The 57,671-nt window shown below is 68.9% G+C and carries 36 protein-coding genes; 7 read left to right on the forward strand and 29 right to left on the reverse strand.

Going from position 1 to position 57,671, the window contains the following annotated elements; genetic code table 11:
• Positions 1 to 517 (forward strand): transposase (locus Q0938_RS12655; RefSeq protein WP_299362872.1); only part of this gene is annotated, 517 nt, incomplete at its 5' end.
• Between the two features lie 505 nt (positions 518 to 1,022).
• On the opposite strand, the gene Q0938_RS12660 is transcribed toward Q0938_RS12655, so the two are convergent.
• From Q0938_RS12660 to Q0938_RS12700, 9 genes are all read right to left on the reverse strand, one after another.
• Positions 1,023 to 1,235: a hypothetical protein gene (locus Q0938_RS12660; protein WP_299362873.1), complete on the reverse strand. Its 213-nt coding sequence runs from the start codon at positions 1,233 to 1,235 to the stop codon at positions 1,023 to 1,025.
• A gap of 127 nt (positions 1,236 to 1,362) precedes the next feature.
• Complete coding sequence (gene treY, locus Q0938_RS12665) at positions 1,363 to 3,693, reverse strand: malto-oligosyltrehalose synthase (protein ID WP_299362874.1); 2,331 nt, start codon at positions 3,691 to 3,693, stop codon at positions 1,363 to 1,365.
• The gene (malQ, locus tag Q0938_RS12670) at positions 3,690 to 5,504 is read right to left on the reverse strand and encodes a 4-alpha-glucanotransferase (RefSeq protein ID WP_299362875.1); all 1,815 of its coding nucleotides are present in this window, start codon (positions 5,502 to 5,504) and stop codon (positions 3,690 to 3,692) included. Before malQ ends, treY begins: the two co-directional genes overlap by 4 nt.
• On the reverse strand, positions 5,504 to 7,258 hold the full coding sequence (gene treZ / locus Q0938_RS12675; protein WP_299362877.1) for a malto-oligosyltrehalose trehalohydrolase: 1,755 nt from the start codon (positions 7,256 to 7,258) through the stop codon (positions 5,504 to 5,506). The genes malQ and treZ overlap by 1 nt, the downstream gene beginning before the upstream one ends.
• Positions 7,255 to 9,360, reverse strand: a complete 2,106-nt coding sequence (gene glgX / locus Q0938_RS12680) for a glycogen debranching protein GlgX (RefSeq protein WP_299362878.1) — start codon at positions 9,358 to 9,360, stop codon at positions 7,255 to 7,257. Before glgX ends, treZ begins: the two co-directional genes overlap by 4 nt.
• Positions 9,357 to 11,465 carry a 1,4-alpha-glucan branching protein GlgB gene (gene glgB, locus Q0938_RS12685; RefSeq protein WP_299363117.1) on the reverse strand — a complete coding sequence of 703 codons (2,109 nt, stop codon included), beginning with the start codon at positions 11,463 to 11,465 and terminating at the stop codon, positions 9,357 to 9,359. Before glgB ends, glgX begins: the two co-directional genes overlap by 4 nt.
• 110 nt (positions 11,466 to 11,575) lie before the next feature.
• Positions 11,576 to 14,872 (reverse strand): maltose alpha-D-glucosyltransferase, encoded by a 3,297-nt coding sequence (gene treS, locus Q0938_RS12690; protein ID WP_299362880.1) that lies wholly within the window; start codon positions 14,870 to 14,872, stop codon positions 11,576 to 11,578.
• Positions 14,869 to 16,833 carry an alpha-1,4-glucan--maltose-1-phosphate maltosyltransferase gene (locus Q0938_RS12695; protein WP_299362883.1) on the reverse strand — a complete coding sequence of 655 codons (1,965 nt, stop codon included), beginning with the start codon at positions 16,831 to 16,833 and terminating at the stop codon, positions 14,869 to 14,871. The genes treS and Q0938_RS12695 overlap by 4 nt, the downstream gene beginning before the upstream one ends.
• 503 nt (positions 16,834 to 17,336) lie before the next feature.
• On the reverse strand, positions 17,337 to 17,846 hold the full coding sequence (locus tag Q0938_RS12700) for a hypothetical protein (RefSeq protein WP_299362886.1): 510 nt from the start codon (positions 17,844 to 17,846) through the stop codon (positions 17,337 to 17,339).
• 192 nt (positions 17,847 to 18,038) lie between these two features.
• Between Q0938_RS12700 and otsA the strand changes: the two genes are divergently transcribed.
• Positions 18,039 to 19,454 (forward strand): alpha,alpha-trehalose-phosphate synthase (UDP-forming), encoded by a 1,416-nt coding sequence (gene otsA, locus Q0938_RS12705; protein ID WP_299362889.1) that lies wholly within the window; start codon positions 18,039 to 18,041, stop codon positions 19,452 to 19,454.
• Positions 19,455 to 19,801: 347 nt separating this feature from the next.
• Complete coding sequence (locus tag Q0938_RS12710; RefSeq protein WP_299362891.1) at positions 19,802 to 20,743, forward strand: ring-cleaving dioxygenase; 942 nt, start codon at positions 19,802 to 19,804, stop codon at positions 20,741 to 20,743.
• A 55-nt stretch (positions 20,744 to 20,798) separates the two neighbouring features.
• Here Q0938_RS12710 and Q0938_RS12715 read toward each other — a convergent pair whose 3' ends face one another.
• The 6 genes from Q0938_RS12715 to Q0938_RS12740 all read right to left on the reverse strand — a co-directional run bounded on the left by Q0938_RS12715 (position 20,799) and on the right by Q0938_RS12740 (position 32,677).
• Complete coding sequence (locus Q0938_RS12715; RefSeq protein WP_299362893.1) at positions 20,799 to 22,088, reverse strand: sorbosone dehydrogenase family protein; 1,290 nt, start codon at positions 22,086 to 22,088, stop codon at positions 20,799 to 20,801.
• On the reverse strand, positions 22,085 to 22,471 hold the full coding sequence (locus Q0938_RS12720) for a DUF2231 domain-containing protein (RefSeq protein ID WP_299362895.1): 387 nt from the start codon (positions 22,469 to 22,471) through the stop codon (positions 22,085 to 22,087). The genes Q0938_RS12715 and Q0938_RS12720 overlap by 4 nt, the downstream gene beginning before the upstream one ends.
• Positions 22,472 to 22,896: 425 nt before the next feature.
• Complete coding sequence (locus Q0938_RS12725) at positions 22,897 to 24,858, reverse strand: caspase family protein (protein ID WP_299362898.1); 1,962 nt, start codon at positions 24,856 to 24,858, stop codon at positions 22,897 to 22,899.
• The gene (locus Q0938_RS12730) at positions 24,827 to 30,313 is read right to left on the reverse strand and encodes a filamentous hemagglutinin N-terminal domain-containing protein (protein ID WP_299362900.1); all 5,487 of its coding nucleotides are present in this window, start codon (positions 30,311 to 30,313) and stop codon (positions 24,827 to 24,829) included. Before Q0938_RS12730 ends, Q0938_RS12725 begins: the two co-directional genes overlap by 32 nt.
• Positions 30,270 to 32,012 carry a ShlB/FhaC/HecB family hemolysin secretion/activation protein gene (locus tag Q0938_RS12735; RefSeq protein WP_299362903.1) on the reverse strand — a complete coding sequence of 581 codons (1,743 nt, stop codon included), beginning with the start codon at positions 32,010 to 32,012 and terminating at the stop codon, positions 30,270 to 30,272. Before Q0938_RS12735 ends, Q0938_RS12730 begins: the two co-directional genes overlap by 44 nt.
• Positions 32,013 to 32,122: 110 nt before the next feature.
• Entirely contained in the window at positions 32,123 to 32,677 is a 555-nt protein-coding gene (locus tag Q0938_RS12740) for an OmpA family protein (RefSeq protein ID WP_299362905.1), read from the reverse strand.
• A gap of 164 nt (positions 32,678 to 32,841) precedes the next feature.
• Here Q0938_RS12740 and Q0938_RS12745 point away from each other — a divergent pair, with 164 nt between their 5' ends.
• The 4 genes from Q0938_RS12745 to tssI all read left to right on the forward strand — a co-directional run bounded on the left by Q0938_RS12745 (position 32,842) and on the right by tssI (position 39,335).
• Positions 32,842 to 33,618, forward strand: coding sequence for a protein phosphatase 2C domain-containing protein (locus tag Q0938_RS12745; protein WP_299362907.1), 777 nt, complete (start codon positions 32,842 to 32,844; stop codon positions 33,616 to 33,618).
• Between the two features lies 1 nt (position 33,619).
• On the forward strand, positions 33,620 to 34,531 hold the full coding sequence (locus tag Q0938_RS12750) for a M15 family metallopeptidase (protein WP_299362909.1): 912 nt from the start codon (positions 33,620 to 33,622) through the stop codon (positions 34,529 to 34,531).
• Positions 34,528 to 36,912 (forward strand): ImcF-related family protein, encoded by a 2,385-nt coding sequence (locus Q0938_RS12755; protein WP_299362911.1) that lies wholly within the window; start codon positions 34,528 to 34,530, stop codon positions 36,910 to 36,912. The genes Q0938_RS12750 and Q0938_RS12755 overlap by 4 nt, the downstream gene beginning before the upstream one ends.
• A gap of 95 nt (positions 36,913 to 37,007) precedes the next feature.
• The gene (gene tssI, locus Q0938_RS12760; protein ID WP_299362914.1) at positions 37,008 to 39,335 is read left to right on the forward strand and encodes a type VI secretion system tip protein VgrG; all 2,328 of its coding nucleotides are present in this window, start codon (positions 37,008 to 37,010) and stop codon (positions 39,333 to 39,335) included.
• Here the strand turns inward: tssI and Q0938_RS12765 are convergent.
• The 14 genes from Q0938_RS12765 to Q0938_RS12830 all read right to left on the reverse strand — a co-directional run bounded on the left by Q0938_RS12765 (position 39,322) and on the right by Q0938_RS12830 (position 57,543).
• The gene (locus Q0938_RS12765) at positions 39,322 to 39,816 is read right to left on the reverse strand and encodes a TagF domain-containing protein (protein ID WP_299362916.1); all 495 of its coding nucleotides are present in this window, start codon (positions 39,814 to 39,816) and stop codon (positions 39,322 to 39,324) included. The two genes, tssI and Q0938_RS12765, sit on opposite strands and share 14 nt — an antisense overlap.
• Positions 39,798 to 43,334 (reverse strand): type VI secretion system membrane subunit TssM, encoded by a 3,537-nt coding sequence (gene tssM / locus Q0938_RS12770; protein WP_299362918.1) that lies wholly within the window; start codon positions 43,332 to 43,334, stop codon positions 39,798 to 39,800. The genes Q0938_RS12765 and tssM overlap by 19 nt, the downstream gene beginning before the upstream one ends.
• Before the next feature lies 1 nt (position 43,335).
• On the reverse strand, positions 43,336 to 44,721 hold the full coding sequence (gene icmH / locus Q0938_RS12775; protein ID WP_299362920.1) for a type IVB secretion system protein IcmH/DotU: 1,386 nt from the start codon (positions 44,719 to 44,721) through the stop codon (positions 43,336 to 43,338).
• 9 nt (positions 44,722 to 44,730) lie between these two features.
• A complete protein-coding gene (gene tssK / locus Q0938_RS12780; protein ID WP_299362922.1) occupies positions 44,731 to 46,065 on the reverse strand; it encodes a type VI secretion system baseplate subunit TssK in 1,335 nt (444 codons plus the stop codon).
• A 12-nt stretch (positions 46,066 to 46,077) separates the two neighbouring features.
• Entirely contained in the window at positions 46,078 to 46,542 is a 465-nt protein-coding gene (tssJ, locus tag Q0938_RS12785; RefSeq protein ID WP_299362924.1) for a type VI secretion system lipoprotein TssJ, read from the reverse strand.
• A 5-nt stretch (positions 46,543 to 46,547) separates the two neighbouring features.
• Entirely contained in the window at positions 46,548 to 47,840 is a 1,293-nt protein-coding gene (gene tagH, locus Q0938_RS12790) for a type VI secretion system-associated FHA domain protein TagH (RefSeq protein WP_299362927.1), read from the reverse strand.
• Complete coding sequence (gene tssG / locus Q0938_RS12795) at positions 47,837 to 48,886, reverse strand: type VI secretion system baseplate subunit TssG (protein WP_299362929.1); 1,050 nt, start codon at positions 48,884 to 48,886, stop codon at positions 47,837 to 47,839. The genes tagH and tssG overlap by 4 nt, the downstream gene beginning before the upstream one ends.
• The gene (gene tssF / locus Q0938_RS12800; RefSeq protein ID WP_299362931.1) at positions 48,850 to 50,709 is read right to left on the reverse strand and encodes a type VI secretion system baseplate subunit TssF; all 1,860 of its coding nucleotides are present in this window, start codon (positions 50,707 to 50,709) and stop codon (positions 48,850 to 48,852) included. The genes tssG and tssF overlap by 37 nt, the downstream gene beginning before the upstream one ends.
• Positions 50,709 to 51,449, reverse strand: coding sequence for a GPW/gp25 family protein (locus Q0938_RS12805; protein ID WP_299362934.1), 741 nt, complete (start codon positions 51,447 to 51,449; stop codon positions 50,709 to 50,711). Before Q0938_RS12805 ends, tssF begins: the two co-directional genes overlap by 1 nt.
• Positions 51,450 to 51,474: 25 nt before the next feature.
• Positions 51,475 to 51,966: a type VI secretion system tube protein Hcp gene (locus Q0938_RS12810; RefSeq protein ID WP_299362936.1), complete on the reverse strand. Its 492-nt coding sequence runs from the start codon at positions 51,964 to 51,966 to the stop codon at positions 51,475 to 51,477.
• Positions 51,967 to 52,087: 121 nt separating this feature from the next.
• Positions 52,088 to 53,599: a type VI secretion system contractile sheath large subunit gene (tssC, locus tag Q0938_RS12815; protein WP_299362938.1), complete on the reverse strand. Its 1,512-nt coding sequence runs from the start codon at positions 53,597 to 53,599 to the stop codon at positions 52,088 to 52,090.
• Positions 53,600 to 53,602: 3 nt separating this feature from the next.
• The gene (tssB, locus tag Q0938_RS12820) at positions 53,603 to 54,142 is read right to left on the reverse strand and encodes a type VI secretion system contractile sheath small subunit (RefSeq protein WP_299362941.1); all 540 of its coding nucleotides are present in this window, start codon (positions 54,140 to 54,142) and stop codon (positions 53,603 to 53,605) included.
• Positions 54,143 to 54,196: 54 nt separating this feature from the next.
• Complete coding sequence (locus Q0938_RS12825) at positions 54,197 to 55,300, reverse strand: type VI secretion system ImpA family N-terminal domain-containing protein (RefSeq protein WP_299362943.1); 1,104 nt, start codon at positions 55,298 to 55,300, stop codon at positions 54,197 to 54,199.
• 113 nt (positions 55,301 to 55,413) lie between these two features.
• Positions 55,414 to 57,543, reverse strand: coding sequence for a serine/threonine-protein kinase (locus Q0938_RS12830; protein ID WP_299362945.1), 2,130 nt, complete (start codon positions 57,541 to 57,543; stop codon positions 55,414 to 55,416).
• Positions 57,544 to 57,671: the final 128 nt, after the last annotated feature.

The raw sequence follows: 57,671 nt of genomic DNA on the forward strand, positions 1-57,671 counted from the left end.
CCACGAGGGCATCAAGGCCGCTATCTCGAAGGTTCTCAGCACCACTTGGCAGAGATGCCGCGTCCACTTCCAGCGCAACGCCCTCGCCCATGCCGGGAAGAGCGGGCGGCGCGTGGTGTCCGCCTTCATCGCCACCGCCTTCGCACAGGACACGGCCGAAGCCGCCAGCACGCAGTGGCGCGCCGTGGCCGACCAGATCCGGCCGAAGGTGCCCAAGCTCGCCACCATCATGGATGACGCCGAGCACGACGTGCTGGCTTACATGTCCTTCCCCAAGGAACACCGGGCCAAGCTGCACTCGACCAACCCTATCGAAAGGCTGAACGGCGAGATCAAGCGCCGCACCGACGTCGTCGGAATATTCCCGAATGACGACGCCATCGTCCGCCTCGTCGGGGCTTTGCTCCTCGAACAAAACGATGAATGGGCCGTTCAGCGCGCCCGCTACATGACGCTGGAAACCATCGCGCCGATGGGCGATGATCCCGTCATCAGCCTGCCCGCAGTGGCATCCTGATCAAGCAGGCCCGCGCCGAACATCAAGGTGACGATCAGCGCCAGCTACACCACTCCATCGGACAGCATCGAGCGAAATCGGGAATGTGACGGCAAACCTGTCTTGGGCTGACCATTGAAGAGCTAAGCGACCCGCGTGCGGAAGTGCTCGGCGATGGGCATGATTTCTGGCTATTGTTTTACGGGCGCAGACGCGGGTGGTTGAACGGACAACAGTAGGCGCTCCTCGGCCGCACGGACCCCACGAGCAATCAACTGGCGTAAAACAAAGAACTGCCCCGAGCGGGGTGCGCCGGGTGCCAAGGGCGGTCCTGATGTTTGAACCTGCGTCCATCAGCTAGCAGCCCCGCGACATCAGCGGTCCGAATCCCGTGTGCTCCGCCACTTGCCCTCGCGAGAGTGTTCTCCCGATCCGGCTACGGCCGAATTTGTTCTTTGTCTGCGACGGTTATTCGGGGCGGGCAATCGGCCATGCCGCAGCGAACTGGCGCCGAACTCACTGATGTTTAGGGCAAGTAATCGAATGCATCCGCGCTTTCATACAGCGCCTTAATCGCGGTAGAGAATGAAGTGCGCGTCGCGGCCTCCTTCAGGTCCAAAACACGGAACTTGTCGCCGATATTCGTAACGGCCTCGATCCGACGATACTGATCGCCGAAGCGTTCTGCGTACAGCGCCAGCCCCTTGAGCGGGTAGAGAGGCGGTCGAAGCGCGTTCACCGCAAGTGCGTTGCTTCACAAGCTGCTCGCGCGCGCGGACCACGGCGGCGCGCCTGCCGCGCAGCCGCGAAACCGCGACTGGTGCAGGCGTACGCGGTCGAGCGCCAGGGACGGCCCAAAGCCCGGCTCAGCCGACGGCCATTCCGATCCATACAGGCTCCCTCGAGGGCCAGCGCTCCGGCGCCCCTAGGTCCGGCCAGACCGGCTCCCATGTTCCGCCGCCGGATGGCGGCGGTGCCGACATGTCGCCGCTGATCGCCAGCGCCACCCGCAGCCGGTCCGCGCCGTGCCTTCGGTCGAATGCGCAGATTCTAGGCGGCGCCTCTACCGGAATATAATCGCCATTCCTGAACAGCGCGGCATGCTCTTTCCGCAGCTGGAGAAGCCGCCGTGTGAGCCGCAGCTTGGTCAGGTCGAGCGGGCGCGCCAAAGCGGCCGGATCGTTCAGCGCCCGGTCCAGCATGTCGAAATCCACCGGCCTGCGGTTGTCCGGATCAGTCAGCGCATAACTGGCGATTTCGCAGCCTTGGTAGATGTCGGGAATGCCCGGCGCGGTCAGCTTCAGCGCGGTCTGGATCACCGAAAGCCGATCCGCGGCGGCGAAAATCCCATCCAGTTCCGGCGGAGGCGTGGGGAATTGCACCGCCAGCCTGCGCACATAGGCTGTGGCTGTGCCCTCCAGTTCCGTATCCGGCGCGGTCCAGTAGGTTTCCGTCTTGGCCTCGCGCAGCGCCTTGATGACGTGTTCCACCAGCCGGTCGGCGAAATTCCCGTCGGAGGCGTCGATTGCGAGAAAACTCTGCGCGACATACCACACGAGGTTCCTGTCGAGCCGATCCGGGGCGAACCCTTGGCAGATCCGGAACCACGCTTCGAAAGAGGATGGCCGGCAGGTGATGGCAGCGATGCGCATCCGCGCGTCCTCGGACCGCTTGGTGTCATGCGAGGAGGTCAGGGTCAGCCCGTGCGGCATTCGCGCGGCGCGGTGTTCCATAGCCCGGTGGAACCCCTCGATCCCGAGTGCATCTTCACCCGGTTCGCTGCCCACCTCGTTGGCGGAGAGCAGCCGCACCTCGCGGAAGAACGCGGTATCCTCCTGGCTTTTCGCCACTGCTGCGCCGGTCACCTGCTGCATCCGTTCGCGCAGGCGTGCGGTCTCCGGGTCGGGCCTAGTCAGCACCTCGGCAAGGAATGGCAGGGCACCGGGATCGGGCAGCACCCTCGCCGCACGATCGGCCGTGCGCCGGATCAGGTCGGCATCCGGTCCGGACACATGGTCCGCTTCGGTGTAGCTGCGGTAGCGTGGGAAGGCGGCAATGAACTCAAGCAGCGCGACGCGCAGCGTCTCCGGTCCGAATTCCACGCCAAACCGATCGCGCGCCGCGATGTCCGACAGCAGCGCGTGCAGTGTCCAGAGCTCGGCTGCGAGGTCATGAGTCATGATCTGGATCCGCGCCCGCCGGATCACCTCCTCCGGCGGGTCCGTGCGTCCGGTCGCCGTGCGGTAGGCGCCGTCGACGCGGGCTAGCCCGTCCGCGTCCGTCAGCAGCCGCGCGAAGGACCGTGCCGCGACGTAGCCGGTGGTCCCCTGCACGGGCCAGTCGGGCGGCAGTGTTTCGGACCCTGACAGGATCTTCTCGACCCAGATCGGCGTATCACCGACCCGGTCCCGCAGCCTGCGCAGATAGGCTTCCGGATTGGCCAGCCCGTCGACATGGTCGATCCTGATGCCGTTGACGATGCCCGCCCCGACAAGATCGAACAGCAACCGGTGGCTGTCCTCGAACACCGCGTCGTCCTCCACCCGGACGCCGATCAGGCTGGCGATATTGAAGAACCGCCGATGGCTGAGAATGTCGCTTTCGGTGCGCCAGTGAACCAGCCGCCAGGGCTGTTCGCCATGCAGCGCACGCAGCGCGTCCCGGCCACCGCCGCGCGCCGCCTTGAGCGCGGGCGTGCGGGCAAGCGGCACACGCAGCCCGCCCGCTGCTAGTACCGGGCCGTCCGCATCATCCTCCACGGCGAAACCGCCTTGCGACAGCACCGTCTCGAATGGGGCGGGCAGCCAAGGCAGGCGGATTCGCCCCGCCGAAGGGTCGAGGTCCAAATGCCGGGCATAGCGGCTGGCCGCGCCGTTGCGCAACACGTCGCGCAGCCAAGGCGTCGCGACCGAGAACGCCACGTGGTTCGGAACGATGTCGAGGATCAGGCCGAGCCCTTCTGCCCGCAACGTGCGCGACAGCCGTTCCAGCCCCTCGCGCCCGCCAAGTTCCGGCTCGACCACGTTGGGGTCGATGACGTCGTAGCCATGCGAGGAGCCGGGCTGGGCGGCGAACAAAGGCGAGGCATAGACATGGCTCACCCCGAGCCGCGCGAGGTAGGGCGCCAGCCGCGCCGCGCGGTCGAAATCCATGCCCGCGCGAAATTGCAGGCGGTAGCAGGCGGTCGGCAAATTCATGAGCCGTTCTTTGCGCGGGGGCGTTCGCGCCGCATCAGTGCCGCCGTGGCGGCGAAAACCGGATGGACCGCGATGTCTTCGACGGGAACCGGGCTTTTCGGCCGCCAGTTCGGGTATTCGTCCGATGTGCCGGGCACGTTCGTCGGCACCTCCGGTCCGGTCAGATCGGCGAGCCGTACACCGACCAGGCAGGCGGGACTGCGCGCGAGAAAGAGATGCGCGGCGTCCAGCACCTGCGGCGGCAGCTCCGGCGCATCCGCCGGAACCGGCGCCTCAAGCGTTCCCGCCCGCCGGAACGCGCGCAGCATCGCGGCGCGCTCCTCGCCACGCCGAAGCGCGTCGCAGTCGGAATTCCCGGCGTCCAGTTGCCCGAATGCCCGCCGCCGCGCCACGTCCTCTCCCTTCCACCAAGAGGCAAAAACCGGCAGATCGTGGGTGGACAGGCACGCCAGCGCCTTTCGCGGGTAACGCGCCGGGGATCGGAAGCCGCGCGCGGTCTGTTCGAAGATAAGGATGCGATAGGACAGGATGTTGGCCTCGGCCATGGCCCGCTGGAAACCCCGCGGCACGAATCCCAAGTCCTCTCCGATGATGATGGCGCGGTATTCGCGTGACAAGCCGGCGAGACGGCTCAGGAAGTCGGCAAAGGGATAGCGCAGGTGCGCGCCCTCGGCGGGCGTTGCGCCCTCCGGCACAAGGTAGAGTTGCCACAGCGCCATCGCGTGGTCGATGCGCAGGGCCCCGGCGCCGCGCAACTGTGCCGCGGTCATTTCGCGGAACGAAGCGAAATCGGTGTCCTTTAGCGCCGTGGGCGACGGCGCCGCAAGCCCCCAGTCCTGGCCTTGCTCCGCGTACATGTCGGGCGGTGCGCCCACGGTGAGGCCCGACAGGGTGGCCGCCGCGCCCGACCAGATGGCCGACCCGTCCGGAGCCTCGCCCACGGCGAGGTCGAGGTACAGTCCGATCCTCATGCCGGCGTCGCGGGCCGCCTGCGCCGCGGCGTCGAGTTGCCGGCGCGCGATCATCTGCAACCACATGTGAAACCGGATGTCCGGCGCGATCTCGCGCGCGAGGTCGCTGGCAGCGGCCGCTTCTGGGTCGCGCAATTCCTTGGGCCAGTCGCGCCAGCCTGCGCCGAGCCCGCGCGCAACCATGCGGGCGGAAAGCGCCTCGAACAACGCGTGGAGGCGCAGAGCCGTGCCGCACCGCCGGTCGAACGCGTCCACTGCTTCGTCTTGTGGATCGCGGTCGAAGACCGCGCGCAAGGCGGGGAGCTTTGCCGCCGCCACTGCGGGATAATCCACCAACTCGCCCGCATGCAGACTGTCCATGCTCGCAGGCAGTTCTGCCCCGACGAGATCCGGCGCGATGTAGAGCGGGTTGAGGAATCGGCGGTTCGAGGGCGAGAACGGGCTGCGCCTGTCGGGGTCGGCCAGGAACAGCGCGTGAACCGGGTTGATCCCGAGGAAATCCGCGCCCTGCGCGCCGGCGATTCGGGCGAGCTCGGCGAGGTCCGCGAAATCACCGATTCCCCAGTTCCGCGCCGAACGCAGTTCATAAAGCTGGCAGAACAGACCCCATCCCGGCGTCTCCAGAAGGGTCTCGGGCAGCCAGCATCTTGCATGCGCCGGCACCTCCATCCGTCGCGGCGGCGGATCGCCGCCAAGCTTGCCTTCGAGATCGACCCCGAGGCTTTGGAGGATCAGCCGCTTGGTCGTATCCGGCACCGGCCGCGTATCGCCGGTGAAGTAATCGGTGTAGGACAGCGTCAGCCCGTGGTGCCGCGCCAGCCGATCCAGTGCCGTGGACATCACGCCTCCTTCAGAAAATGCACGGCGGTCGCGGCGGCGCCGGGGGCGGTCCGGTGCAATTCGACACCCGCCGCGGGCAGCATGTCGCGCGGCGCACCCGGGAACGCCGCGCGCAGCTGCAACAGCGCATCGCCAAGCCGCCAATCCACCGCCAGAACGCCGTCCGCGGCTTTCAGAACCGTCCCTGTATATCCGCCCGCGCGCCGCAGATGCGGAACGATCCGGGTGCGGCGAAGATCGAGCAGGCGCCGCACCCGGTCCTGCACGCCCTGTCCTGCCGGGCTGTCGCGGCGCGACGGATCGAGCCGGGAGGCCTCCATGACCTGCCTGTCGATCGGGTCCGGCACGTCCACCCCTGTCCCCTCGAACCCGGTGAACCCCGCGAATTCGCGCCGCCGACCCTCGCGCACGGCCGCCGCGAGGTCGCCCTCGAACCCCGCGAAGAACAGGAAGGGGCGGGTCTCGCCGTATTCCTCGCCCATGAACATCAAGGGGATATGCGGCGACAGCAGGTGAATGGCGCCAAGCGCCTCCAGCGTGTCCGCGTCGGTGAGCGAAATCAGCCGTTCGCCGCGCGCGCGGTTGCCGGTCTGGTCGTGGTTTTGCAGGAAATCGACGAAGGCGACCGGCGGCAGATGGGCGGAGGGCTCTCCGCGCCCGTCCTCGCCCTGGAAGGCGAAGCCCTCGGCCAGTGCCCGGCCGAACTGGCCGAGCGGGTCGGAAGCGAATGCCGCATAATACCCTTCGGTCTCGCCCGTGGCGAGTACGTGCGCCGCGTTGTGAAAATCGTCGTTCCATTCTGCGGTGTACCCCACCACGACGCCGTCCCGACGCTCGTGCAGGTGGGTAACGTTCCGGTTGTCTTCGGTTGTCAGATGGACCGGGCAGCCTGGGAGGCGGGCGCGCAGTTCCCCTGCCATCTCGACAAGCAATTCCGGCTCGGACGGATCAACGATCTGGTCAATGGCGTCGAGCCGCAGCCCGTCGAACCCGAACTCGCCGAGCCAGTATAGTGCATTTTCTATGAAGAACCGCCGCACCGGGCGACGGGTATAGTCGATCCCGGCCCCCCAAGGTGTCTGCCGAGCCGCGTCAAAGAACCGTTCGGCATATGCGTGCAGGTAGTTCCCGTCCGGCCCGAAGTGGTTGTAGACCACATCGAGCAGCACGATAAGCCCGTGGTCATGCGCCGTTTCGACCATTGCCGCGAGATCGTCCGGCGTGCCGTAGGCGGGGTGCGGTGCGTAGGGCAGAACCCCGTCATAGCCCCAGCCTCGGTCCCCGGCGAATTGCGCCACGGGCATGATCTCGATCGCCGTGAAGCCGAGCGCTGCCAGCCGGCTGAATTCGGCAGCCGCCGCACGGAAGGTCCCGGCTTCGGTGAAGGTTCCGACGTGAAGCTCGTAGATCACCGCCTCCTCCCAAGGGCGGTCGCACCAACCGCGGCACATGCGCGGCGGGGTCAGCAGCGACGGGCCATGCACCCCATTTTCCTGCCGGCGCGCAGCGGGATCGGGCACAGCCAGCCCGTCCGGCATGACGAACGCGTAAGCGGTGCCGGACGGCGCGGCCACGTCAAGCGTGAACCAGCCCGGATCGCCGGTGTGGGCGCTGCCCTCTGCCGCGCGCATCGGATGATCCGCACCGCCGATGCTCACCGCCACCGCATCGGCATCCGGCGCCCAGAGCCGCAGCGACCATTGGTCGGTTCCCGCGCGCGGCACCGCGCCCCACGTGTATCTGTCTGCGGTCATCGCGGTCCTCCGGTTCGCAGCAGGTGCAGGGTGCGGGCGCGCAGGGCGAAGGTTTCCGCGGAGAGCCGCCTGCGTCCCGCCGGATCGGCCAGCCCCTCGGCGGTATCCACGAGCCGCGCCCAGACGCGCCCCGCATCTCCCGGCAGCACGAAATCCAAATCGATGTCGCTGGCGTTCAGCAGCATCAAAAGGAAGGTTCCGTTCTCGTGCATCAAGAGCCCGGTCGCGCGGTTCTCCCCGTTCTCCCAATCCTGCGGTTCCATCCGCCCGCCCTCGGGGCGCAGCCAGCGCGCAAAGCGGTTGTAGCGGGCGTCCGGCCCGGCATGCAGGTAACGGTTGGCCAGGAACAGCCCGTGCGCCTTGCGCACGCCAATAAGCCCGCGCACGAAGCGCTCGAAGGCAAGCTGCCGGTCGTCTGTCTGCCAGTCGAACCAGTTCATCGGGCCCGGCTGACAATAGGAATTGTTGTTGCCGCCTTGGCTGCGTCCGCGTTCGTCGCCCATCAGCAGCATCGGCGTGCCTTGGCTAAGCATCAGCGTGGCGATCAGGTTCCGCCTTTGCCGGTCGCGCAGTTCGATGATGCCGCCATCGTCGGTCTCGCCCTCGACGCCGTGGTTCCAACTGAGATTGTGGGAATGGCCGTCGCGGTTGTCCTCGCCGTTCTCCTCGTTGTGCTTGTCGTTGTAGGACACGAGATCCATCAGCGTGAACCCGTCATGGGCCGTGATGAAATTGACGCTGGACCACGGGCGCCGCCCGGAATGGGCAAAGATATTTGCCGATCCCAGGATGCGGCCCGCGACGTGGCCGAGCTGGCCCGGATCGCCCTTCCAGTAGGACCGCGCCGTGTCGCGGTACTTGTCGTTCCATTCGGCCCAGCCCGGCGGAAAGTTTCCGAGCTGGTAGCCGTTCGGCCCGGTGTCCCAAGGCTCGGCGATCAGTTTGACATTGGCAAGTAACGGGTCTTGGCGCACCGCCTCGAGGAAGATCGCGTCCTCGGAATACTGGTCGCCGACGCGCCCCAGCGTCGTCGCCAGATCAAACCGGAATCCATCCACATGGCATTCCTTGACCCAGTAGCGCAGAGAATCCATCACCATCTGCAACACCCGGCTTTGCCGCAACTTCAGCGAATTTCCGGTCCCGGTGGTGTCGAAATAGAACCGCGGATCGTCCGCCAGCGTGTAGTAGCTGGCATTGTCGATGCCGCGGAAGGACAATGTCGGGCCAAGGTGGTTGCCTTCGGCGGTGTGGTTGTAGACCACGTCGAGGATCACCTCGATCCCGGCCTCGTGCAGGCGGCGGACCAGCAGCTTGAACTCGTGCAGGTTGCCGCCGCGCGTGAGGTATCGCGGCGCGGGCGCAAAGAAGCCCAGCGTGGAATAGCCCCACCAGTTCACCAGCCCCTGGTTCGCGAGATGGCCCTCGTCGTAGAACGCCTGAATAGGCAGCAATTCGAGCGAGGTGACGCCGAGCTTCACGAGATGGTCGATGACGCGCGGATCGGCCAGGCCCTCGAAGGTGCCGCGCAACGGCGCGTCGATGCCCTCGTGGCCCATTGTCATTCCGCCGACGTGCGCCTCGTAGGCGATGACGCGGCCGAAGGGAATGTCTGGTGACACGTCGCCCCCCCAGGTATGCGCGGGGTCCACCACCACGCATTTAGGCATCACGAAGGCGCTGTCGCGCCGGTCGAAGGACAGGTCTTCCTTCTGGTGGCCCATCCGATAGCCGAACAGCGAGTCGTGCCAGCGCAGGTTGCCGTGGTGTTGCAGCGCGTAGGGATCGAGGAGCAGCTTGTTGGGGTTGAACCTGTGGCCCGCCTCGGGCGCATAGGGGCCATGCACCCGGTAGCCGTAAAGCTGGCCGGGCCGCACGTCGGGCAGGTAACCGTGGAACACCTGATGGGTGTATTCGGGCAGTTCGATGCGTTCGATCTCGCGCCGGCCACGCCGGTCGAACAGGCACAGTTCGACCTTGCTCGCGTGCGCGGAGAACAGCGCGAAATTGCTTCCCGTGCCGTTCCAGCACGCGCCGAGCGGCACGTCCGACCCGGACTGGACGCGGCGATTCAGAAGCGGCGGCGTCTCTATGGCGCTCATTCGGGCACGAGAAACAGTGTTGCGAGCGGCGGCAGGTCCACGGAGGCGGAGGCCGGCAGGCCGTGCATCCCGGCGTCTGCAACCTCGATCCGGCCCGGCGCGTCTGTGCCGCCGTATTCGGCCGCGTCGGAATTCAGCGCGATCCGCCAGTTGCCGCCCCGCGGAAGCCCGATGCGGTAGCCTTCGCGCGCCACCGGAGCCATGTTGCTCACCACCACGACCGGACGGTCGTCTTCACGCCCGGAGCGCAGGAACGAAAACACGTTGTTTTCGGTGTCGCCGCCCTCGATCCAGCGAAAGCCCTCCCGCTCGCAATCGCGCCGGTGCAGGCCCGGTTCCCGCCGATAGAGCGCGTTGAGATCACGCACGAGCGCCTGCACACCGCGGTGGGCGGGATCATCCAGCAGGTGCCAGTCGAGCGACTGGTCGTGGTTCCATTCGCGTTCCTGAGCGAATTCGCAGCCCATAAACAACAGCTTCTTGCCGGGATGGCCCCACATGAACCCGTAATACGCCCTGAGGTTTGCAAATTGGTGCCACCGGTCGCCGGGCATCTTGGTCAGCATCGAACCCTTGCCGTGCACCACCTCGTCATGGCTGATTGGCAGCACGAAATTCTCGGAAAATGCGTATTCGATGCCGAACGTCATTTCGCCGTGATTGTATTTGCGGTGGATCGGATCGTGGCTCATGTAGCGGAGCGTGTCGTGCATCCAGCCCATGTTCCACTTGAAGTCGAATCCGAGCCCGCCTTCCGAAACAGGACGGCTGACGCCCGGCCAGGCGGTGCTTTCCTCGGCGATTGACAGGCTGCGGGGGGCGTATTCGTGGACGGTTTCGTTCACCCCCTTCAGAAAGTCGATCGCATCGAGATTCTCGCGCCCGCCGTAACAGTTGGGAATCCACTCGCCGTCGGCGCGGGAGTAATCGAGATAAAGCATCGACGCGACCGCATCCACGCGCAGCGCGTCAACATGCAACTCCTTCAGCCAGTAGGTAGCCGAAGCGCGCAGGAAATTGGCGACCTCGCGGCGGCCGAAGTTGTAGATCAGCGTGTTCCAATCATTGTGAAAGCCCTGCCTGGGATCGGCATGTTCGTACAGCGCTGTGCCGTCGAACACCCCCAACCCGTGCGCATCAGTCGGAAAATGCGCCGGCACCCAATCGACGATCACGCCGATCCCGGCGCCGTGCAGACGCTCAATCATGCGCGCAAAATCTTCCGGGCTTCCGAACCTCGATGTGGGCGCGAACATGCCGATCGGCTGATACCCCCACGATCCGGAGAATGGATGCTCGCTGACCGGCAGGAACTCCACGTGGGTGAAACCCATCTCTGTCACGTAGTCGGCAAGCTGGTCGGCGAGGCTGGGGTAGTCTAGCATCTCACCCTCAAGCGTACGCCGCCAAGATCCGAGATGCACCTCGTATATCGACACCGCCTCGGCGCGCTGGTCGGCGGCTCGCGACCGCATCCAGCCGTCGTCGGTCCATTCGTGCTGCACCATGCCGTGCACGATGCTGGCGCTCTCGGGCGGCACCTGCGCCGCGAATCCGACCGGATCGGCTTTGAGCGGTTGCAGGTGGCCATAGGCGCCCAGGATCTCGTACTTGTAGATTTCGCCCGGCCCGATGCCCGGCAGGAAAATCTCCCACACACCCGACGCACCGCGCCTTCGCATCGCGTGGCGGCGCCCGTCCCATGCGTTGAAATTGCCCACCACGGACACCCGGCGGGCGTTGGGCGCCCAGACCGCGAACGCCGTGCCCATCTCCCCCTCGTGCGTCGCCGGATGTGCGCCGAGACGCCGATACAGTTCTTCGTGCCGGCCCTCGCCCAGCAGGTATTCGTCCATCTCGCCCAGCACCGGGCCAAAGCTGTAGGGGTCGATCATCTCCCATTCATGGCCCACCGCGTTGCGGCAGCGCAGGCGGTAGGCGAACCGTTTGCGCCGCCGCTCGAACACCGCGTGAAAAAATCCCTCTGGGCTGATCCTGTCCATCCGGCACACGAGCTTGCCCCCGCCGTCGATCACGTCGATCTCCGCGGCGTCGGGGACAAAGGCGTTCAGCAGCATGGGTTCGGCCGAACCGCGTTGATGCATGCCGAGCACGCGAAACGGGTCCTCGTGCTGGCCGCGCAGCACTGCTTCGATATCCGGCCATGCCGGCGCGGTACGCGGCGTCTGCGCGGGGTCCCGTGTCGATGACTGGGTCAACGAGCTTCTCCGATGTCGTCGTCAACGAGCGAAAGCAGACCGCGCAGCGGGATGTCGAGCCAGCCGGGGCGCATCGCCATTTCATAGGAAATCTCGTAGGCCGCCTTCTGAATGAGAAAGAGATCGAGCAATGCGCGCTCGAAGTCGCTGTCTGCGGGATGCAACGGGTCATTTCCCATCGTTTCGCGATACGCCTCCAGGAACGCGCCCTGTGTCGCGCGCCGCCAGGCCCGCACCCCGGCGAGGGTGCCTTCGGGATCGGCGCCGAGGTCGATCCGACGTCGCACCGTGGACCAGAGCGCGTAATCGAAGCTGCGCAGCATCCCCGCGACATCCCGCAGCGGCGAAGTTTTCACCGTCCGCTCGGCGGGGCTGCGCCCGGGCTCGCCTTCGAAGTCGATGATGACGACGTCGGTCTGTGCAACCAGGATCTGCCCGAGATGGTAATCGCCATGGATGCGGCAGCGCCCGCCCGACGGCGACATGCCGCGCACCCTGTCGACGCGTTCGATCAGAGTGGCGCGGCAGGCGATGGCCTGTTCGGCCAATGCGCGGCTGGTGTCGCCCAGTCCGCTCAAGCCGGTCGCCAGCCGGTCGAGCGCGGCGGACAATTCCCCGCAGACATCGTCCGCGAGCGCGGCAATATCGTCCGCCGTCAGATCTTCCCGCCCAAAGATCGAACCCTCCGCGCCGCTGGCCAGCGCCAGGTGCAACTCGGCTGTGCGCCGCCCCAGCACCGGTCCCAGGTCGAGCGGGCCGGCCATGATCGGCTCGTTCTGTTGGCCGGGCGCAGCAAGATCGCGGGTTTCCATGTCACGCTCCAGCGCCTGCGTCAAATGGGTCCAGGCATCGCCCTGGTTGCGCACGAAATCCGACGCGGCGGCGAGCGTGGTCACAATGCCGTCTGCGTCGATCCAGTCGATGGTGCCGAGCAGCGCGGGGCTGGCATCGAAATCGGTTTCTTCCGTCAGGAAGCGGGCGACCTCGATATCCGGCTGCACACCCTGTTGCAGACGGCGGTAGAGCTTGAGGACCACCGCGTCCCCGAAGGCGATGGAGGTGTTGGACTGTTCCGTGGATAGCAGGCGCGGCTCGCCGGGATCTTCCATGAGCGAAAGCGCATCGCTGCGGCGCAGTTCAATCCGCCCGTCGCCCGCGCGGACCGTCTGCCCGGCTTTCAATAAGGCCAGAAGTGTGCTGGCGAAATCCTCGTCCACCGCCCCGTCAACGAGTGCGCCGACCTGGTTCGCGCGCCGCAGCTTGGACAGAGTCGCGGGAAGGCGCGGACCAATGGTCAGGGCGTCCTCGCCCCATTCGGCCGAAAGCGGTAGGAAGTACCGCTGCGCTGCGCCGTCGTGAAGGGTGACATCGGCGACCGCCAAAAGATGCCGCCCGCCCGACAGCTCGCAGAGTCTGCGCAGCGCAACGCCTTCGATGCGTGTGCCTTTTGCCGCGAACCAGCGCTGCATCGGAAGGTATTCGGCAAGGGTTTCGCGTTCGAACTGCCGTGCGGTCGGTCCCTCGAGCGCGGTAGACAGCGTGCCGTCTCGCGTGGTGAGGGTCAGGAAATCGGGTAGCGTCTGGGCGTGCGGCATGTGCCATTGCGACGCGTCCGTGCCGTCCGCCAGATCGAACCAGTAGAATCCGTAGCCGGGAAGGGTCAGCAAGTATGGTAGTTCACCGATGGGCGGAAAAGGCGACTGGCCGTTCAGTTCCACCGGCACCCGGCCGGAGAATTCGCTAAGGTTTATCTCCGCGGCCTGCGCCTGGCGCGACAGGTTGGCGACACAGAGCACCGCCTCGTCGCCCATGCGCCGCAGATAGGCGAACACCTTCCGGTTACGGGGATAAAGAAGCTCGATCGCGCCGCGCCCGAACAATGCGTGGCGCTGGCGCACCGCGACCGCACGCCTCACCCAATTGTAAAGCGAGGTCGGAGATTGTTGCTGAGCCTCGACGTTGACACTCTGAAACCCGTAAATCGGATCCTGGATCGTCGGCAGGTACAGCTGCTGGGGAATTGCGCGACTGAACCCGGCGTTGCGGTCCGCCGACCACTGCATCGGGGTGCGCACCCCGTCGCGGTCGCCGAGGTAGTAATTGTCGCCCATCCCGATCTCGTCGCCGTAATAGAGGATTGGCGTGCCGGGCAGCGACAGCAGCAGCGAATTGAGCAGTTCTATCTTTCGCCGGTCGTTCTGGAGCAGCGGCGCCAGCCTGCGACGGATACCCATGTTGATCCGCGCCCGCTTGTCCGAGGCGTAAAAGTTCCACAGGTAATCGCGCTCGCGGTCGGTGACCATCTCGAGCGTCAACTCGTCATGGTTGCGCAGGAAGATGCCCCATTGACAATCGTCTGGGATCGCAGGGGTCTGGCGAATGATGTCGGTGATCGGGTAGCGGTCCTCCTGCGCCACGGCCATGTACATCCGGGGCATCAGCGGGAAGTGGAAGCCCATGTGGCATTCGTCGCTTTCGCCGAAATAGGGGCGCGTGTCCTCGGGCCACTGGTTCGCCTCTGCAAGAAGCATCCGGTTCTCGAAATGGCGGTCGAGATCAGCTCGGATCGCCTTGAGCACATCATGTGTCTCGGGAAGGTTCTCATTGTTGGTGCCGTCGCGTTCGACCAGATAGGGAATCGCGTCGAGCCGCAGCCCATCCACGCCCTTTTCCAGCCAGAAATGCATCACGTCGAGGATCGCCGCCAGCACCTCCGGATTGTCGAAATTCAGGTCCGGCTGGTGATCGAAGAAGCGGTGCCAGTAGAACTGTTCGGCCACCGGGTCCCATGTCCAGTTGGAATCGAGGGTGTCGTTGAAGATCACCCGCGTCCTGTCCATCCATTTCGTCGGGTCGTCGGACCAGACATACCAGTCCCGCTCGGGGCTGCCCCTCGGCGCGTTGCGTGCGCGCTGGAACCATGCGTGCTGGTCCGAGGTGTGGTTTATAACGAGTTCGGTGATGACCTTCAGGCCGCGCCGGTGGGCTTCGTCCACGAAGCCCTCGAATTCCTCCATCGTACCGTAGGCGGGATTGATAGCCTTGTATTCGGCGATGTCGTAGCCGTCGTCGCGCAACGGCGAGGGATAGAAGGGCAGCAGCCAAACGGCGGTTGCGCCCAGCTCCTGCACATGATCGAGGCGGCGCATCAGCCCGGCGAAGTCACCGATGCCGTCATCGTTGGAATCCTGGAAAGCCTTGACGTGCAACTGGTAGATGACCGCGTCCTTGTACCAGTCCGCGACCGTTTCGGTGGCGGCAGCGGCCCCGACATCCTTGTCTGCGAAGGTCATGCAGCGCCTCCCGGCGGAAAGAGTTTCCAGATTGCGTAGGGCCGGTCATGCGGATCGAGTTGCAGCCGGTGGTCGCGCCCATGCCAGGTGAAACGGTTGCCGTGAATCACGTCCTCCACCTCCACCGACGCTTCGGCTGGCAGGCCGAGCTCCCGCAACGGCAGCTCGAACCAGAAATCAGCGCCGGCGAACGGGTCGATGAGAACGTGGAAAAGCAGATAGTTGCGTACCGTATGGTCGAGGCGCGCGTAATACAGCACCCGGTCGTCATGCGCGGTGAGCAGCTTCAGGTTTCCGAAATCGCGCATCGCGGGATTGTCCCGGCGTATATGGTTGATAAGCCGCACGTCGGCCTTGATATTGCCCGGCGCGTTCAGGTCGCGGTGCTTGAGTTCGTACTTCTCGCTATCGAGATACTCGTCCTTCGGCGGGAGCCAGGCCGCCTCGCAAAACTCGAAACCGGAATAGAGGCCCCAGTTGCCCGACAGCGACCCGGCGAGGATCACTCGTGTGCGAAAGCCGGGACGGCCCGAGGAATGGTTGAAATAAGGATTGATGTCCGGCGTGTTGGTGAAGAAGTTCGGCCGCATGTAATGGCGGCATTCTTCTGTCGTGAGTTCGATCAGGTATTCCGACAACTCGTGCTTGGTGTTTCGCCAAGTGTAGTAAGTATAGCTCTGGTTAAACCCCAGCTTGGCGAGTCGCTTCATGATTTTCGGGCGGGTGAACGCCTCGGACAGGAAAATCGCGTCCGGGCAGGACTTGCGCACTTCGCCGATGATCCACTCCCAGAACGGGAAAGGCTTGGTGTGCGGATTGTCCACGCGGAAGATCTTCACTCCGTGCCGGATCCAGAACAGGAACAGGTCGCGGATCGCCACCCAGAAGGGCACGTTCGGCGCGTCATCGAGATAGTATCGGAAGTTGACGATATCCTCGTATTTCTTCGGTGGGTTCTCCGCGTACTTGATTGTTCCGTCGGGGCGTCGCTCGAACCAGTCCGGGTGCTCCTTGAGCCAGGGATGGTCGGGCGACGCATTCAGGGCGATATCGAGCGCGATCTCGATTCCTTCGGCGCGGGCCGCCTCCACCAGCGCATCGAAATCCTCCAGCGTTCCTAGTTCCGGGTGCACCGCGTCCATTCCGCCCTCGGGCGTACCGATGGCGTAGGGCGATCCGACATCGCCCGGTTCGGCCTTCAGCGCATTGTTCCGGCCCTTGCGATTGGTCGTGCCGATCGGGTGGATGGGCGGAAAGTACAGCACGTCGAAACCGAGATCCCGGACATAGTCCAGCCGCCCGATCACGTCGCGGAACGTGCCGTGGCGACCCGCCGGCCCGGCGGAGCGGGGGAACATTTCGTACCAGGCGGAAAACGCAGCCCGCTCGCGGTCCACCCAGATCGGGATATCGGCGGACCGGGTCTGGTTCACCCGCGGCCCGATGCGCGCCATCAGCGCGTCCGCATCCGGCGACAGAAGATCTGCCACCGCGTCGTTCCTCGCGGCCTTACGCAGCGCATTCAGCGCGCCCGATTCGCCGCGCGGAGCCTTCGTTGCATCCAGAAGCAGTCGCGCTTCTTGCAATTCCACGGAAAGTTCCTGCCCGGCGGCGCGTTTCCTCGCGGTGTCGCGCGCCCATGTTGCCCAGAGGTCACGCCAAGCCACGATGGCAAATCGGGCGGGGCCCGGGCCGTCAAAGGCGATAGACCCGTGCCAGGCATCGTTGGGTTCGGGGCGCATCGGATGCAGGCCGCCGTCCGGGCCGAGTATCGCCGCCTCGATCACATCGTGACCGTCGCCGAAGATATCCGCGGACACGTCCATCGGCCGGCCGGCGACGGCCTTGGCCGCGAAGCGACCGCCGTCGATCAGAGGATCGATGGCTTCGATGACGAGCCGTCTTTCCGCGAGGTCCTGAAGTTTCAAAAGGGAATCCCTGCCGCTCCTTGGCGCCTTCATCGGCGAACTTCCTTTTCGATTGATCCGGTTTGCCTGGTCCCCGGTTCTGAGCCTGGGTCGCCAGCCAGTGCGCCTTCGCGCCGGTCCACCCGCTTGCCGTTCCAACACGCTGCGCGGGCTGTGGTTCCGCGTGCGGACTGGATGGGCCGGATCGGCGGTCGGGCCGTTCCTCTGCGCGCTGCCGGTCTTGGTGATGCCGCGGGTCGCTGTCGAGCACCATTCGCAGCGCGCCGAGCCACGAAGTGGTTGCCCCGCGCGTCGAACGCTGCTGGGTCGTTATAGCGGGGGTTGAGGCCGATCTTCGTCCAAGCCCCCAATGCCGACATAGTTGTCGTGTTTCGGTTAGGCCTTGAAGCGGGCAGCTGGCGCTGGTCGACGATGCCGGGGCGTTTGTCGCCGCTCACCGATGCCGCTGTTCCGCATCAGCGGGAACCGAGATGAGCTCAGGCGGTTGAAGAAGGATCGGCCGTGGGGCAGCTCAGCTCTGGAACGGGCGCCGCCTTTCAGCGCCACGCCAAAGGGAGCACGGAGTGGAAGAGCAAATCCGAGACGCAATCCTGACTGAGCTGAGTCGGCAGTCTGAAGATCCTGAATGCAACTTCGAATGTTCGCATGCCGGTGATCGGCTCACCGTCAGCGGAGAGATCGACCTTGATGCCCTCGTGTTCGTGATAGTCGGGTCTTTGGCGGGCGGCCCGTAGAGTCGCCGGCCATTCTCCTTCCGGGCGCGCGCATGCCCCCTCCTGAGCTGCGGTTAACCGGCCGCTGAAGAACCCGGCGCCCGGCGCGATATGCGAAACATGATTGGCCGATCCCGGGCAACTGGGGGCGGTTATGCGGGGAGCGATCAAACGGCGGGCGCGGGGTTCAGCGACGTGGACCTCGGTTAATGCATTCCCGCGCGGCACCCTCTGCGCACGCTGAAAGAGAACCGCGCAGGCCTGATCGTGAAGGGCGACCGGACGCAGGCCGACGGTCATGCCGAACGCCGCTCCGCCCTCAACATGATCCATCGCCGAACCCGATGGCGCATATGTCGCGCGCGAGCCTGTATGGGTTCGGGTGTTGTTCCGCTTCCTCGGCTCGATTCGAGCACGAGTAAGAGCATCCTGACCATCTTGCCGCAATGCTGATGGTTCGGCTGTGCCTTCATGATTGGGCACACTTGACGTTCGCCTGTACCTGTCGCGGAGTGAACTCGCCCGATGAAGAAAAAGGGGGTCGCTCGAATGGGTCGCCTGGTAGTGGTTTCCAATCGGGTCCAGTCCCCCGACAGCGCGCCCGCGGCAGGTGGACTGGCGACCGCGATGCACGCGGCATTGCAGCAGTCCGGCGGAATGTGGTTCGGTTGGAGTGGCGAGACGTCGGAAGGGGATGTCGGCGATGCATGGGTCCGTGAGCACGAGGGTATCACCTACGCCACAGTGGATCTGAACGAGCCTGACTACGTCGGCTTCTACGAAGGCTATGCGAACCAGACCCTCTGGCCACTCTTTCACAACCGAGTGGACCTTGCCGTCTTCGACAGAGTGGCGTTCGAAAACTACCGCCGCGTGAATGAGCGATTTGCGGCACAGCTGGAGCGGCTCCTGAAGCCGGACGACGTGATCTGGGTGCAAGACTATCATCTGATTCCTCTTGGCGAGGAGTTGCGCCAGCTCGGGTGCCGCCAACGGATCGGCTTCTTCCTCCACACGCCTTTTCCCCCGCCCGAGATTCTGGTCACGTTGTTCAACCACAAGCGGCTCGTCCGCTCACTGCTGGCTTATGACCTCGTAGGCTTCCAAGCTCCCGATGATCTTGGCTCCTTCAAGGACTACGTCGTTCAGGAGCTGAGAGATGGCCGCGCCGCGGATGGTACCGTCAGTGCGTATGGGCGAACCACAAAGGCAGGCGCCTTCCCGATCGGAGTTGACCCTGCCGCCTTTCGGCAACTCGCTTCCTCGTCCTCAGCGCGGCGGTATGCCGCGCGCGTCCACAAGAGCCTCGGTGGCTGCCGCTTGGTTCTCGGAGTCGATCGACTGGATTACAGCAAGGGCATTCCCGAGCGCATGGCCGCCATGCAGACGTTTTATGAGCTACATCCACACGCGCGCGGTCGGGTCACGTTTCTGCAGATTGCCCCGCCCTCCCGCGAGGACGTTCCGCAGTATCGGACCCACAAGCACGAGATCGAAGGCGCCGTTGGCCAGATCAACGGGCGACTGGCCGAGTCCGACTGGACTCCAGTCCGGTATGTAAGCAAGACCTACACCCAGGCGCGGCTGTGCGGCCTCTATAGCCTCAGCAAGGTGGGCCTGGTGACGCCGCTCCGCGATGGCATGAACCTTGTGGCGAAGGAATACGTGGCCGCGCAGCCATCGGACCACCCAGGCGTGCTCGTGCTGTCCCGCTTCGCGGGAGCTGCGCATCAGATGGCTGCGGCGTTGATCGTCAATCCGTACGACAGGGTCGAGGTCTGCGAGGCGGTTCATCAGGCTCTAGAGATGTCGCTCGACGAGCGCACGGAGCGCTGGAGGGCTCTTCTGGAAGGATTGGAGAAACACGATCTCGCGGGCTGGCGAGACAACTTTCTGGCCGCACTTGCGGAGGGCGGCTGCGGCGCCGTCGCCGAGAGCTGACAGGTGATGAGCCGCATCTTCATGCACTTGTCCCTGAAAACGTCGGATCGGCGGCCAATATGCTGCAGGCGGCCGACGGCCAGGGCGAGCGATCCGTTCAGGCGCGATTGGCGGGGCAGTATGGCTGCGTCTCCCCGGACCGCGCGGGGTTACTGGCGGCAGCGGAGACGTCATCAGGGCGATGCACCGATTCCATAACCTCGGGCGGCGGATTTTTCCCCTCAGCGTAGGCCGACGCAGCAAGCATCTCGGGATAGCGACGGGGTGGCAGAAGTCGGCTCGTGATCCGCCCCCCCATTTTGGACATCGATCATTGTCGTTATCCTGGTACTCCAAGGAGACCGCTAATGGACCTCATCGGCATTCACCACCTGACGGCGATCACTGCTGACGCGCCCGGAAACAACCGCTTCTACACCGAGGTTCTGGGGTTGCGGCGCGTCAAGAAGACCGTCAACCAGGACGATACATCGGCGTATCATCTGTTCTTCGCCGACGGGGCTGGGAGTCCCGGCACCGACCTGACCTTCTTCGACTGGCCGGTCGCGCGCGAGCGACGCGGGACGCATTCGATCAGCCGCACCGGGCTGCGGGTCGACGAACCCAGCCTAGACTACTGGCCGCGCGGCTGCGTGCCCATGGCCTGTCCGTGGGGCGAGATTGCGACGCCCGACACCCGCGAGAGTATCGACTTCGAGGACCATGAAGGTCAGCGGTTTCGGCTGACCGCCGACCAGCCGGGCGAAAGTTATCAGTGGGACCGCAGCCCGTTTCCGGCCGAGCATCAGATCCGTGGCCTCGGACCGATCACCCTCTCGGTCCCCGACCTGGCGCCTACCGAGGCGATGCTGACCCGGGTGATGAACATGCGGCGGGTGCACGACTACGCCAGCCCAGACGGCGAGGGCCGGGTGCATGTGTTCGAAATGGGCGCGGGCGGGCCCGCGGCAGAGCTGCATGTCGCGGTCCAGCCCGGGCTGCCCACTGCGCGCCAGGATGCTGGCGCGGTTCACCATGTCGCCTTCCGCGTCCCTGACGCGAACGCGATCCGTGACTGGACGGAGCATGTGGCGAGCTTCCGAATTCCGTCCTCGGGTGAGGTGGACCGCTACTATTTCCGCTCTCTCTATTTCCGCGAGCCTGGCGGCAACCTGTTCGAGATCGCGAGCGATACCCCGGGCTTTGCCGTGGACGAACCGTTCGAGACGATGGGCGAGGCGCTGTCGCTGCCGCCCTTCCTGGAACCCCGCCGCGCCGAGATCGAGGCCGGGTTGAAGCCGCTCGACTGAGCGGCGGCACGCACTCCGATAACGGCGCCGGGCGATCCGAAAACGCCCACCGCGCTCAGGGGCGGGTCGGCGTGACCCGCCAGATCGTGTTCGACAGGTCGTCCGCGACGATCAGCGCGCCGCGCGGGTCGACCGTCACCCCGACGGGGCGACCGCGCGTGTTGTCATCGTCGACCAGGAAGCCGGTCACGAAATCGACCGGATCGCCCGACGGGCGCCCGTCCTCGAACGGCACGAAGGTGACGCGGTAGCCGACGGGCGGGCTGCGGTTCCAGCTGCCGTGCTCGCCGATGAACACGCCCTCGGCGAATTGAGGCCCCATCTCGGGGACGGAAAACGCCACGCCCAGTGCCGCCACGTGCGAGCCGAGGCTGTAGTCGGGACGGATGGCAGAGGCGACCTTTTCCGGGTCCTGCGGCTGCGCACGCGGGTCCACGTTCTGGCCCCAATAGCTGTAGGGCCAGCCGTAGAACCCGCCGTCCTGCACCGCCGTCAGGTAGTCGGGGACGAGGTTCGGGCCGATCTCGTCGCGTTCGTTCACGACCGTCCACAGCTGCCCCGTTCCCGGCTGGATGGCCATCGCGGTGGGGTTGCGCAGGCCTGTGGCATAGGGCCGGTGCGCCCCGGTCTCGACATCGATTTCCCAGATCATGGCGCGGTCTTCCTCGACCTCAAGGCCGCGTTCCGTGATGTTGCTGTTCGAACCGATGCCGACGTACAGGAACCGCCCGTCGGCGCTGGCGGTCATCGCCTTGGTCCAGTGATGATTGACGGTGGACGGCAGTTTCGTCAGCGTCGTAGGCTCGCCGCTCGCCTGCGTCTGGCCGTCGGCATAGTCGAAGCGCACCACCGCGTCCTGGTTGGCCACGTAGAGCCCGCCATCCACCAGCGCCAGACCGTAGGGGGCATTCAGGTTTTCGGCAAATACCCCCTGGGTTTCGTAGACCCCGTCGCCGTCGCCGTCGCGCAGCAGGGTCAGGCGATCGCCGCCCTCGACTGGGCTTTTCCCCAAGCTCTTGATGAAGCTCGCGATGATGTCCTTGGGCCGCAGGGCGGGGGCGCCGCCACCCGACCCTTCGGCGACCAGAATGTCACCATTCGGCAGCAGGAGCGTCTGGCGCGGGACGCGCAGGTCCGTGGCAATGGGGGTGATCGTGTAGCCCTCTGGGACGGTCGGCAGGTCGTCGCCCCACATCGCCGGGCGCGGGACAACCATCGACGGCAGCAGTCCGCGGCTGGGCTCCGGCAACTGCGGGTCGGGGCCATAATCCGGCGGGGCAGGCTGCGCGGAGGCCGTGAGGGGCAGCGTCGCTGCCGCGGCGATCATCAGGAATCCGCGCATCATCCGATCTCCTCGCTGCTGCTGCCGGAATGGCCCACCCAGAAGGCCGCGAGCGCCAGAAGCGTCGCCACCACCGACAGCCACAGACCTTCGGGCATGGTCGCCCATGCATCCGCGGAATGAACGAGCGCATTGACAAGGCCCACCGCCCACGTCGCGAGCAGCAGGACGAAATAGATGATCGGGCGACGGTTGCGGCCCGTGCCGCCCCGGAACAGGTTGACCAGCGCCCAGAGCAGCGCCAAGCCGCCGACCATCAAGCCGCCCGCGATAAGCCACTGCGAGAAGTTGGACCACTGGATCTGGTAGGTCCGCCAATAGGCGATGTCGCTGACCAGCGCGCCGAGGAACAAGGGAAATGGAAACGCGAGCAGAAGCGCGTGCAACGGGTGAATCGGACGAAGCGGCCCCAGGTCGGACGTGAAAGCCAAGGCGTCTCCTCTCTCGATTGAACTTGCCTGGCGTCCTGCACCGGGCGCCTCCTCCCTGTGCGAACGCACCCGGGGCCTCTGCGGTTTCGCAACTACCGGGATTTCGTCGGGACTTGCAGCGTGCCCGGCTGCAGGCACAGGTGCCGGCGGTCAGCGACGATCCGCTGGGCGCCTGATCGTCGCGCACGGGACTGGCAGGTGTGGGCAGGGGGCGGGACCATCCAGTTCGATTCCGGCGAAACCCAGCAGTCCTCACGCCGGCGCCGACCCGCTCGCTCAGTTCGCGCCAGATATCCGATCGAACGGGACCCACTCGCACATGGCGGAAGGGTCCGGCCGTATCGCATGGCGACAGCTGCTCTGCCGGTTCCGGTACCTGATCACCCCGACAGCACCGCCGCGTCGAAACCGCCGTTGCGCCAGGCGACCAGCGCCCGATTCAGGGCGGGGCCAGAATGGCCATCCGCCTCGCCCTCGAAAAGCCCGGCGGCCGCCAGGCGCTGTTGAAGCGACACCAGGGTGTCGCGGCTCCAGTCCTGCCCCTGTTCGGCGAGTTCACGCAGCAGGCTGCCGTCGTCCGAGGCCACTCCCAGCAGGATCTGGACCGCCGCCTGCGACGGGTTGCGCGGAACGCCGCGGCCCTCGTCCAGCAGCACCGCCGCCGCGCGATGGCCGCGCGGCTCGCCCTCGCGTGCGGCGCGTTCGAACAGGGCGCGGGCATCGCCCGGAACGCCGAACTGGCCGTCCTGCGCCAGCACCCCCAGGTTGAAGGTGGCAATGGCAGAACCCGCCGCCGAGGCCTGCTGCATCAGGGCGATCCCCCGCGCGTGGTCGGCGGTGTCCTGCTGTCCCGCCCCCTCCAGCAGCGTCACCGCCAAGTTGATCGCCGCATCCGGGCTGCCGGCGGCGGCGGCACGTTCATACAGGGCGCGCGCCCCATCCGGGTCCGGCGCCACGCCGTCGCCGGTTTCCTTCAGCAGGGCAAGGCTGACCATGGCCCGCAGGTCACCCCGGTCTGCCGCGCTGGAATACAACGTCACTGCCCGTTCGCGCAGACCGGCCGCCGCGCAGGCCCGCGCCAGCAGGGCCTCGTATTTCGCCTGGCGCGGGTCGAGGCGCATCGCCGCCTCGCAGGCTGCCATCGCCTCTACCGCATTGCGGGCCAGCAGTTCGAAGGGAACGCCCGGGGTCGTCTCGGTGCCGTCTCGTGGATGGGTGGCCAGCAATTCGCAGCGCCGCGCTGGGCCGGGCGGCGCCTCGGACGACAGCTCGGCCAGCGTCCGGCGTGCCGCGGCGGCGTGCGGACCCTCGGGATAGCTGCCCACGTAGCTCTCGAACAAGGGCGGCAGCCGGGTGCGCTGCGCCAGCTGCCAGAGCTGCTCGCCGTCGTCCTGGTCGGGGCTCATGCTGCGGCGCGCGGTCATCAGATCGCCCGGATCGCCCGACAGCAGGGCCAGCACCTCGCCGACATGGGTGCCACCGGGATAGCGCTCGACATACAGCCGCAGCAGCGCGGGATCGACGGTGCGCGCCGCGACCTGGTACAGGATGGTTTCAGGCGTGGCGGTCGGCGGACCCGCGTCAAAGCGGAATTGCCGGGTCAGCGAGGAGTTTTCCCACGGGATCTGCTGCCCCCCAGTCCGCGCCATCACGTCCTTGCGCACCGAAATCATCATCTCGCTGATGTCCTGCGCCGGGGTCCTGATGTGGCTCAGCAGCGCTTCGGTGAAGGTGCCGTTGCGCCCCTCGCCGTCGAAGGCCACGGCGTCGGGCTGGGTCGCATAGGCGATCAGGAAATCCGCCGCGCTGCCGACGCGGGCAAGGCCATCGGCATCGGGCAGGCGCAGCGGGTTGTCGCGGCAGGCGTCCAGCAGCACGATCTTCAACCCCGGGGCCGCGGACATGATGTCCAGCACGCCGGCCAGCCGCACCGTCTGGGCGATCGCCTCCCCCGGCTGTGCCATCCGGAAGTCGAGCGGCACCAGATAGTTGCGGTCCGCGATCTGGAAGGCGTGCCCGGCATAGAAGAACAGCGCCACATCCGCGTCCCTGGCGGCGGCCGCGAAACCGGCGATCATCTCCTCCATCTGCTGCCGGGTGCGGTCGATGCCCAGCAGCACCTCGAAGCCGAGGTCGCTCAGCGTTGCCGCCATGTCGTTGGCATCGTTGACCGTGTTGTCCAGCGTCGGCACGCTGGCATAGGCGGCGTTTCCGATGACCAGCGCCACGCGCGGCGAGGCGGCGGCCTGTCCGCCCAGCAGCAGGACCGCGACGACGGCCGCGAAAACCGCGGAGAGGATGCGCCCGGGCCTACAGCCCGACCGCGCGTGCAAGCGTCGCATCGGCTTTTTCGACGGTGGCGAGGATGATGCCTTCCTGCCTTGCATGGGCCCGGGCCAGTTCGGGGTCCTCGACCCGCAGCAGTTCGATCTGCTTGACGATCTCGGTTCGTGCCGTGGCCATGACCTGGCGCGCCTCGGTCAGGGCCTGCTGGCGGATGGCCCGGCGCTGGTCGTCGGTCCGGGCGCCGGCAAGGCGGTCCAGGGCCCGGTTGCGCGCCACGCCGATATCCGCGCTGGCACGGCGCAGGATGGCCGACACCGTCTGCATCGACGGCGGCAGGTCGGCCGACAGCTCGTCCAGCGCGCTGGAATAGCGGTCGAGGGCGCGGGACAGGCAGGCCAGCATGTCCTCTGTCTGGCCTTCGTGCTGGCTGCAGGCGTCGATCATCGTCCCGACTTCCTCGGATACGGCGATCAGACGCGACAGACCGTCCTGCGGATCGGCAACGGTCGGCAGCCCGCGGCTTCCGGAGAGCTGGCTGGCGGGGGCGGCCGCGAACACGATCCGGTCCGGCGGATTGGGCAGGATGATCGGCGGGGCCGTCTGGGGCGGGCGTGCTTGATCCGATGTCGCGGGCGGGCGCAGGATCTGCAACGTCCCCGGCACATAGGAGATGATGTAGTTCGCCTCGGCGCCGCCATCCATCGCGGCGTCGGATGCGCGGATCGGATACAGGCCGGGTGGGCTGCCGGCGGTTCCGCCGCTGGTCAGCAGCACGCTGGAAATCCGGTCGAACGGCGCCAGCTCGCCGGAGACGAGGCGCCAGTCCAGCAGCGGCGTCAGGGGGAAGCGGCTGGCCGTGTCCTGCGCGCCAATGGTGATGCTGCGCGGCGTGACGTCGAGCGCGCCGGGCTCGTAGCTCAGGATATAGTTCCGGGTGACATCGCCGCCCAGGCCCGCGATCGCCGCATCGCTGGCGGTGATCGCATAGGGCGAGCCCGCGACCCATGCCCCTGCGGCGGCACCGTCGCTGGTCAGCTGCACCGACGAGAGGGCGTCTTGGTTCTGCAGTCCGGTGAGGGTCACGTCGGCAATCGAGAATCTGCGTTCGAGCCCGTAGGGCTTCGTCACGTCCCGGGCAAGGACGGTGAGGTCGCGCGGCGTGACGTCAAGTGCGCCTGGCTCATAGCTCAGGACATAGTTCGGGGTTGCATCGCCGCCCTGGCCAGCGATTATGGCATCGCTGGCGGTGATCGCATAGGGCGAACCTGCCACCCCGGCCGCTGCCGGGGCGCCCTCACTGGTCAGCCGAATTGCGGACAGGACATCCTGGTTCTGCAGTCCGGTGAGGGTCACGTCGACAAACGAGAATCTGCGTTCGAGCCCATAGGGCTTCGTCAGATCCCGGGCACGGATGGTGAGGTCGCGCGGCGTGACGTCGAGCGCGCCGGGCTCATAGTTCAGGACATAGTTCCGGGTGACATCGCCGCCCAAGCCCGCGATCGCCGCATCGGTGGCGGTGATCGCATAGGGCGAGCCGGCGACCCATGCCCCTGCGGCCGCACCGTCGCTGGTCAGCTGCACCGACGACAGCGCGTTGTCATACCGCAGGCCCGTCAGGGTCACGTCGGCGCTCGAGAAGGCGCGGGCGATCCCGTAGGTCTTCGTCACGTCGCGCGCCGCGACAATCAGTGGCGCGCGGTCGATCGTGAGGTCGGCCGCCGCCGCGACGATGTCATAGGTCAGCCCGCCCGGCGAGGTGACGGAGTCCGCGGTTCCGATCGCGTAGGTCCCGGCGTCCCGCGCGTCTGGCAGGCGAAAGATTCCCGCGACCGACGGCGTGTCGCCCGCCGCGGCGAAGAGGTAGCGGCCCACCCCCCGGACCGTCCCGGACGCCGCGGGCAACGCGTCGCCATAGGTCACCGTCACCGGGTCCGGCACCGCCCACAGCACGGGGTCGATGCTGTAGAGGCGAGGGTAGCTGCCGGTCTCGCCCGGCGCCCAGGTGGTTTCGAAGTCCCATCCCGCAGCGCGGACCACGAAGCCGTCGGTATCCTGCAACTGGGCGGTGCTCAGCGGGGTGCCGCCGGCAGAGGCCGACTGGCCGGTCGCGTCGCGGTCCCAGAACGACAGGGTCACCGTGCCGGGGGTCTCGCCGTCGTCGTCGGTGGCCACCAGGCCACCCTGCTGCAGCGACCCGGTTGCGCCGTCGGTGGCGACCGGCCCGGCAGCATAGGAGTTGGTGATGCTGCCCAGATTGGAGGCGACCAGCCCGGCGACAGCGGCAGCCCCGGTGCCGCTGAAAGTGACCGGCGCCAGCGAATAGGCATCGGTGATGTCGCCCAGGTTGGTGCCGACGAGCCCGCCGAGCGTCGAGGAATCGTCACCCTCGGCCAGCGTGGCGGTCACGCTGCCGGATGCGCGGGCCCGAGCGATTTCGCCGCCGTTCTGGCCCGCCAGGCCGCCCCCCAGCATCGGACCGTTCCCCGACAGCGCGACCGACGTCGTGGCATGAACGTCGGTCAGGGCGCCCGCATTGGTGCCGGCCAGCCCGCCGACCGCGGCGGCGGTCGGGAACTCGCGCAGGTCGGCAAGGCGCAGGCCAAGCGACCCGGTGGCAAAGGAGGCGGCGACGGTTCCCGGATTGGCTCCCACCAGCCCCCCGGCCTGCACGAGCCCCACGGTGTCCAGGTCGATGGCCATGTCGGCGGAGGATCGCGTGATCGCCCCAAGGTTCAGCCCGGCGAGCCCGCCCACGGCGAGCGCGCGGGTTCCCTCGGTCGGCTGCTGGGTGACAGTAATCGAACCGGCCGCCGAGACGGCGTCCAGCGTGGCGTCGTTCACCCCGACCAGCCCCCCGATGACCCAATAGCCGTCGCCCGTCTGGCTGATCACGCTCTGTGCCGTCGCATTGCGGACGATGTCCCCGCTGTCGGTCGATCCGGCAAGGCCGCCGATCACGGAAATCGGGGCCTCGGCACCCGTCAGTCCCTCGAAGGCAGAGGCGATGGTGCCGGCATAGCGGCTGGTCTCGATCGTCAGCCCGCCCAGGGAACTGCCCAGGACCCCGCCGACCAGAAGGTCGTCGCCCGACTCGAAGGCCTCACCCGACAGCGACAGCGCAACCTGCGATTCCACGTTGCTGATGCGGCCGTCCCCGAACGCCCCGGCGATTCCGCCGAAGGTGCTGCCGATCACCTCGCCCATGTCGGCCGTGATGCTGCCGGTGACGAGGATGTTCTCGATGACATTCGGGCTGTCCGCCGCGATGCTGCGGCCCACCAGGCCGCCGACGGTGGGTGAAAAGGCGTTGTCCGACCGCAGGTCGATGTCGAGCAGGCGCAGGTTTGCGATCGCGGCGCCACCGGTCACGCCGAACACCCCGCCCTCGCCGGCGAAGGTGGTCTGGGCGAGGTCCGTGATCGCATGGTTCGCGCCGTCAAGGCTGCCGCTGAACGGGATCTCGGACGTGCCGATCGGCCGGAACCCCGCGCCGAAGTTCCACCCGCGCGTGCCGCCGGCGGCAATATCGGCGCCGAGCGTGTAATGCGCGCCTGCGTAGCCCGCCGAGCCGATGCCCTGCAGGCCGTACAGGTCCGAGATCACGTAGGGGTCTGCGGGCGTCCCGGACCCGCCCGACGCGCGCAGGAAACCGGCGTCTGTGCCGATGCCAAAATCGGCGGCGGAAAATGCGGGCAGTGTCGCGGCGTTCTGCCACCATTCCGACGCGCCGGTCAGCCGGAAGCGGCGCTCAGCGGAAACCAGTCCGTTGCTCCCACTCCAAACCAAGTCTCCGCCGACGGTGATATCGCGCTTCGAGGTCATCGTCAGTCCGCCGGTGCCGCTCCAGCTCAGGGCGGCGTCAGTGGTGATGTCGCGCCCCGCGCGCAGCGACACCTCGCCCGGTCCGCCCCAGGACATCGGGTCGTTGATCAGAATGTCGTTCGAGGCGATCAGTTCGAGCAAGTTGAGGGCCGGACCGGTCGGGAAGGTGAACTCCAGCCGGGTGTCGACCACGATGTTGCCCACATCGTCGCCGTCGCCCTCGGTCGAGAGGATGTAGCGGCCCTCTCCCTCGAGCATCTTGGTGATCTCATCGACCAGGACGTGCGTGGGATCGTCCGCATTGAAGGTGGCCTCGTCGACAATCCGGAAATCCTGCGGGTCGAACAGCACCGCCCCGGGCTGCCCCTCGGGGGCGGCCAGGAACACGTCCGAACTGCGGATGGCCAGATCGCCCTTGCTGGAAATCTCGGCGAAGCCGCCATTCCCCCCCGCCGCGCCGCCGCGCACCGAGACGCTGCCGCCGAACCCGGTCAGCACGTCCGACCAGACGATGATCCGGCCGCCATCGGCATGGCCGATCCCGTCGGCGACGACGCGGGTCCCCGCATCCAGCAGCGTGGAATGCGCGGTCGGCAGGGACCCCTTGCCCTGGTAGTCGCCGCCGATGCGGATCAGGCCGCCGCCGCCGGTTCCGCTGGCATCCAGAACCGCGCCGGCCAGTTCGATCCGGTGGCCGGTGATGGCGATCTCGCCGCCGCGTTGGGGCTTTGCCACCGGCGGCGACGAGCGGGTCACCCGGGGGGCCGAGGGCGCCGCCACCTGGCGGGTGCCGGTGGTGCGAACCTTGCCGGTCACCCGGACCTTGCCGCCACCGCCGCCGCCCAGGACCACCCGGCCGGACCGGCCGGATACGGTGCGTGCCTCCGTCACCCCGGACAGGTTGATCGCGTTGCGCGCGGCGTTGCGGGCGGTCGCGGCCTTGATCTCGATGGTGCCGCCATCGGCCGAGATCAGGCCCCGCTGTTCGGCCAGCGCCTGCAGCTCGTCGCTCTGCTCGGGCGGCAGCGCCACCGACAGGAAGTCGTTGCCGCTCAGGTTCAGGGTGGCCCGCCGCCCCGCGCCCATGCCGACCGACCCCAGCGGCACCCGGATCACCCCGGAATTGCTGACCTGGCCGCCCAGCAGCGCCGCATAGCCGCCCGGGATGATGTCGATGCGGCCCTCATTCGCCACGCGTCCCGGCCGGTCCCCCGAAAACCGCAGCCGGCCGGCCATGAAATCGTCGTTGGTGATGTCCAGGGACGAGCCGACGAAGCCCCCGGTCGCGACCCGCCCCTCGCGGCCGACCACGATGCCATTGCGGTTGACCACGAAGACCTGGCCGTTCGCGCCCAGGAACCCGTCGATCCGGGTCGGGCGGTCGCCGGTCACGCGGTTCAGCAGCGCCGAGTCGCGCCCCGGCTGGTTCACCCGGACCGAGGCGCCCGCGCCGATGCCGAAGCTGGTCCAGTTGACGATGGCGCGGCTGCTATGCTGCTCGACGCGCATGTCGTCGGGGCGGGGGGAGGTGATGGTGGCCTTGCCGCCGACGATGCTGGGATCGGTGGGCAGTGACTGTGCGGCACTGGCGCCCGGGACCAGCGCGCTGCAGGCCAGCAATGCGGCCCACAGGCGCCGCCCCGATCTAGAAGCGGTAGGAGCTGACGATCGTGAAACGTTCCGGGTCATCCTGACCATCGTCCCTGTTCCCTATGCCGTATTCGAACCTGACGGATGCAGACGAATAGTTCGGGTCGCGGACGAGGTTCAGATCGACGCCAAGACCAAAGGAACTGGCACCGACGCGGGAGGCCTCGTCCGCGGTTGGGTTTTCCAGATCGACCGCCCCCACGGCGGCGAACAGATAGGGGCTGACGATCAGCGGCCGGCCGGCCCGCCGCACCGGGATGTTGCGGGCCACCTCGCTGCGCACGAACCAGCCGGAATCGCCGGTGACGGTTCCCAGGTCGAAGGCGGACAGCCCTTCGGTCGAGGCGATGCCGAACTGTTCGCTGGACAGCAGGGGCGTGCCGAACGAGGTCTGCGCCTGCCCGGCGAGGGTCAGGCTCCAGTCCTGACGAAAGCCGCGGTTATAGCTGAAGGACAGCTCCAGCTTCTGGAAATCCGCGTCCGCCCCTTGGCGCGACAGCGGCAGGTTCGGGGTCGCGTCGCTGGCCGACCGGGCGCCCAGCCCGTCCAGCCCGACCGACAGGGTCGACCCGACCCGGAACGCGCTGTTGTCCGACAGTTCCCACGTCCCCTCGCCGGTCAGGCGGAGGACGCGGGTCCGATCCTTGTAGAGCTGGAAATCGCCCGCGATCGTGTCCAGATCCTGCCGGTCGCTCTGCATGTCCAGCGCCGCCGTGACCGCGATGTTGCGCCGGACCGAGCGGACCACCGGATAGTACAGCCGGAACGAGAGCCGGTCGAAATCGGAATCCGAGGCGATGCCGTCCGTGTCGGGCCCCGTCCTGGAATTGGCCGCCTCGACCCCGAAGGTCAGACCGTCGTGGCCCATCGGAAAGACCGCGCCCCCGGCAAGGGTGCGCAGTTTCGGTCCGTCGCTGAAATAGCTGTCCGAGCCGAGTCCGGGGTGCCCGGATGCGCGGACATAGAACACCTCGCCCCAGCCAAGATGGTTGTTGAATTCCAGGCCCGAGCTGAAGTTCAGCCGCCCCAGATCCTTGGAAAAGCTGTTGTCCAGACCGAAGAAGCCGGTGATCGACCGGAATTGCGGGTTCAGGATCACCACGGTGCCGCCGGGGCGGGCGCCCGTCGACAGCGCCGAACCCAGCGCCACGCCGAACATGTCGCCGGCCAGCAGCAGCCGCCGCTCGATGTCCGGCAGGCGCAGCGACGGCCGGTCGACCAGCGGTGCGGTCATCGCCTCCAGCCGGGTGCGCAGCGGCGCCGGCGCCGAACTCGCGTCGACCCGTTCGACATAGCCGTTCACCACCGTCAGGCGCAGCGGTCCGCCATCTTCCAGCGTCTGTTCGGGTATGACGACGCGCGCCAGCACATAGCCCATGCGGGCATAGGCGGCCTCCAGCTCCGATGCGGCGGCAAAGATCTCGGACACGGCGATCCGCTTGCCGGTCAGCCGCGCCCGCAGGGCCGCGACCTCGGCGTCGCTGCCGGGCAGGGCGCCCTCGACCGCCACATCGGACAGCCGGATCGAAAGCCCTTCGGCCCCCGGCGGCGGCGCCAGCCCGGGCTCGCCGCTGAAGACCAGCAAGCCGGTCATCCGCTGCATCGGCGGCTGATAGCTGTCCTCGGTGATCTGCCCGGCGGTCTGTGCCAGCGCCGTGCCGGCCACCAGAGCCGCGACGGCAAGGCCCCCGAGCAGGGTCGATCGGGACGGGCGAAGACCGCTTGTCGCGAAAGCCACGTTACCTGCCTCCCCTCGCCTGTCGGTAACGCTGAGGTTACCACGATTCCCGCGCGGGGCATAATGTTTACTGGGCCATACGGGCCGTGGCGCACCCCTGGGCGGCCGGCTCAGCTCAGCGCCTGGAACTCGACGCGGCGGTTCTCGGCAGCCGCCGGCTCGACGGGGTTCGCCAGAAACCGCTTGCCCATTCCCAGGGCCTCGAGCCGGGACGCGGCGATGCCGCAATCCCGCATCAGCCAGCGCCGCACCTCCTCGGCCCGCAGCCGGGACAGGTTCTCGTTATAGCTGTCGCTGCCGAGCGCATCGGTGTGGCCGACGATGCGAAACAGGGCGATGTCGGACTGCCGCATGACCGAGCACATCTTCTCCAGCGCCGGCCTCTGGTCGGGGGCAATGCTGGCCGAATCAAAGGCAAAGCGGATGGCGACGTTGACCTGAAGCTCGGGTGCGAACTGGCCGAACGTCACGGTCTCGCCCGCAGCCTGGGCCGCAGCCTGTGTCGTGTCCCCGCGCGCCGCCTCTGCCACCGGCACCGTTGCGGGTGCGGTGTCGGGGGGCGGCACGACCACCATGTCCAGCCCGCGGGTCTTCTGACCGCCCAGCGTGGCGCGGTACATGTCCCGCTGCGCCTCGAAGCGCTGCAGGATCTGCTCCTCGGTCAACTCCTGTGCGGCAACCGGCACGGCGAGAAGGCAAAGGATGACGGATAACGCGCGACAACGCCAAGACACGGGAACCACCCTGAAAATCTGCGTCCCTATGAGGGTATTTTACGCTAGAATGCGCTTGGATTCAATCGATCCGTCCTGGTCGGGGTAGCGTCGCCTTGCCTGCGAACCATCATCCAGTGAATGGCGGGTCCGCATCGCGCGGATTGCGGGCCAGGGGGGCAGGGCTGACCCATCGGGGCCGGGTCCGCGCCGGCAATGAGGATGCGATCCTGGTCGATCCCACCGGCCGGCTCTGGGCGGTCGCCGATGGCATGGGCGGCCATGCACTCGGTGCCTATGCGTCCGAACGGGTGATCGACGCGCTGGACACGATCCGCGACGATGAGGAGGCGGCACCGGCGCTGGCGGCGCGGCTGGCCCGCGCCGATGCCGACATCCGGGCGCGGGGGCGGTCCGAAGGGGTGGTGACCGGCGCCACGGCGGTGGCGGTTGTTATCCGGGAGGGACAGGCGACCCTGGCCTGGGCTGGGGACGCGCGGGCCTATCTGCTGCGCCGGGGCCAGTTCGTCCGGCTGACCCGCGACCATTCGGTCGTCCAGGAAATGGTCGATGCGGGCAGGCTGACCGAGGCGGCGGCACGCACCCATGCGCAGGGCAACATCGTCACGCGCGCCGTCGGGACAGGGGCGCAGGCCGAGTTCACGGCACTGGCGCTGGAGGCGGGGGACCGGCTGCTGCTCTGCTCGGACGGGCTGACGCATGTGCTGCCGGACGCGGCCCTGGCCGAGGCGCTGCAGGCGACGCTGCCCGCCACCGCCCCCGAGGCGGGAACGCCGGCCGACGCGGCCTGTGCCCGGCTGCTGCGCCGGACGCTGGACGAGGGCGCGCCCGACAACGTGTCCGTCATCGTCATCGACATCATGGCGGCATGAGATGGGGCGCCGTCCTGCCGTGCCGGCCCGCCCTGCGCCGCGCCCGGCCGGCGGCGGCACCCTGGTCGCCCCGATCATCGTCGCGATCGGCGTGGTCGTCGGGGCCATCGCCTTCGCGGTCACGACGTGGCTGCTGGACAGCGCCGACCAGAGCACCGAACTGCGCCTGAGCCGACAGGAGGCGGAGATCGCCGCCCTGCGCGAGGATCTTGCCGAAGCCATGACCGAACGCCAGGGCCTGCGCGCCGATCTGGCGCAGCTGCGCGACGATTTCAGCCTGGTGGCCAACCGTGCGCCGGTCGCGCCCGCGGCGCTGCCCCCGCCGGCCGTCGATCTGGGCGCCGAGGATTTCGAACAGCCGCCAACCGAGGCGCTGACCGAACAGATGAAGCTTGCCAAGGCCCGGTTCAACAAGGGGATTACCCAGCCCCGCAACGCCACCATGATCGAGATCCTGGGCCAGCCGCGCGACAGCTATGACACGACCTGCCAGCCGGTGACCAACCCGCGGCTCAGGGCGCTGCTGGAGACCCGGCAGGTCGGCCCGATCCGGGTCACCATGCTGGTCCCCGCGCTGGACAGCCTGCAGCGGGTGCTGGACCGGCTGAAGGACAGCGATCCCGACATCCATGCCAAGCTGGGCACGGCCGGCGCGCTGTGCGCGCGGTTCATCCGCGGTTCGACACGATCCATCTCGAACCATTCCTGGGGAACGGCGATCGATCTCACCCTGGAAGGGCAGCTGGACCCGTTCGCGGATGGCGGCACGCAGTTCGGCCTGCTGATCCTGGCCGAGTATTTCAACGAGGAGGGCTGGTTCTGGGGCGCCGCCTATAACAGTCGCGAGGATTCGATGCATTTCGAGGTGGGCGAGGAGACGCTGCGCACGTGGCAGGCCGAGGGCAGGCTGTGACCGTCCCCGTCGACCGGCTGGCCGCGCCGGTGCTGGCCTATGCCGACCGCCTGCCGGTCGTGGCCGAGGGCGTGGCCGGGCTGGTGGCCCAGGCGAGGGTGCTGCTCGATCGCTTCGAGACCGAGGCGCTGCGCCAGGGCCTGCCGCCTGACGCCGTCGCGGCCGCCCGCGGCGCGCTGGCGCTGCTGCTGCAGGATGCGGGCGCAGCCAATCCCGCGCTGACCGGCTGGGCGCGCGCGGCCGGGTCCCTGGAGACCATCGACAGCGTCACACTCGCGGAGACCCTGCGGCGCGGCGGGCCGGGGCTGGACCCTGTCCGCGCGCTGATCACCGATTGTCTGGACCGGGTCGCTACCCGCCGGCGCGTGCTGGACCGCACCCCACCGGCGGGTTGGGGCGGGATGGTCGCGGTGCTGGTCGCGGCCTGGATCGCGGCCGCTGCAGGCTGGGCGTTCTGGGTCGAGGCCCGGCAGGGAAGGGCGCTGGAACAGGTATTCTTCGCCGAGATGGTCACGGCCGGCCTGGATCGCGACGTGGTTTTTTCCGACCTTGCCGCCCGCCTCGACCGCGTGGACCTGGCGGCCCGGCAGGTGGCGGCGGGCATGGCAGAGGTCCGGGTGCGGCCCCGGAAATGGCTGACGGGGCGGGACGCGGCCAGCCGGGCGGCCGTGTCGGTGGCCGATCTGCGGGCCCGCCACCTGCCCCGTGTGCTGGCGCTTGCCATCGGGCGCGCGCTGGCGAGCGAGGGGGAGCCGGCGGCCGCCTATGACACGCTGCGTGCCTGGGCGGTCCTGTCCGGGACGATGGACTGGCAACCGTCGTGGCTGGCCGGCTGGGCTGCCGATCGCGCCGGTGCCGAGCCGGGACTTGCCGGCCTTGAGCCGCATCTGCTGGCGCTGTCCGACCGCCCCGCCGCCGCCCTGCCTCCGCCCGACCCGGACCTGCTGGCCCAGGCCCGTGAACTCGCCGCGGAAGCGCCCGAGCCGGTCCGCGCCTTTCTGGAACTGAGCCGATCTGCGCAGGCCGCGGCCCTGCCGCCCTGGGTCCCGGTCGACGCGGTCCCGGCGTTGGCCGAGATTGCGGAGCGACGCTCGGGGCAGCCGATCGGAACACCGTTGCCGGGGCTCTACACGGCCGCGGGGTGGGAGATGGCGGCCGACCGGGGTGCCGGCCTTGGGGTCGAGGCGGCCCGGCGTGCCGCGGACCGGCTGTTTTCCGATCCGCCGCCCGTTGCCAACGACAGCCCCGATCAGGTCATGGCGCTGCTGCAGACCGCGACGCTGGACCGATGGGAGGATTGGCTCGCCGACCTGCGGCTGCGGTCGTTCGACGACCGGCGGCGCGCGGTGCTGGTCTCGGGCGCGCTGGCGCAGGCGGACTCGCCGCTGGCTGCGCTGATTGCCGAGGTGTGGCGGCAGGCAGGCGGCACCGATCGCACCCGTCCTCATCCGCTGCAACTGGCCATCGCGGTCCGCTTCGGTCCCGAAATCCAGTATGTCGAAACCGGTCGCATCGAACGGATCGCCGCCCTGTTTGCGGAACTGAACGTGGCGCTGGGCGTGATGGACAGCGATGCGGCGGATGCGCAGCGCCGGATGCTCACGGCGCAGGGGCGGGTTCGTTCGATCCGGGCCCTGCGCGAGGCGCCGCCCTTGATCGGGCGGCTGGTCGAGGACACGCTGGCCGAGAGCGGCGCGGCCGAAGTCGCCGACCTGACCAACCCGCTGACCCGCGCCTGGCAGGTGCAGGTGCTGCCGCTCTGCGCCCCGGCGCTGACCGGCCGTTTTCCGTTCACCCCCGGGCCGGACGCCGACCCGGCCGCAGTCGCCGCCCTGCTCGGGCCCGGCGGCGCCGTCGACAGCTTTCTGGCGGCCCATGCCGCCGACCTGCTGGACCGCGACGCGCAGCCGTGGCGCTGGAAGCCCGAGGCGCGGCTGTCGGGTCTCGATCCGGCCAGTCCCGTTTTCCTGCAGCATGCGCTGCGTGTCGGGGCGGCGCTGGCGCCGGGGACACGGATCACCGCGGCGGCGCTGGCCGAGCGCGGCCGCGCGACGCTGACTCTGGGCGGGCAGGGCGGGGCGCTCGGGGCGGCTGGCGAGCCGCTGCTGTTCGACTGGCCCGGTCCCCGGCCGGGGGAGGGGATCGCCGTCAGCTTCTCGACCCCGGACGGCGACGCCCGGCTGGACCAGCCCGGCCCTTGGGGTCTGCTGCGCCTGCTGGCGCCGCTGCGCCTGCGCGAGCGCGACGACGGCAGGCGCTTTCTGATCGACCTGCGGACCGGCGGCGCCCGACTGTTCCTCGAGATGACGTTCGACCGTCCCGCCAATCCCCTGTCCGCCCGGCGCCTCTCCGACGGCCTGGCCTGCCCGCAGGTGTTGTAATCATTCGCCATACCGCCGGGTTTTTGCCATAATGGCGTCAGGAACCCGTCGGACGCGCGGCAGCGGCCCCGCGGGGCCGAACCTAGGAGGTCGGCATGTCATCCGCGCGCGAGATCACCGTCGCCATTCCCGCCATCGGCGAGCCCTTCACCTTCGTGCGGATGGAGGGCGAGGAGGAGATCTCGGTTCCGTTCGCCTTCGATCTGCGCATTTCCGCCAAGACGCTCGACCTCAAGGCCAGCGACGTTCTGGGAACGCGCGCCACGATCGAGGTGGCCGGCGCCCCGGACAGCGAACCGCGGCATTTCGACGGTCAGGTGGCGGAGTTCGGGTTGGCCGAGATCCGCGACGATTTCGCCTTCTACCGGCTGCTGCTGCGTCCGGCGCTGTGGTTTGCCGGACTTGCGACCGACAACCGCATCTTCCAGAATCTGTCGGTCCCCGACATCATTGACGAGGTGCTGCGCGCCTACCCGGACGTGGTCACGGACAAGCGGCTGGACGGCAGCTATGCCCCCCGCGACTACTGCGTCCAGTTCGAGGAAAGCGATCTCGACTTTCTCGGGCGCCTCATGGAGGAGGAGGGGATCTTCTATTTCTTCGAGCATTCGGCCGACGGCCACGTCACCGTGCTGGCCGACGCCAATGCCGCGATGAGGCCCGCGCCGGGCGCCGCCGAGATCGCCTATGAGCCGGACAGCCCCACCGCTCCGCGCGAGGGCGACTATCTGACCGGCTGGGTGCCGCGCGCCGCGGTGCGGATCGGCGCCGTCGCCCAGACCGACTACGATTTCCTCAAGCCCTCCGCCGACCTGATGGCCAAGGCCAGCCATCCGCACGGGCATGCCGGCGACCGGCGCGAGACTTATGCCTATCCTGGGCGGCATCTCGACCTGGGACGCGGCGACCGGCTGGCCGGCATCCGGCTGGAAGAGGCGCAGGCCGGGTTCGAGCGCGTCCTGGCCGAAGGCACCGCGCGGCCGCTGGGACCAGGTCGGCGCTTCACCTTGACCGATTTTCCGCGCGAGGCCGAGAACGCCGCGCATCTGGTGCTGCGCGCCAGTTACCGGATGTGGGACGAACAGGTCCGCGCCGGCCAGCGCACCCGTTCCGACGGCGGCGAGCCGGTGGGGTATCGCGCCAGCCTGCTGTGCGCGCCCGCCCGCATCCCGTTTCGCCCCGAACGGCGCACCCCCCGCCGGCCCATGCGCGGGCCGCAGACCGCGGTGGTGGTCGGCCCGGCCGGCGCCGAGATCCATACCGACGAACATGCCCGGGTGAAGGTGCAGTTCTTCTGGGACCGCAAGGGGGGGCGGGACGCCGGGTCCAGCTGTTTCGTGCGGGTCAGCCAGACCTGGGCGGGTGCGGGCTGGGGGTTCATCCAGATCCCCCGCATCGGACAGGAGGTGATCGTCGATTTCCTGGACGGCGATCCGGACCGGCCGATCATCACCGGACGGGTCTACAACGCCGAACAGATCCCCCCCTACGGCCTGCCCGGAAGCGCCACCCAGTCCGGGTGGAAGTCGAACAGCTCTCCCGGCGGCGGCGGCTGGAACGAGCTGCGGTTCGAGGACAAGGCCGGCGCCGAGGAGGTGTATTTCCAGGCCCAGAAGGACCACAACGAGCTGATCAAGAACGACGAGACCCGCAGCATCGGCCATGACTGGATCGAGGATGTGGTCAACGACGCCACCCAGTCGGTCGGCCATGACCGCCGCGAGAGCGTCGGCAACGACAAGTTCACCAGCGTCAAGGTGAACCGCACCGTTTCCATCGGCGCCAACGACACCGAGACGGTGGGCGCCCATCGCAGCCTGGATGTCGGCGCGACCGAGACGATTCATGTCGCGCAAAGCTCCACCGAGAGCATCGACGGAACGCACACCCAGACCGTCGGCAGCACCCAGACCATCACCGTCAAGGCGGCGCGCCTGGACAGCGTCGTCGCGACCGAGACCCGGAACGTCGGCGCGGCGCAGACCAACACCATCGTCGGGCAGCGAACCGTCACGGTGCAGGCCGGACAGGCGCATGCGATCACTGCCGACGACGGCTGGACGGTGGGGGGCAATCGCACCCTCAGCGTGACCGGCAACGAGACCGTGGCGATCACCGGAAACCAAGGCGAACGGGTCGGCGGCGATGCGTCGCTGGAGATCACCGGCACTCGGGCCACGCAGGTGGGGGGTGATGAGGCACACAAGGTCGCCGGCAAGATGGTGCTGGACGTGGGCAAGGCGCTGGCGATCGTGGCGGCTGACAGCATCTCGATCAGCTGCGGGTCCGCTGCCATCGTCCTGAAGAGCGACGGCACCATCACCATGGAAGGCAAGGACATCACCGTGAAGGGGTCGGGCGCGATCAACGTCAAGGCGACCGGCGAGACCACCGTCAAGGGCTCCAAGGTCAACCTGAACTGAAGATCGCCGCCAGCACAGGTTCCGGCGCCGCAGGATCGGCGACCAGCGGGTCGAGGGCGCGCTGCCACAGCAGCAGCGGCGGACCATCCTCGACCGGACACTCGGGCAGCGGTAGATCCTGCAGCGCCCGCGCCAGCGCCTCGGGATCGGGTTCGGCCGCAATGGCCAGGGCCGCCTCGCACCAGGGCTCCAGCCCCTGCGGGCCGGGCAGATCGTCGGCCAGCAGGAACAGGCCCAGCGGAAAGCGCCTTCCCACGGCGTCGGTCGAGGGCAGGACCAGCCCTGCGGCGGCGCGCGCCCGTCCCTGGATCCGCAGCCGCAGCCCGCCCGAGGGCCAGTCCCCGCGCCGGGCCAGATGCGCGGCGGCCCAGCCGTCCCACTGGCGCCGGAAGCCGTCAGGCAGGCCGCGGCCCACGAAATCCCCGCGCGTCGGCAGCTTGCCCCAGAAGCCGACCTGCGGGTTCAGAACGCATCCGGGCATCGGAACGCCCCGAACATGCCGAGATCGAAGGGGTTCTCGACCGAGGCCGCGCGCAGCTCGAAACTGGCGGCATAGGGACCCAGGCCCAGTCGCAGGCCGAAGACCTCGGGCTGCGAGGTGGGGGAAAGCCCGGCCCTGCGGATCAGCCGCAGCCAGGCCCACGCCCCCGTCTCGGTCATCATCGCCTCGCCCGCCCCCTCGACGGCGGGCGTGAAGCTGAGCGAGATCAGGTTGGTGCCGTCCTTGCCCGGCCACGTCATCGGCACCGGCCGCGAGGCGGCGTTGAAATAGACGAGGTTCTGGCCGTCCACGTCGAGGGTGACGCGGGCCGCGTTCGGGGTCAGGTCCTTCGGTTCCAGGGTGAACGCCATGACCGGGCCCGCGCCACCGGGAAACAGCGTGTCGCGCAGGGCGCGCGCCTGTTCGAAGGGCGCCAGCGTGCGGGCGTCCAGTCCCAGATCGGTCCGCCAGCGCCACGGCCGCGTGGCCGTGTCCACGTAAGGCGCCAGCGTCTCGGTCGTGAAGACGTCGAAGCGGCCGCCGGGACCGAACAGCTGCTGGAAGTCGCTGACCGTCACGTCGATCGCGGATTCCGCCGTGAACGGATAGCGTCCGGCCGTCGCCGTTCGGCAGAAGGGCAGCACGTCGGCCCGCCAGCTGGCGTTCAGCTGCGCCACGATCGCCTCGCGCGTGACGCTGATCGTGTCCCCGGCGATCGAGCCGAGCCATGCATCGACCGGGTCCGGCAAGCTCGCCGCCACGTTGCGCAGATCCCCGGTCAGTTGCGGCAGCCCGCCCCGTGCCAGCAGCGCGGCCCGCGGATCCGGACTGGCCTGCACGGTCAGCAGTTCCTTTGACAGCGCGCCGAGCGCGGCTTCGGCATCGGTGATCGACGGCGGCTTGCCGTCCACCTCGGCCACGATCGCCTTCAGTGGCGCGAAATGGCGGGCGATCTCCGCTCCCGGCGGCGGGGGCTCGGTGGCACCACGGTTCCCGGCCGCGCCCGCGACGCGTGTGCCGATCTTCGCGGCGGTGCCAAGGCCCAGCTTGCCGGCGATCTTCTTCAGCACCCCGGGATCGATCTCGGGGGTAGCGGCGCCGTCTTCGGGCGGGCGGGTCAGGTCGGTTTCCGCGACGACGGCGTTCAGCAGCCGCTTGAGCGTGCTGTCGGGGCTGGCAAGATCCTTGAGGTTGGCGGTGGCGGTCGCGAGGTCCGGGATCGGCGCCAGCCGCACGTCGCGCAGGAATCCCTCCCACTGGCTGATGAAGTCATCCTGGTACAGCTTCATCATGTCGGCCTGCAGCGAGTCGGCCGACGCATCGGCGCTTTCGGCACAGCCGCCGGCAAACACCTCGCGGTCACGCAGCGCCGATTCCGCCGTGACCGGCAGCAGCGGCAGCACCGCAGTGTGAAATCCCTGCCAGGTAAAGGCCCCCGGAATGCCCTGCCGCAGGGTCTGGCCGGACAGTCGGGTCAGCACCTGTGCCGCCAGCGGCCCGGCCTGTTCCGCCGGAACCCACGCCGGCAGCGATGTGATCTCGGGCTCCGACATCAGCGTGCGATAGGCGCGGACCGACAGCGGCACGGTGCAGATCGCCTGAAGCGCGGCCTGCATCAGCTCGGGATCGGCCGCGATGCGGGTCTCGTCGCCGGCAAGGCGCTCCAGCGCGGCCAGCTGGTGGACGCGGGCGGTCTCGGTCGGAAACAGCGGCTCGGCGGCGAAGTCCGGCAGGACCTGCTGCCACCAGTCGGCCAGCCACACCCGGTCGTAAGGTCCCAGCCCGGTCAGCATCTGATAGGCCTTCATCGCGCCCAGCAGGAAATCGGGATCGCGGATCTGGCGCCACATGGTCGCCTCTAGGAACGCGACCATGCGCGGCTCCAGCAGGTTGCGCAGGCCCCTTTCCCGGGCAAGGCGGCTTGACCCGGTGATCTCGGCGGCGGCCGAGGGGCCGACCAGCGCCAGCGGCCCGGACGGCACCTCGGTGCGGGCGGCCTCGATCTGGGTCATAGCGTCCAGCGCCACCGGCAGGTCCAGCGGCTCTGTCGGGGCCTGACGCGAGGCCGCGTTGGCCAGTCGCCCGGACAGATCGGACAGCAGCCGCTGCTGGTCCGCGACAGCGCTCGCCTGCCGCGTGTAGTTGAACAGGAAGACCAGTCCGGACAGCAGGACCAGCAGCGCGGCCACCGCGGCCGATCCGCGCCATATCCAGGTCCGGCGCTCCTCGGCGCGCGGGTCGAACTGGGCCAGCCCCGCCTCGCCGAAGATCACCCCGGCGAGCAGGTCGTGCAGGAAGAAGGATCGCCGCTCGCCCAGGCTGCGATGGACCACCGGCGCCGGGGTCATGCCAAAGCTCGTGGCCACCCCCGCCACCATCCGGTCGAGGGGCGTACCCTCCTGGGTGGCAGAGGTCAGGTAGAATCCCCGCAGCCATGGCGCCTGCTCATAGCGGCTTTCTCCGAAGGCTGTGTCGATCAGCAGCCGCAGGCGCGGCTCCAGACGTTCGAACTCGGCCGGAAACCGAAACACCGCGGCGCGCTCGGGCAGGTCGGCATCCTCGCCCAGGCGCGCGTCCAGCCGTCCCTCCAGCACGGCGGCGAGGCTGCGGAACTCGCGCGCGATCGTCTCGGGTTCCGGCGCGCCTTCGACCGGCAGGGTGGCGCCCCAGACCTGCGCGCGTTCGCGCGAGGTGAGCAGGCCGAAGAACGCCTCGAATCCCGGCAGCCGGTCGGCCTTGGTCAGCATCATGTAGACCGGCAGCTGCAGTTCCAGCCGCTCGCCGATCTCGGTCAGGCGCTTGCGGATCTCGCGCGCGTGGCGGCGCAGCGCGTCCTCGGGGCCCAGAAGCTCGTCCAGCGACAGCGCGACGATCACCCCGTTCAGCGCCCGCCGGCCGCGATGCTTCTTCAGAAGGTCGAGGAACCCCGCCCATTCGGCGGCGTCGCGCTCGGGCTCGCTCGACTGGTCGGTGTAGCGGCCGGCGGTATCGACCAGCACGGCGGTCTCGGTGAAGAACCAGTCGCAGTTGCGGGTGCCGCCGACACCCTTGAGGTCGTCGGTCAGGGTGATTGGGAACTTCAGCCCCGACTGCAGCAGCGCGGTTGTCTTGCCCGTGCCGGGGGGGCCGATGATGACATACCAGGGCATCTCGCGCAGGAAACGCCGCTTGCCCAGACGCGAGCGTCCCAGCGTGGCCAGGATGTCCCGGAACTTGCCCCCGATCTCGGCGGCCGCGTCCGGGGTCGGGGATGCCGGTGCGGCCGGGGCCAGTTCGGTGACGAACATGCGGTTGCGGCGCGCGGCCCGCATCTGGCCGACCAGCAGGATGACCAGCCACAGCACCAGGATGGCGCCGATCACCGCGGCCCGTGCCTGGGCGCTTTCCAAGGGAACCCTGTCGCCGACCGAGATCAGCGGTCCATAGAACCACACCGCCGCCGCCAGCAGCGCCAGTCCGACGAAGGTCCACAGCCCGCGGGACAGGAAGAACCGGATCATCGCCCTCAGAACCCGCATCTCATTGCCTCTTTTCGATGCGAATTTCGATGCGCCGGTTGCGGGCCCGCCCCTCGGGGGTGCTGTTGTCGGCGATCGGCTCGGCATCGGCACGGCCCGTGGCGCTGAGCAGCGCCGCGGGGGCGCCGGCTGCCACCAGCGCCGCGGCAAGGTTTTCGGCGCGCGCCTCGGACAGGCCCTGGTTCGAGGCGAAGGGGTTCGAGCGCTGGACCGGCACGTTGTCGGTATGGCCGCTGACCGTGACCCCGCCGATCCGGGCGGCGTTGGCGGCGATGGTGCGGCCGATGGCGTCGACCAGCGGCTGATAGGCCGGGTTGATCACCGCCTTGGCCGAGCGGAACAACTCGGGATTGCTGGCCTGCACGACCAGCACCACCAGCCCCGGCGTCTCGCGCCCCTGCAGCGCCGGGCGCAGGGCGGCGGGCACCGCGTCCTCGAAGGCGGGCAGAAGCGGATCGACCACCGGGACGGTCAGTTCCGGCGCATCCGTCCCGGTCTGGCGGATGGGCCGGAAGACCGGCGCGCGGTCCGGCGGCGGCAGGGCCGCGGCCTGGGTGAACAGATCGTTGGCCTGCCCCGACAGGCGCAGGGACAGCCCGGCGTGGATCGTCAGTACCAGACCCAGCGCCGCCAGCCAAAGCGTCCACAGCGGCACCGCGAACCGGCGCGGTGTATCCGGTGCCGCGACCCCGACCCCATGCGGCGCGAGCGGCGCGGTTTCGCGTTCGGGGTCGCGCAGCAGCCGCGCGATCTGGCTGCGCCGGGCCAGCAGCGCGCCCTCACCGGCGCCGCCCTGCACGCGATGCTTGCCGCGAAACCCCAGGCACAGGCACAGCCAGGCAAGCTCCAGCAGGTCGCGTTCGGCCACCGGGTTGCGCATCAGCGCGTCGAGCCTGTCGAAGAAGCGGGTGCCGGCGTCGACCTCGCCGCTCATCTGGGTGACCAGGGGCTGGCGCGGCCAGTCGCTCTGTCCGCCCCAGGGGGTGTTCAGCGCCAGATCATCCAGCAGCGCGGCGACGAACCACGCGCCCTGGTCGGCGCGGCTCAGCGGCACCCCCGCCGCAACCGAGGCGTCGCGCCCTTCGACGAGAACCGCCTGCAGCCGGGCGCGCAGCGCCTCGGGCTGGTCGGGCGGCTGGGCGCGCTCGAGTTCGGGGGCGAGTTCCAGCAGCGTCGCATGTGCCGCCACCAGCGGGTTGGGATGCGCCCGCCCGCGGCGCGCCTGCGGGGCGGCGCCGGGCGGGGCGTGAAAGGCGGGACCGGGCGGCGGGCTCCAGCCCCCGGGGGCGGGTGGGGGGGCATCGGATCGGGGCCGGCCCGCGCCCACCGGGCGGATGCGGGTGCGTCCGGGGTCGCCAAGGCCGAAGGGATCGTCCTGTTGGCCCACCGCCCCCCCCTATCTGCTGATCGCGTAGCAGTCGATTTCGGGCTCGCGCTCTAGCTTGCCCGAAACCCCCAGCACGAAACCCGGCGCCGATTGCAGCCGGGCCCAGTGTTCGGACTTGCGGTCCAGTTCCAGGCACAGCCGGTCGCCGTCATAGGGGATCTCGCGCGGCTGCGAGTGCAGCGGTCTCAGCGGGATCCCCGGCAGGCGTGACGTCCACAGCGTCTCGAACTCGTCGGCCGCGCCGACCGTGGCCTGGCGGGTGAACAGCTGCAAAAGGCTCTCGTCCGACATGTCCGATCCGACCCGCAGCACGATCCGCGAGGTGCGCAGGATCTCGGGGTTGTCGATGCGGACCTTCCAGACGTTCTGGGCATGGCGCGCCACCGGCAGGGCGCGGGATTTCGGTTCGACATGGCGCAGCGACAGGATCAGCGACCGCAGCGCGTCGGCCAGCGCCGCAAAGGCCGGTTGCGGATCGGCGTGGTCGTAATCGGGCAGGGGCGACAGCCGCCGGGTCGAGGAGCCATAGGTCGCCATCCAGCCGGCAAGCCCGGCCAGCTCGGCGAACAGCTCCGATGGATGCGCAAGCTCCTGGGTCAGCAGATGCTGCAGCCGCGGCCGCGCCGCATTGGCCAGGTCCAGGATCAGCAGGTTCTCGACCGACCGGCCGGCCCCGCCCAGCACCATACCACTCTGCGCCTCGATGATGCGGTCGACCCCGGTGACCAGTTCCTTCAGCAGACCCGCGTACCAGGGCACGGCGGCCAGGGTCAGGGCAGGGGGGAGCCAGCCCTCGGCCAGGACCACGCGCCCGTCGGCTGCCAGCCCCTCGATTCCCGCAAGCGGCAGCGTCACGGCCCCGTGGGTGGGCTCTCCCGGCAGGATCAGTCGGGGGTTCAGGCGCGCGATCTCGACCTCGGCGGGCTCAGCGCCGCCGCGGATCTCGTCCGGCAGGGTGACCCATTCGCCGCGCCAGCGCGCGCCGCCCGGTTCGGCATGGGCCGGATCGATCGCCGGGACGCCCGCCTGCCGCGGCGCGACGCCCAGCAACACCGCGCCGGCGGGGGTTCCCCGGTTCACGGTCACCGGCGCCGGCGCCGGGCTGTCGCCGGGGATGCGAAAGCCGGTGCCGTCCGGCAGGATCCCCTCTGCCGCGGCCAGGCCCACCTGTCCGGCGTCCAGCGCCGCCGCATCCAGCCGCAGTTCGACGAACCCCCAGGGCTGCCGCGACATGGCCCGCAGCAGGGTCCGCAGCGCCGCCTCGGCATGACGGTCCTGCTGCTGGAAATGCTGCGGACGAAGGAACAGACCCTCGGACCAGACGATGCGGCTGCCTTCGGTCATGCGCGCGCCCCGTCAGGCCGGGGCCATGGTGACGCCGCCCGGCCCCGCCGTCACGGCGAACCGCGCCTTTTCGGTGGGGGAGACGGGAACCCGGGCCCGGACGATCTTTCCGGTCATCACCCGATAGCCGCCCACGACGGCGACGGCGGTGGTGGCAGGGTCCAGCACCAGGGTCCGGGATACCGTGCCCCCCGGTGCCAGCGTCACCGACTCGGCCTTGACCAGATCGCCGCCAAGCGCCGCGGCTGGGTCCTGCAGGTCCAGCGGCGCGACCGCGTCGAAGGCGGCGGTCCCGCGCAGCTGCAGGATCTGCACCATCAGCGGCCGGTCGCCGCCATCCGGACCGGTGTTGGCCCCGGGCTGACCGGAGATGGCCAGTTCGACTGACCCGGGTTCCTTCGGTCCGCCACAGGCCGCAGTCAGCGTCAGCAGGCACAGACCGCCCAGCGTGGCGCGGCGTGACAGAAGATTGGGCATGGATGTCATGGTTCCCTCCGATCTGAGTTTTCATAGGTGTCGCGGAACTCGGCCCCGATCTCGCCGAGAAAGCGGTCCTCGGCGGCGTGGGCGATCTCGGCCCAGCGTTCGACATAGGCCTGCCACAGCAGCGCCCCGCGGCCGCCCGCCCGCAAGGTGCGCAGCGGCGACGGGTCGCCCAGTTCGGCCTCGATCGCGTCGGGGGCGAAGCGGTCGACCATGCGGCGCAGGGCCGCCTGCAGCCCCTGCCAGCTGCGCATCCGGTGATCGGCGAGATCGCGGAACGCCTCGGCGATGGCGGTGTCGGGGTCCAGATAGCCCCCGCCGCGCGGCGCGATCAGTGCGGCCACCTGTTCGTCGGGCATGACCAGGAACTTCAGCGGGTTCACCTGCTGGGCGCCCAGCAGGGTCGGGGGGACGCGCAGCGCGGTCTTTTCCTCGGACCGGGCCCGCAGAAGGGCGACGATTCCCTCGGTCATCATCCGGTAGCGGCGTCCGACGGCCTCCAGGTCGGGCAGATCATCGCCGGCCGGGTCGAGGCCGGCGCCGCGCAGGAATGCTGCGGTACCATCATCGGGCGCGGCAGCAAACGACTCCGCCGTTGGGGCGAGCGGTTCTGCCGAAGCCGTGGTAAGGGGTTCGGGTCCGGCGGTCCGGGCTGCGGGTGTCTGGGCCGAGGGGCCCCAGTCCCACTCGATGCTGTCCAGCCCCGTCCTGTCCCCACCGATCTTGTCCTCGCCCAGGTCCTCCGGACCAGCGGGGCCGGATGCCGGCCGCTGCGCGGCGGGAACGGGATCGAGCGTGAACGGATCGTCAAAGCCGGGCAGCGCGTCCGCGGCGCCGGGCTGGACCGGGGTCGCGGTGCGCTCGAACGGCTCGGGCAGGTCGGCGGGGCGGGGCGGCGGCGGCGGCACCTCGCGCGGGGCGAAGAACGGGTCCAGGCCGATCCCGGGATCCGGGGCTGCCGCGCCCGCCTGCGCCGGTGCGGAAAGCTCGACCCCTACGACGACATCGCCCAGCCGCAGGCGCATGCCGTCGCGCAGCAGGGCGGTCCGGCCCCGCCCTAGTGGTTGCGGCCCCTCGTCCAGGAACAGCCCGCCCGAACTGGTATCGGTGACCGTCCAGCCGCGATCGGTGGCCTCGATGGAGCAATGCTGGCGCGACATGAACATGCCCGGATCATCCAGATGCCAGTCGCAATCCTCACCACGCCCCACCACCGCCCGCCCGGTTTCCATCCGGAAGGTGTCGGAGGACTGGGGAACGGGGCTCGAGAGAACGGCGAGGCTGAGGGTCATCCGGGCGCCTGCCTTTCGTCCAGCGGCACGACCAGATCGCGCCGATCGCCCCCCGCGCCGCCCGCCAGCCAGGCCGAGCGCCCCAGCGCCGGCCCGGCGCCCAGGACCGGGTCGGGGACCTCGGTCCCGGCCAGGACAAGGCGCAGGTCGAAGCCGATCTCCTCGCCCATGACGAAGCCCAGCAGGCGGCGCAGGGCGTCGCGCGGCGGCCCCGGGCCCATCAGCGCCGCGTATTGGTCAAAGGTCAGGGGACCGACAATAATTTCGGCCTGCGCCTGCGGCTGATAGACGCGCGGACCCAGCATCGCGCCGCCGCCCAGATCAGCATGGGCGCGGCCCAGGGCGCTGGCGAGCCGTGGCGGAATGACCTGCCAGCAGGACCTGAACTCGGCCACCCTGACGGACGCATTCAGAAGGTCGGACAGGACCGCCTCCAGCCGCTCGGGGTTGCGGATCTCGCTGGCGAGGCTGGTGGCGTGGCGCAGAACCAGATGGGGATCGTCGAGCGCCTCGGCGCTGCCCGGCAGGCCGATGCCCGCAAGCGCCGCCAGCATGAGTGTCAGCCGCCCCTCGCCGCCGTGGTCCGCGGCGACGGCGGGCTGGGCGTCGGCGAAGGCCCGATAGTGGAACGCCATCATCCGGTGCTGCAGCAGGTTGCAGAACTCGAGGAAGGTCCGGTCGGCGCCGGGTTCCGGGGACCGGTCGCCGCGGAACCAGCGCTCGGACATGCGTTCCAGGATCCGGCGGCTGAGATGCAGGGGCATCGGACCCTCGGGCCCGAACAGGCCGGTGATCTCGACCGCGATCCAGGCCGGCCGATCGTCCCGGGGCGGGCTCCATGCGGCGACTTCGCAAGGGGCCGGGCTCAGCCGGACCTGCTGGCCCAGGCGGGCAGGCTCGCGCGCCGCCGGTCCGGACCGGCCGAACCCCGATGCCGGGGTCTCCAGCCGCCGCATCAGCTCGAAGGCCTCGATCCCTGCGGGCAGGGTTGGTGCGGCGCTGTCCTGGGTCAGATCCGGGCGCGCAGGCCCGGCCGCATCGGCCATGACGTCTCCTCCTGTTTGCGGACGAGCCGGGTGCGGGTGCGCACGAAGGCGTTCACCGAGGCATGGCGCGCGAACAGACGGTCCAGCAGCGCAGGCAGCAGCAGGTGGCTGGCTCCGGCAAGCAGGTTCTCGTCGATGTCCAGGGTGATCTCGGTGCCCCGCCCGAAGGCAAGCGGCCCGGGCAGGGCCAGGCGTTCGACGATGGGCCGGCTGGAGACGGCGGCAACGGCGCGGGCGTGGCGGGCCAGCGCCGGATCGCCGCGGTCGGCGTAGAGCGCCAGCAGTGCATTCAGCGGCGCGCCGTCACGCCCGGCCTCGGCCAGCGACAGATGGCTGGACGACAGCTGCGCCACCAGCCGCCAGGCGGCATCGGCCGCTTCGGCCTGACCGGCGCTGGGGGCTGTACCCGGCAGGGCGGGCTGCGGGCGGCGCATCGGCGCGATCAGATCGACCCGCATCACCGGCTCTCCGCCTTCGGGTGTCAGGCGGGGCGTGTCGTCAAGGATCGGCAGGTCGCGGTTGGTGCAGAGCGCGCGGATGTCCAGCCGCCGGGGCGCTGCCCCGGATGTCCGTGAAACCGAAATCCAGACGTCGTCGCCCGCGTAGGAGCTCCGCATCCGGCCGCGGCCGATCTCGTCGGTGGCGGGCCTACGGGGGCGGCGTTCCGTCCACCACAGGCCGCCCTCCCCCGACCTCGCTCGGGGCGCGTGAACCGGCGAGAGCAGCCCCGAGTCGCCTTCCCGGTCGGCATCCGCGACCCGGATCGGGCGATAGATCTCGAAATCACGGGTGCGGGCGCGGTCGGCATGGACCGGATGGGCCGTGGCCCGCGGATCGAGTTCGACGAAGTTGCATTCCTTTTCGAACAGGTTGACCAGAGGCGTCGCGAACAGCCGGAAATCATCCCCCGCCAGCCCCGCCAGTTGCGGGGCCGGCCGGGCCAGCAGGACCGCAAGCTCCAGCCCGGCGCCCGCATCGCATTGCCGCGCGGCCGGTGCGATTCCGTCGAGGCGCAGGAAATGAAAGCGCTGGGGCATCAGGAAATAGTCGCGCAGCAGGCGAAATCCCTCGAAGCTCGGCCGGACCCGGGGGGTCAGCCCTTCGTTGTCCTCGACCCCGACCAGGGCGGGGCGGGGAAGGCGGTGACCACCGGCGCTGGTGCCGGCCGGCCGGGCAACGGCGGTGGTGGCGCTGCCGTGGATCGCATCGAACAGCGCGGGCGCCCGCGAACTGCCGGCAAAGCACAGGTCCAGCCGGTCGAGCGCCAGGGCCGAGAATGCCGCAGGTCCGGCTGCACGCAGCGTCACGCGGATCGCGGCCTCGGCGCCCCCGCCCGGTGGCGCGAGGCCGGCAGCAGCCAGCGCCCCCCGGTCGGGCAGGTACGCAGCCGCGTCGAGTGCGATCGGCCACAGTGTCACGTCCTGTGCCGTGGTATACGTCGCGCGGGTGGACAGTCCTTCGTGCAGGGCGGCGCAGAACCGGGTCCCCCGGGCCACGCGGTGCCCTGCCGGCATCGCCTGGACCTGCGGGCCCGGCTGCAGCACGCCCATCCCCATCGCCGGACCCGGCGCGGCAAGATCCGGCCACAGCGCGTCCAGAACGCCGGTCGCGAAGCGCCGGCCCTCGGCCTCGATCTTCAGAGCGGTGCGCGCCGCCATGAAGGCCACCCCTTCCAGCAACCGCTCGACATAGGGATCGGGACAGGGCACCGCATCCAGGGACAGGTTGCGCGCGACATTCGGATGCAGCGCCGCGAATTCCGACGCCAGTCCCCGGATATGATCCAGCTCGGCCTCGTAGGCGGCAAGGAAGGCGCGGTCCATCAGCTCTCCTCCAGCGTCGTCGCGGCGGCACCCGTGTCCAGGTCGATGGTGGTCAGCAGCCGCAGCCGTTCCGGCACCGGCGCCATCAGCAGCAGCCCCTCGATCCGGATGCGCAGCCCCACCCGGGTGCCGGGCTCGACGACCACCCGGATGCTGTCGCGCCGCAGCCGGGGCTCGAACACCGCCAGCACCTCGCGCAACTCGCGGGCCAGCGCCTCGTGGTCGAAATCCCCCGCCCGGCGTCCGGCAAAGGCGGGCACGCCGTAATTCAGGACCGAGCTGCGGACATGGGGAAAGTCGGCCAGCATGTCGGCCGGGTCCTCGGCGCCGCCGGCGATGCCGCGCGGCGCCATGCGGCGCTCCATGTCGGAAAACAGATAGCGGACCTGCAGCCGCTCGACCCCGAACAGGTCCTGGATGTCGCGGCGCACCGCCTCGCGCAGCATCTCCGGCGTGACGTAGATGCCGCGCTCCTGCAGCGCCGCGCGCCGGTTTCGCAGTTGCGCCAGCGCCGCCAGATCCCGGGCATCGTCGGGGTCCAGCCCTGCCACGTCGCCGCCAGGCCGGTCCAGGTGCTCGGCGCCGACCCGGGCGCGCAGCGCCGCTTCGCGGCGGGCAATCTCGGCGGCCAGGCCAGGCAGGTCGTCGATCAGCCGGTCCCACAGGCTGGGCTGCACCGCGTCGCGCCGGCCCTGCAGGGGCGTGGCAGTCCGGGGGCGGTCGAGTGGCGGTCCGGGCATGGCGACGATCCTGCGCGCCCGGCCGTCACTTGGCGGCCATCAGGTCGTACTCGACCTCGTGCTCGTCGCCCTTCGAATGGTCGTCAGCCTGCAGGACATACTTGATCTTGATCTTCTCGAACGAGATTCCGATCTCTTCCGAGATCATGTCGCCTGCGTCTTCGGTGGGCGACGCCTGCTCCATCTCGTAGCCCGAGATCAGGCAGTTGCTCATCGTGATCGTGAGATAATCCAGATGCGCCTCGCCCGAATCCTTGCGGGCGGTGAAGATGATCTCCTTGAACGCCTTGCCCTGCATGCAGGCGAGCGCGAGGTAGGGCGAGGCGGCATCGTACCACTTGCGCAGCGTCAGGTCGCTGACCGTCGCGCGCCCGCGCACCCGGCCCGATCCGGTCGCGGCCGAGCTTTTCTGCGTGGCGGTCAGGCCGACGCCCCAGACGTCGATCTCCCCCTCGTGGTCGGCCCGACGGGACTCCCCGTCGATGCCTTCGATCTTCAGATATCCGGTGAAGGCCATCACACTTCTCCTGTTCCGGCGGGCTGCGGTTCAGATGTGGCGGGTCCCCGCGGCGGGGGCCACGTCGAAGGTCCGGCGGTGCCAGGCCAGAGGCGCGGGCCGGAAGGTCGCGCGCAAAGGGTCACACCCCCTTGACCGAGGGCAGTTCCGAGACCAGCCGCAGTGACGCGTTGATCCCTTCAAGCTGGTAGTGCGGGCGCAGGTAGAACCGCGCAGCGTAGTAGCCGGGTCGCCCCTCGACGCTGTCCACCCTGACCTCGGCCTTGGCCAGCGGGCGGCGGGCCTTGGCCTTGTCATCGGCCATGGCGGTGTTGGCCAGCACATAGCGGTTGATCCATTCGGACAGCCACACCTCCATGTCGGCGCGTTCCTTGAAGGTGCCGATCTTGTCGCGGGCGATCGCCTTGAGGTAATGCGCGAACCGGCAGACCGGCAGCAGATAGGGCAGGTTGGCCGACAGCCGTTCGTTGGCCTGCGCATCGGGATCGACCAGCCGTCCGGCCCGCGCCTCGCAATCCTGCAGGGACTGGGCGCCCAGGAAGGCCGCCACGTCGGTGTTCTTGCGGTGCAGGATCGGCATCAGGCCGAGCCGCGCCAGTTCAAGCTCGCGCCGGTCGTCGATGGCGATCTCGGTCGGGCATTTCATCACCACCGACCCGTCGTCGCTGGGAAAGGTGTGGACCGGCAGGTTGGTGACCGCGCCGCCGGATTCCACGCCGCGGATCTGGCTGCCCCAGCCGTAGAGCTTGTGGCTGCGGTTGATGTTCACCCCCATCGGGAACGCCGCGTTCATCCAGACGTAATGGTCGTGCTTGCCGTCGATCTCCTCCAGGAAGTCGAAGCCCTTGACCGGGATCGTGTCCGGCCCATAGGGCAGCCGGGCCAGCACCCGGGGCAGCGTCAGTCCGATATAGCGCGCATCCTCGCTTTCCCGCAGGCTCTGCCAGGCCGCGTAGTCCGGCGACGACGTCACCATCTTCAGGTCCTGCGGGTTGGGCAGTTCCTGCCAGCTTTCCATGCGGAACAGCCGCGGCGCGGCCGCGGCGATGAAGGGCGCGTGGGCCGACGCACAGATCGCCGACAGGTTGCGCAGCAGGCCGACGTCGCGGGGGTGGTGGCTGAATTCATAGGCCCCCAGGACCGTGCCGAACGGGGCGCCGCCAAAGCTGGAATATTCCTCGGTGTAGAGCTTGCGGAACATGGGCGACTGGTCCCACATCTGCCCTTCGAAATCCTCGAGCTGGTCGGCAAGCTCGTCCTTGGTGATGTTCATCACCCGGATCTTCAGCATCGTGTCGGTTTCGGTGTTGTTCACCAGATAGTGCAGCCCGCGCCATGTCCCTTCCATCTGCCGGATCTCGGGGGCGTGCAGCACCTCGTTCATCTGGGTGGTCAGAAGCTGGTCGATGCCGGCGATCAGCGACTTGATCGAGCGCACCGCGTTGCCGGAGATCGCGGCACTGCCGGCCCTCTCGCGGGCGGCGACCGCGAGATTGGCGACAAGTTCCCGCAGCTTTTCGCTGTCGTCCTCCCTGACGCGGAAATCCTTGTCCAGCAGCGCCCCGAACTCGTCCAGGTCGACGGCCTCGGCGGGGGCGGCGGTTTCGGTGCCCTTGAGTTCCTGTTCGCCCATGGTTCAGCCCTCGGCCTTATCGCCGCCGCTCATCGCCTGTTCGGCGATCCGGGCCAGCAGGGGTTCATCGTTCAGAAGCTGCGCGATGCGCTTTTCGGCGCTGGACTTGCCGTCCATGTAGCTCAGCAGCTCCTCCAGCTTGCGCCGCATCTTCAGCAGTTCGGCAAGTTCGGGGACCTGTTCGGCGATGCGGTCCGGGGCGAAGGCGCCCATGTCGCGGAACGTCAGGTCGAGAAACAGCTCCTCGTCGGGCGCCTCCTCGCCCGGCTTGCCGGGCAGGCGGTTGGGGACGCGGGCGGTGACGCGGGGCGACAGCGCCTCCATGTAGGTCGGGAAACGGCCGGCATCCACCTCGACGAAGCTGCGGTCCGCCGGCGACTTCTGCGCCTCGTGCGACGTCGACTGCCCCGCGAGATCCCCCATGACCCCCATCACGAAGGGCAGCTCGATCGTGGTCGGACTGCCGTAATGCTCGACCTCGTAGGAGATCTGCACCCGCGGCGGGCGATTGCGTTCGATGACCTTGGCCTTGCTCTCGCTCATCGCTGGCTACTCCTTGCTGCGACGGTGTTTCGGTGCCGGTCCTGTCCGGGCGGGTCAGTGGCTCCTGTCCTCGGGTACGCCGGCGATGGTGCGGAACTCCTTCATGCCGCCGGGGGCGATTTCCTCGATCAGCTCGACGAAGTTCATGGGCACCATGCGCTTCATCCGCCGCGCCAGATGCGGCAGCGGCGAGGCGGGCTCGTTGCGTTCGTAGAACCCGATGATCAGGTCCAGGCATGTCTCGACCTCGCGGCGCGACGACAGCCGGGCGGGGAGCCCCGGCGCCGCGCCGCCCGCCGGCAGCTGCGCCGGACCGATCCCCTCATCTGCGCCCTGTTCCACAGGGGGGGCGGGCGCGAGCTGCGCGGCCGGGCTGGCCAGCGTCGCCTGCATCCGCTGCAGCATCTGGCGCAGCGCGGAAAACCGCGTGGGCGGGTCGTCGCCGATCCGGGCGGCCAGCGCCGTCTCGAGCCGGGTGAGCGCCTCGAGCGCGGCCGAAAGCCCCGTCTCCAGCGCGGCCACCGCGTCGGGGTCGAGGTCGCGCGATGCCCGGCAGGCGGTCATCACCCGCACCACCCGCGCGTCGTGGCGGGCCGCGCGCTCCTCCTGTTCGGCCGCCGACAGCCCGGTCGGTCCTTCGGCCGTCAGCATCGCCTGGGTGACGGCGCCGGCCGCCAGATCCGCGCCCGAGACGACCGGCAGGCCGCGCGGCCTGAGCAGGGTGTTGAACTCCAGATCGCCCAGTATCCCGGCGTCCGCGTTCTCGATCTGGTAGAGCGCGTTGATCCGCCGCAAGGCGGCGTCGCGGCCGGACCTGCCCTCGCGCGGGGCGGGGTGCAGGTTGTCCCACCAGTCCTCCACGGTGCTGGCCAGCAGGTTCAGCCCCTCGGCCAGCCCCGCCACGCCGTTCAGGTTGGTCATGATCCGCGCTGCGGTGACCAGCAGCCGCAGGTCGCGCCCCTCCTCGGCCAGCGCCGCCGCCTCGTCCAGCAGCTTTGCCCAGTCCAGCGCCACGTCGCCGGTGTTGCCGCGGGCCAGCTGGTCCGCCCGGACCGCGCGCGCGGCGCCTTCCAGCGCGCGCTCGAGCGCGAGGAACCTCATGTCGTTGCGAAGATCCAGCCCCGCAGAGTCCGGGACGGACAGGGGCGCGAGAAACATAGCAAAAACCTTTTTCGAAAAGGTTGTTTATGCAGTGCGCGATACACGCGAATGATGCCATGACTGCGCCATTTGCGCAATGAATTCCTGCGGCTTTCCAAAAGCGGGGCGGCTCAGGGGCGCAGGTCCAGCACCCGGTAGGTGGCCGCCAGCACGAGATCGGGTCGGGCGGCCTGCCGGGCCGCCACCGCCTCGGCGAACGAGGCCACGGATTCCCGACCGGGGCGCCGCTCGGGGAAAAGCGGGCCCTTGCTGATCAGAATGAACACGCCGGCCTTGCCGAAGTCGCTGTCATTGGCGCGGAACGCGAACCTGCCCCGGCCCACGCCCGGCGCATCCGCCGGCCACAGCACCCGGACGATGCGGACCGCGCCCTCGGCCTGGCCGATGCGGTCGAGCCGGACCTCGCCGTCGTGTTCGTTGGGCAGCAGGTTGTAGACTTCTCCGGTCACCGCGAGGGCCACCCACAGCTCGGCCCCTGGCGTGGCCGCCAGTGCGGCCGGGATCAGCACGTCGACCACGGGATTGTCGCCGGGACGGTAGATTCCGGTCAGCGACGGCTCGGGCCGCGACCCCTCGCTGAGGCGGAGCGTCACGCCGCCGTCCGGCAGCCCGGCCATCGCCGCCCTGATCTGGCAGAGGTCGGGGTTCAGCGTCTCGATCTGCAGCCGCAGGGCCCGCTCGCCCAGGATGGCGCGCAGCGCTTCGGCCATCGCCGCCGCGCTGGCCGCGTCGGGCAGGGTCCCGGCGACCGTCACCGCACCCGGTTCGGGCAGCCCCGTCGCGGGGGCGTCGCTGGTCAGCGGGCCGCAGGTCGCGTGGCGGGCCAGGACGTCATCGATCTGGGCGGCGGTCAGCAGCACCGGCGCGGTCAACCGCAGCCGCAGGGTCATCCCCGAGTCCTGCGCCCAGCCCTCCAGCCGCGCCGCGATGGCGTCGCGGTCCGCGGCCGAGGCCGCATCGCCTGCGATTTCGACGGCCAGATTCGTGGTCGACACCGTCCAATTCTCAAGGCCGTCCAGTTCCGCAAACAACCGCTCCATCGCCGCGGCCCAGCCCGGCGCGGGCATGCCGCGGGCGACGTCCAGCGCCTCCGCCGACAGTGCCCCGCCGGCCGCTGCCGCGGCTGCCGTGGCGATCCGGTCGGCCGCCGCCGTGTCGGGCGCGTGCCCCGACAGCTGCGGCGCGGGGTCCGACCTGGCCTCCAGTCGCCACGGCTCGGCCAGCGGCAGCGCCGGCCAGAGAAGCGGCCGGACCAGAAAAATCCCGACGGCCACCAGCAGGATCGCTGCAAGCCCGACCAGTCCGGCCATCCACCCCCGGCGCCGGCCTTTACCGGCCTCGGCGGCCGCCGTCGCGCGGCCCCGGGCCGGGCTGCGCGGCGCCGGGGTCCGGGCGGGTGACTGCGGCCGGCCCTTGAGCAGCGCGTCCAGCCGGGCAAGCACCGCGTCGGCCGAGGGGGCGCGATCCTCCAGCTTGGGGGCGGCCAGCCACAGGATCAGCCCGGACAGCGGTTCGCCCAGCCCGGCCACGTCCAGCGGCTCGGCCTTGCGGCGGATCATCTCGCCCGGCGTTGCCCCGGCAAACGGCACCTCGCCGCGCGCCGCGGCGGCCAGCGTCGCGCCAAGCGCATAGAGGTCGCTGGCCGGCACCGCCCTGGCCTCGAACTGCTCGGGCGCGGCATATTCGTATTTCCCGGCGAACTGGTTGCCGACCACCGTCCGCGCACCGCTGGCGGTGTCCTTGGCGATGCCGAAATCGATGATCGTCGCGCCCTCGACCCGGCCGTCACGCAGGATGATGTTGTCGGGCGACAGGTCGCGGTGCACCACGCCGCGCGCGTGGGCGACGGCCAGCCCTTCGGCGACCCGGTGCGCGATGATCAGCAGCTCGCGCGGGGTCAGCCGGCGGGTGGTCATCACCTCCGACAGGTCCGGCCCGTCGATGAAGTCCATCACCAGGTAGACATGCCCCTCGTCGGTGCGAGAGCAGTCGCTGTAGCGCACCACCGCGTCGTGGACGAGGTCGCGCATCGCCTCCTCGCGGCGCATCAGTTCCAGATAGCCCTCGTCATCCGAGAACTGCGCGGCCAGCGCCTTGATCGCCACGACCCGGCCGGTGACGAGGCTGCGGGCGCGATACACCTCGCCGGTACCGCCGCGGCCCAGCACCCCCTCGATCGACCAGGTGTTGTTCAGCACCTGACCCTGGCGGAAGATGTCACCGGGCAGAGACGGGATCATGACAACGACCCTTTTCCGCTGCGCCCCCGGGTTCCGGATCCTGCGAAAGTGTTTCCGAAGGCAGCGGTTCTGACATACACTTTCCGCGAGTACAGTGTTCTCCCGGTCCCCGTGGGACGCAAGTCCTG

This window comes from uncultured Paracoccus sp. (assembly GCF_947496875.1).
Taxonomy (GTDB): domain Bacteria; phylum Pseudomonadota; class Alphaproteobacteria; order Rhodobacterales; family Rhodobacteraceae; genus Paracoccus.

What these genes read in the sequence shown, in the direction of transcription:
- treY (WP_299362874.1), bottom strand. Translation starts at nt 3,693, where the DNA reads ATGAATTTGCCGACCGCCTGCTACCGCCTGCAATTTCGCGCGGGCATG.
- malQ (WP_299362875.1), bottom strand. Translation starts at nt 5,504, where the DNA reads ATGTCCACGGCACTGGATCGGCTGGCGCGGCACCACGGGCTGACGCTG.
- treZ (WP_299362877.1), bottom strand. Translation starts at nt 7,258, where the DNA reads ATGACCGCAGACAGATACACGTGGGGCGCGGTGCCGCGCGCGGGAACC.
- glgX (WP_299362878.1), bottom strand. Translation starts at nt 9,360, where the DNA reads ATGAGCGCCATAGAGACGCCGCCGCTTCTGAATCGCCGCGTCCAGTCC.
- glgB (WP_299363117.1), bottom strand. Translation starts at nt 11,465, where the DNA reads ATGCATCAACGCGGTTCGGCCGAACCCATGCTGCTGAACGCCTTTGTC.
- treS (WP_299362880.1), bottom strand. Translation starts at nt 14,872, where the DNA reads ATGACCTTCGCAGACAAGGATGTCGGGGCCGCTGCCGCCACCGAAACG.
- Q0938_RS12695 (WP_299362883.1), bottom strand. Translation starts at nt 16,833, where the DNA reads ATGAAGGCGCCAAGGAGCGGCAGGGATTCCCTTTTGAAACTTCAGGAC.
- Q0938_RS12700 (WP_299362886.1), bottom strand. Translation starts at nt 17,846, where the DNA reads ATGGATCATGTTGAGGGCGGAGCGGCGTTCGGCATGACCGTCGGCCTG.
- otsA (WP_299362889.1), top strand. Translation starts at nt 18,039, where the DNA reads ATGAAGAAAAAGGGGGTCGCTCGAATGGGTCGCCTGGTAGTGGTTTCC.
- Q0938_RS12710 (WP_299362891.1), top strand. Translation starts at nt 19,802, where the DNA reads ATGGACCTCATCGGCATTCACCACCTGACGGCGATCACTGCTGACGCG.
- Q0938_RS12715 (WP_299362893.1), bottom strand. Translation starts at nt 22,088, where the DNA reads ATGATGCGCGGATTCCTGATGATCGCCGCGGCAGCGACGCTGCCCCTC.
- Q0938_RS12725 (WP_299362898.1), bottom strand. Translation starts at nt 24,858, where the DNA reads ATGCGACGCTTGCACGCGCGGTCGGGCTGTAGGCCCGGGCGCATCCTC.
- Q0938_RS12730 (WP_299362900.1), bottom strand. Translation starts at nt 30,313, where the DNA reads ATGACCCGGAACGTTTCACGATCGTCAGCTCCTACCGCTTCTAGATCG.
- Q0938_RS12750 (WP_299362909.1), top strand. Translation starts at nt 33,620, where the DNA reads ATGGGGCGCCGTCCTGCCGTGCCGGCCCGCCCTGCGCCGCGCCCGGCC.
- tssI (WP_299362914.1), top strand. Translation starts at nt 37,008, where the DNA reads ATGTCATCCGCGCGCGAGATCACCGTCGCCATTCCCGCCATCGGCGAG.
- Q0938_RS12765 (WP_299362916.1), bottom strand. Translation starts at nt 39,816, where the DNA reads ATGCCCGGATGCGTTCTGAACCCGCAGGTCGGCTTCTGGGGCAAGCTG.
- tssM (WP_299362918.1), bottom strand. Translation starts at nt 43,334, where the DNA reads ATGCGGGTTCTGAGGGCGATGATCCGGTTCTTCCTGTCCCGCGGGCTG.
- tssK (WP_299362922.1), bottom strand. Translation starts at nt 46,065, where the DNA reads ATGACCGAAGGCAGCCGCATCGTCTGGTCCGAGGGTCTGTTCCTTCGT.
- tssJ (WP_299362924.1), bottom strand. Translation starts at nt 46,542, where the DNA reads ATGCCCAATCTTCTGTCACGCCGCGCCACGCTGGGCGGTCTGTGCCTG.
- tagH (WP_299362927.1), bottom strand. Translation starts at nt 47,840, where the DNA reads ATGACCCTCAGCCTCGCCGTTCTCTCGAGCCCCGTTCCCCAGTCCTCC.
- tssG (WP_299362929.1), bottom strand. Translation starts at nt 48,886, where the DNA reads ATGGCCGATGCGGCCGGGCCTGCGCGCCCGGATCTGACCCAGGACAGC.
- tssF (WP_299362931.1), bottom strand. Translation starts at nt 50,709, where the DNA reads ATGGACCGCGCCTTCCTTGCCGCCTACGAGGCCGAGCTGGATCATATC.
- Q0938_RS12805 (WP_299362934.1), bottom strand. Translation starts at nt 51,449, where the DNA reads ATGCCCGGACCGCCACTCGACCGCCCCCGGACTGCCACGCCCCTGCAG.
- Q0938_RS12810 (WP_299362936.1), bottom strand. Translation starts at nt 51,966, where the DNA reads ATGGCCTTCACCGGATATCTGAAGATCGAAGGCATCGACGGGGAGTCC.
- tssC (WP_299362938.1), bottom strand. Translation starts at nt 53,599, where the DNA reads ATGGGCGAACAGGAACTCAAGGGCACCGAAACCGCCGCCCCCGCCGAG.
- tssB (WP_299362941.1), bottom strand. Translation starts at nt 54,142, where the DNA reads ATGAGCGAGAGCAAGGCCAAGGTCATCGAACGCAATCGCCCGCCGCGG.
- Q0938_RS12825 (WP_299362943.1), bottom strand. Translation starts at nt 55,300, where the DNA reads ATGTTTCTCGCGCCCCTGTCCGTCCCGGACTCTGCGGGGCTGGATCTT.
- Q0938_RS12830 (WP_299362945.1), bottom strand. Translation starts at nt 57,543, where the DNA reads ATGATCCCGTCTCTGCCCGGTGACATCTTCCGCCAGGGTCAGGTGCTG.